Genomic DNA, 53706 nt, shown 5'->3' with positions numbered 1-53706 from the left:
TCGATCTGGCCCTTCAGCCCCGCCGCGTGGCGCGTCATCCACAGCACCATCAGCGTCACGAAGACGACCGCGACGGCGGCGATCACGCATTCCAGCTTTTCCTGCGCGCTTTGCGGCAGCGCGGCCTCGATCAGCGCCAGACCGGCCCCCACGCCGACCGACAGCGCCACCGCGGCAGCAACGCCCAGCCACATCTCGTGCAGACGCTCGCCCCGGGCGCGCAAAAAGGCCGCGATGATGCCGACGATCAGCGCCGCCTCGAGCCCTTCGCGCAGGCCGATGATGAATGTTGCGAGCATGAAGACGTTCCTCGTCGATTCCCGAGTAATTTGCTTGGGTATTCGTTAGCTGCGTCGACTGACGGGCGCAACCCCCTAACCCGAGTAATTTTATCGGGTACCCGGCACGGCGTTTCTTCGCGCTCGCAGCGATCAGGCGATTTGCAACTTCCGTCATCTTGGGGCAATTCGTGCAGGTCGCCCTCGCAGCGCCGCGCAATTTGGCGATACGGCGTAGCGAGCGAGGCGACACCCCGGGCCGACGGCGGCCCGCATGTAACAAATTCGGAGGCCGTATTTTGGCACAATCGCAAATCGGGCTGATCGGCCTTGGCACCATGGGCGGAATGCTCGCCCTCAACATCGCGGAAAAAGGGTTCGACATCGCGGTGTTCAACCGCACGACCAGCGTCACCAAGACTTTCCATGAAAACGCGGGCGAGCTGGCGTCGAAAATCACGCCCTGCGAGAGCCTCGAAGAGCTGGTGAAATCGATCGCGAAACCCCGCGCGATCATCCTGATGGTGCCCGCGGGCGAACCGGTCGACCAGCAGATCGAGGCGCTGCGCGCCTATCTCGACGCGGACGACCTGATTATCGACGCGGGCAACGCGAATTTCCACGACACCGAGCGCCGCGCCGCCGAAGCCGCGAAGGCCGGCCCGCGATTCCTCGGCATCGGGGTCTCGGGCGGTGAAGAAGGCGCGCGCCACGGGCCTGCGATCATGGGCGGCGGCGAGCAGCAGGACTGGGACCGCGTCGCCCCGATCCTCAATGCGATCGCGGCCAAGTTCGACGGCACGCCCTGCGCCGGTTTCATGGGCAAGGGCGGTTCGGGGCATTTTGTCAAAGCCGTGCATAACGGCATCGAATATGCCGACATGCAGATGATCGCCGAGACCTACGGCGTGATGCGCGACGGGATGGGCCTCGACTCGCAGGCCTGCGGCGAGATCTTCGCGAAGTGGGACGAAGGCGCGCTCAAATCCTACCTGATCGAGATTTCCGGAAAGGTCGCACGCGCCACCGATCCCGAGAGCGGCAAGCCGATGCTCGACATCATCCTCGACCGCGCGGGCCAGAAGGGCACTGGCCGCTGGACCGTGATCGAGGCGCAGCATCTCGCCGCCCCGGTGCCGGTGATCGAAGCGGCAGTGATGGCGCGCAACCTCTCGTCGCGCCTCGTGGCGCGCCAGCAGGGCGAGGAGATGTTCGGCGCCGCCCCCGAGGCGCTGCCTGAAGGCGCGCTGAGTGCCGACGATCTGGAGAACGCCCTGATCGCGGGCAAAATCCTGTGCTACGCGCAGGGGTTCGAGCTGCTGCGCTCGGCCAATGCGCCCTTCGACTGGGATCTGCCGCTGCCCGATATCGCCTTGGTCTGGCGTGACGGCTGCATCATCCGCTCGGCGATGCTCGACGACATGGCGAGCGCGCTCAGCGAGTCGCCCGATCGCAACCTGATGTACGCGCCCTATTTCGCGGACCTGCTGAAGACCCATCACAGCGCGCTGCGCAAGGTCGTCAGCATCGCCGCAGCCCACGGGCTCGCAGTTCCGGCCCTGTCGATGGCGCTGAGCTATTTCGACACGATGCGTACCGCACGCGGCACCGCGAACATGATTCAGGGCCAGCGCGATTTCTTCGGTGCGCACGGGTTCGAGCGCACCGATCGCGAGGGTGGCGACTTCCACGGCCCCTGGGCCATGTAAGCGCAAACTGAAGGCTTGAAGAAGTCCGCCCGCGCCTCGTAAGAGCCGCGGGCGGTATGCATTTGGCGAACCTCCGGACGCCGCGACCCGCCCTGCAGTCACGAAGGCGTGCGCATCCAGACTGCGCCCACGGCAGTTGATCCCCATCAAAGTCCCGAAGCCTCGAGCCCGTTACCCTCGTCGCATTCACAACGGAGGCCGGGACTGCCATGACACGGGATTTCGAAGGTAAATCAGCTATCGTTACGGGCGCGGGATCTGGGATCGGCGCGGCGATCGCCAAGGAGTTGGCGGCGCGCGGCGCTTCGGTCTTGCTTGCCGATCAGAATGCGGATGCGGCCAAGTCCGTGACCGAGGAGATCCGCAAGGCGAGCGGCACGGCCGAGCCGATGGCGGTCGACGTCACCTCTGCCGATGCTGTCGAAGCGATGGTCGCCAAAGCCGTCAAGGCGTTCGGCAAGCTGGATCTCGCGGTGAACAACGCCGGCATCGGGGGCGTGCAGGCGCCGCTCGGGGAATATCCGCTCGACAGCTGGAAACACGTGATCGACGTCAATCTCAACGGGGTGTTCTACGGGATGCGCTACGAGATCGCGGCGATGCTGAAATCGGGCGGCGGGACCATCGTGAACATGTCCTCGATCCTCGGCTCGGTCGCGTTCCCCAGCGCCTGCGCTTATGTCGCGGCGAAACATGCTCTGCTCGGCCTGACGCGGGCGGCGGCGCTCGATCACGCGGCGCAGGGCATCCGCGTCAATGCGGTCGGCCCCGCCTTCATCGAGACGCCGCTTCTGTCGGGTCTGGCACCTGAGGTAAAGGACTCTCTGGTCGCCCTGCATCCGGCGGGTCGGCTCGGCACGCTTGAAGAGGTCTCGGCGCTGACCTGTTTCCTGCTATCGGACGCCGCGAGCTTCGTGAATGGCAGCTACCACCTCGTCGATGGGGGATATACCTCGCGATGAGCGTGGCCGAGGGACGGATCATCGCGGTGCGCGGGCCGGTCATCGATGCGAGCTTCGATGGCCCGCTGCCGCCGATCTATTCGATCCTCACGACCAGCGATGGCGATCCGGAGGGCAGCTTCGAGGTCCATGGCCATCTCGACGCGCATCGGGTGCGCGCCATAGCGCTGCAATCGACGCTCGGCCTGTCGCGCGGGCGAAAGCTGCACGCCACGCGCAAGCCGCTCGAAGTGCCGGTTGGCGAGGCGGTTCTGGGGCGGCTGATGGATGTGACGGGGGCGATGCGCGACGGCGGCGATCCCCTGCCCAAGGAAACACCCCGCCGCCCGATCCACGGCACGCCGCCGCGCCTGTCGGGCAGCGGCGCCGTCACCGCCTTCGAGACCGGCATAAAGGTGATCGACCTGATGCTACCGCTGGCACGCGGCGGCAAGGCCGCGATGTTCGGCGGCGCGGGCGTGGGCAAGACGGTGCTGGTGATGGAGCTCATCAACACGATGGTCGAAAAATATCAGGGCATCGCGATCTTCGCGGGCGTGGGCGAACGCTCGCGCGAGGGCCACGAGATGCTCGCCGACATGACCGAGTCCGGCGTGCTGGCCCGCACAGCGCTGGTCTATGGCCAGATGAACGAGCCGCCCGGCGCGCGCTGGCGGGTGCCGCTGACCGCTGTCTCCATCGCCGAGGATTTCCGCGACCGCGATCACCGCAATGTCCTTCTGATGATGGATAACGTCTTCCGCTTCGTGCAGGCGGGCAGCGAGGTCTCGGGGCTTCTGGGTCGCCTGCCTTCGCGCGTGGGCTACCAGCCTACCCTCGCCTCCGAGGTCGCCGAACTGGAGGAGCGCATCGCCTCCGCCGCCGGAGCCTCGGTCACCGCCATTCAGGCGGTCTACGTGCCGGCGGATGATTTCACCGACCCGGCCGTGACCGCGATTTCGGGGCATATGGACAGCTCCATCGTGCTGTCGCGTCAGCTGGCCTCGGAGGGAATCTACCCCGCGATCGACCCGCTCGCCTCGTCGTCGCAACTGCTCGACCCCGAGATCGTCGGGGCGGAGCATTTCCAGCTGGCGGGCGAAGCGCGGGCGCTGCTGGCGCGGTTCCGCGAATTGCAGGACATCATCGCGCTTCTCGGCGTCGAGGAGCTGGGCGCGTCGGACCGGCTGGCCGTGCGCCGCGCGCGCAAGCTGCAACGCTTCCTCACCCAGCCCTTCGTCGTGACCGAGGCGTTTACCGGCCAGACCGGGCGCTCGGTGCCGCTGGCCGACACGCTGGAGGGATGCCGCGCGATCCTTTCGGGCGAGGCGGACGAGTGGTCCGATCAGTCGCTCTACATGATCGGCGGGATCGACGAGGCCCGCCAACGAGAGGAGGCCGCGGCATGAGGCTCACCATCGCCACACCGCTCGAGATCGTCGTCGATGCCAAGGACGTCACCGCGATCCGCGCCGAGGATGCGAGCGGCGGCTTCGGAATCCTGCCCGGCCATGCCGAGTTTCTCACCAGCCTCAGCATCTCGGTCATCTCCTGGGAGGCCGAGGGCAAGCGACACTATTGCGCGGTGAAGGGCGGCGTTCTTATGGTCGAGAATGGCAGCGACGTCTCGGTCTCGACCCGCGCCGCGGTGACCGGCGACCTGCCGGAACTGGGCGACACGATCCTGAAACGCTTTCAGGCCGAGGATGATGCGGCGAAGACCGAGCAGGCCGATGCCACCCGGCTGCATCTGCTCGCAATCCGACAGCTGGTGGCGAGCCTAGACGGCGCGCGAACGCGGGAGCACTGGACATGACCCACCCGCCGGAAGACCCGGACAAGACGGAGGAGCCAATGGAAAGCGCCGCGCGCCGCCACGCCGCCCGGACCGAGAAGGCGCGACGGGAGGGAGAAATCCCGCTGGGCCGCCGCTTGGGCCAGATCGGTGTGCTCGGATGGATCGTCGTGCTACCGATGCTCGCCGGAGCCGCCGGGGGACGATGGATCGACCGCAGCGCCCAGTCGGGCATCTTCTGGACCGCCGCGCTGATGATGGTGGGGCTTGTCGTGGGGTGCTGGCTCGGCTGGCGCTGGGTGCAACAGCAATGAGCGGGGTGGAGCTTCTTCTTGGCGCAGGCGCCCTGATCCTCGGCATCGGCGTGGGGCTCGTGCATTTCGCGCTGCTGCGGGCGGGAACTGATGCGATGCTGCTCGACAGCAAGGCGCTGAAGGCGATCGCGCTGACCGTATTGCGCTTCGGGCTGACGATCACGGTTCTCGTGGGCTGCGCGCTCTTGGGCGCCGTGCCACTGCTTGCGGCGGCGCTCGGGATCGGCATTGGGCGGGCGCTCACCCTGCGACGCGCGAGGTCCGCATGAACTCGCCGCTCGAGACCGCCGTGCTTTTCTGGATCGGCCCCGTGCCGATCACGCAACCCGTCGTCACGACATGGGTGATGATGGCGATGATCGTGGCCGGCTGCTACGCGCTGACCCGAAACCTGAGCCTGCACCCCGGACGCCGGCAAGCGGCGCTGGAGCTGCTGGTGACCGTGCTCGACACCCAGATCCGCGAGACGATGAGCGTCTCTCCCGACCGCTACCGCACCTTCCTCGGCGGGCTGTTCCTGTTCATCCTGATCGCGAACTGGTCCTCGCTGATCCCCGGCGTGGAACCCCCGACCGCCAATCTGGAAACCGATGCGGCGCTGGCGCTGCTCGTTTTCGTGGCGGTGATTGTCTACGGCATTCGCGCGGGCGGCGTCGGGGGCTACCTGCGCAGTTTCGCAATGCCGACGCCGCTGATGATCCCCCTAAATCTCGTCGAGACGCTGACGCGCAGCTTCTCGCTGCTGATCCGCCTGTTCGGGAATATCATGAGCGGGGTCTTCATCATCGGCATCGTGCTCTCGCTCGCGGGGTTGTTCGTGCCGATCCCGTTCATGGCGCTCGACCTGCTGACCGGGCTCGTCCAGGCCTACATCTTTACCGTCCTCGCCATGGTGTTCATCGCGGCGGCAGTGGCGGAATCCCAACCCTCCCGAGACTCCGGAAAGGACTGATCATGGAATATGTTGAAGTGGCGAGCATCATCTCGGCCGCGGCGGCGGTGGCCTTCGGGGCGCTCGGCCCCGCGCTTGGCGAAGGGCGCTCGGTCGCGGCTGCAATGGATGCGATCGCCCGCCAGCCCGAGGCCGCGAACGCGATCTCGCGCACGCTCTTCGTCGGGCTCGCGATGATCGAGACGACGGCGATCTACTGCCTCGTGATTGCGCTTCTCCTGCTGTTCGCCAACCCGTTCATCGGCTGACCATGACACTTGACTGGTGGACGCTCGGGCTGCAGACGCTCAATGCGGCGGTACTGATCTGGCTTCTGAGCCGGGTGCTTTGGCGCCCGATCGTGAGTGCCATCCAGGCGCGTCAGGCCGAGGCCGACAAGCAATTGAGCGACGCGAGCGAGGCCGCGCGCAAGGCCGACGAGGCGAAGGCACGGGCCGAGGCGGCGCTTGATCAGGTCGGCACGCGCAAGTCCGAGATTCTGGCGCAGGCCCAGACCGAGGCCGAAGCCGCGCGCAAGGCGCTTCTGGATCACGCCCGCGCAGAGGCTGCCGACATGGCCCGCACCGCCGAGGCCGAGCGCGCTGCCCGTGCGGAGGAAGCCGAGAAGCGATATGCAGCACGCGCAGCCGATTTGGCGCAGCGCATGGCCGAGCGGATCGGCGCGCGCCTGTCGCGGCCCGCGCTGCTCGAAGCCTACGCGACGGACCTTCTGGCGCAGGTCGCGGCGCTCGACACCGAGGATCGCGCCGCGCTCGGCTCGGAAAAGCTCATGCTACGTATCAGCGAGGCGGTGGAAGCGGGTTACGGCGAAGCGTTCGCCCGCCGCGTTGGCCAGACCCTTGGCAAAGAGATTGGTCCCGCGATCAAGACGGATGCGGCGTTGATCTGCGGCCTCGCGCTGGAGACTGAACATCTGCACCTTGAAAGTTCATGGGCCGCCGATCTCGCCCGGATGCGCAAGGAGGTGGCCAATGACACCCAATGATCCGGACGAGTGGTTGGACCGCAGCGTCAAAGCCATCGAGCGCGCGCCTCTGGGCCCCGTCGTGCGCCGCAGTGGCCGGGTGGAACGCGTGTCCGATGGCGTCGCGATGGTGTCGGGCCTGCCCGAAGCCCGCGCCGGCGAGCGGCTGGTCTTCGAGGGCGGACAATCGGGCTTCGTGCATGTGCTCGACGAAGACACCCTCGCGGCGGTGCTGCTGGACGACATCGCGGGGGTCGCACAAGGCGATGCGGTGACCGGCACGGGCGACGTGATGCGGGTTCCGGTAGGGCCGGAACTGTTGGGCCGGATCGTCGACCCGCTCGGGCGGCCCCTCGACGGGCTCGGCCCGATCGCGCCCAGTGCAAAGCACCCGGTCGAACGCCCCGCCCCCGCGATCATCGACCGCGCGGCAGTGGTCGAACCGATGCAGACCGGCACGCTGGTCGTGGATGCCCTCTTCGCGCTTGGCCGGGGGCAACGCGAGCTGATCGTGGGCGACCGCGCGACCGGCAAGACGACGCTCGCGCTCGACACGATCCTGAACCAGAAGGACGGCGACGTGACCTCGGTCTATGTCGCGATTGGTCAGAAGACCTCCTCGGTGGAGCGCGTGATCGAGACGCTTCGGCGCAACGGGGCGCTGGCGCGCACCATTGTCGTGGTGGCCGGGCCGTCGACACCGCCGGGTATGCAATGGCTCGCCCCGTTTGCAGGGATGACGATGGCCGAAGAAATGCGCGACACCGGCGGCCACGCACTGATCGTGCTCGACGACCTCACGCGCCACGCCGCCTCGCATCGCGAGCTTGCGCTGCTGACCCGCCAGACGCCGGGGCGTGAGGCCTATCCGGGCGATGTCTTCTACCTGCACGCCCGCCTTCTGGAACGTGCCGCGCGACTCTCGGACAAACTGGGCAGCGGCACGCTGACCGCCTTGCCTGTGGCCGAAACCGATGCCGGCAACCTCGCAGCCTTCATCCCGACCAACCTGATCTCTATCACCGACGGGCAGATCGTGCTGGATACGAAGCTGTTCAACCGCGGACAGAAACCCGCGGTGGATGTCGGCACCTCGGTCAGCCGGGTCGGCGGCAAGACGCAGGCGCACAGCCTGCGCGACGCGGCGGAGTCGATGCGGCTCGATTACGCCCAGTTTCTCGAACTGGAAATCTTCACGCGTTTCGGGGGTATGCCGGACACGCGGGTGAAGGCGCAGCTTGCGCGCGGCCGGGCGGTGCGTGCGGTGCTGGCTCAGGTTCAGCACGCGCCGCTGCGCCTCGCCGATGAGGTCGCGCTGGTTCTGGCGGTGCAGGCGGGGCTTCTCGACGGGTTGGAGCCCGCGCAGATCGACGCGTTGCGCGACGCGCTTCCCGGCGCGCTCGATGCGGCGGGTATGTCTGGCGCCGATTTCTCCGCCAAGCTTACCGAAGGTCTGCATGACCAGATCCTGCAATGCGTGAAGGGGATTCTGCCGGAGCCTTCGAAATGAGCGAGCAGCTTGCCGAAATCGAAGCGCGTATCGGCAGTGTCCGCACGCTGGCCTCGGTGATCCGGGCGATGCGCGCCATCGCGGGTGCGCGCGTGCGCCAGACGCAGGGACAGCTTGCCTCGGTCGACCTGCACGCGGCGACGGTGAGCCGCGCGCTGGACCGGGTGCTCTCGCTCGCCCCCGAGCCGCCCAAACCCGAAGGGCCGCCGCTCACCGTTCTGTTTCTGGCGGAGCAGGGTTTCGCGGGCTCGTTCAACGCTCGGCTACTGAGCGCGTTGGGGACGCCGCCCGGCGGCCTCGTCGTAATCGGGACGCGCGGCGCAGCGCTGGCTGAGGAACAAGGGCTGAGCGCGCTTGCGCAGTTCCCCTTGCCCTCCCACGGCCCGGCAATCCCGCCCTTCGCGGACCGGCTGGCCAAGACATTGCTTCAGCTTGCGGGCCGGGCGCCGATCGACGCGTTTCACGCCCAGACGGAAGACGGCAGCTGGAAGGCCTGCCGTCGCCGCATCTTCCCCCGTCCGGCCCAGCCGAGCGCACCGCCGAGCCAGCCGCCCCTGTTGACGCTGCCGCCGGAGCAGCTTTGCGCCGCGCTTTTCGCCGAGATGCTGCATGCGGAACTGTGCCGCGTCGCGCTGCACGCCACGGCGGCGGAGAACACCGCCCGGATGCTCGCAATGGCCTCCGCCCAGGGGACGACCGAGCGCAAGCTCGACGCGCTGGAACAAACCGCACGGATTTCGCGGCAGGAAGCGGTCACGACGGAAATTCTGGAGCTTTCGGCCGGGGTCACGTTCAGCTGAGCTGAAACGTCGTCAAACCCACCGCGCAAGCATCGCCGCGGCGGAAAACTACTTCGGCCGAGACCGCGGGTTGCAGGAAAAGGTCTTAGATTTCGCGATCGCCCGCGCGCCCGAGTGGTCTCGGGACATCCGCGCGGGGCAAGCAATTTGAAGAGCGGGCCGGTCAGTGCAGCCGCGCGTCGGACAGAGCGAGCTGCTCTGCATAGCCGCCGCGGACCTTGAGCGACGACAGCATCGGCTGGGATTGCATGATGTAGCCCTCGAGGAAGGTGACGAGGGCGATGCGCCAGCGACGTTCGATCTCGATATAGGGATCGGAAGTGGCGAGCGAGCTCACGTTGACCGACACCGAGAATTTCTGGGGGTCGAAGGTCGCGCGCTGATCGAGCAACTCGGCGCGCAGGGTCGAGGTGAATACTTTTTCCGGCTGCGCCAGTGTCGCCAGCCCTGTCAGGTCGATCGAGTCGGTCGACGCATAATCGGGAGCACCGCCGAGGAACCGAAGAGAGAATTTTCCGATTTCCGCAACACCGCGCTCGCCAACCTTAACAAGCAATTCGAGCGACACGTGTTCAACATTCATAATCATTACCTCCGTTGGTCGCGAGTAGCCCCGAATGGGCCGTTGCGGCTCGCCGACGGGGGCTGGATCACATGCAAGCGCGGCGATGTTGTGACTTGATTTGGGCAACTATGTCAAAGTTAGTTTTCACGTTACGTCACCTATCGGGACAGCGGCGGCGAGTCCATCGGCGGGAACGGCCGCTTGCGAAATATCGCTGCGGCCATCGCCCGCGCATACGGAGCGGCAGAGCTGCCTCGAGGGTCGTCTCGCCAGTGCTGCTAAGCACATCGGCCGCAACAAAAACATTGCCGCGCCCCACGGTGCGCCCCAAATAGTTGAACCGGGTCGTTCACGGAGCGACCTAGTTCATTTGAAATTTTCGAGAGGAACCCGACATGCAAAGCCCGATGAAGAAAAAAGCCGTGCTCGCTCTGGTCGCAAGCTGCGCCCTGGGAATCCTGGCTGCCTGCAACCAGACTCAGGGCACGGCGACCTATCCCGACGTTCCGAACATGAAGGCGAATATCGAAAACCCGATGTGAGCTCGCGGCGGCTTTTTCGCCGCGCCCATGCCTCGCTCCCTCTCTTGAACAAGCTTGAATAAGAGCCGAGAGCGAGGCGGGAGCCGGCCCGCCACTGACGCGGCGCATCATTGCCGGCAAAGAGAACATCGGGCGCGCTCCCGCGCCGCTCGCGCGTTCGCTCATATGGGCCTGTAGCGACTTGCTGCCGCTCAGCAGACGACCGAAAGGGGCTTCGTCCGGCTCGAGGAAGGAACCGGCACCGGACCGATGTAAAAACAGGTGCGCCCCCGCCCAGAAAGGGCGGAGGCGCTTTCTCAATCTCGAGAAAGATCAGCCGACGAGCTTTGCCGTCATCTCGACCAGGCGCTTGGCCTGATGGGCAATCGCGGCCTTACCGGCCTCGTCGACACCGCCGGCGTTAGTCGAGAAGCCGTAGGGGTTGCCGCCCGCGTTGAAGATCGCTTCGTCGGTATAGCCGGGCGCGACGATGATGCAGCCCCAGTGCATGGCCGTGGTGTAGAGACCAAGGATCGTCGCCTCTTGCCCGCCATGGGCGTTCTGCGCGCTGGTCGTCGCGGTGAAGGTCTTGTTGGCGAGCTTGCCCGCGCCCCAGAGGCCGCCCAGCGTGTCGATGAAGGCGCGCATCTGGCTTGCGGAGACGCCGTAGCGGGTCGGCCCGGAGAAGAAATAGCCATCGGCCCATTCCATATCGTCAGGGGTCACTTCCGGAATGTCGCTCATCTTCTCCAGCTGGTTTTTCCAGGCGTCCTGACCTTCGACGACGGCTTTCGGGGCCGTTTCGGGAATGCGGCGCAGGCGCACCTCGGCCCCGGCGGCCTCGGCGGCTTCTGCTGCGGCCAGCGCGACGGCGTGGTTGGTGCCATAGGTGGAATAAAAGACGATTGCGATCTTCGGTTGTGCCATTTCTATCTCCTGTGTTGGGAAGGGTCTGAGGGGCAACGGCGCCCTCAGCCGTGTTTTATGAAGGTGCCGTTGTTGAGTTCGGTGAGCGCCTGGCGCAGTTCATCCTGCGTGTTCATGACGATCGGGCCGTGCCATGCGACGGGCTCCTGAATCGGACGCCCCGTCATCAACAGGAAACGGAGGCCTTCGTTCCCGGCCTGCACCGTGATTTCGTCGCCTGCTCCGAAACGGACAAGCGTGCGGTTGCCGGTCATGTCGCGGATATTCAGCTCCTGCCCGCGATATTCCTTCTCGACCTTGATGCCGACCGGATCGCTGGCATCACGGAAGGTGCCGGAGCCCGCGAAGACATAGGCGAGCGCATTGGAGCGCGTATCGACCGGCAGTACCTTGCGCCGTCCTGCGGGGATCGACACGTCGAGCAGCATCGGATTGGCGGCGATCCCGTCGACCGGGCCGGTCTTGCCCCAGAACGAGCCGATGATGACCTTGACGGTCGTGCCGTCGTCATCGCCTTCGATCGGGATATCGCTGGCCGTGATATCCTGATAGCGCGGCGCCGTCATCTTGAGCGCCGAGGGAAGGTTGGCCCAAAGCTGGAAGCCGTGCATCTGCCCCTTGGCATTGCCCGAAGGCATTTCCTGATGGACGATACCGGAGCCTGCGGTCATCCACTGCACGCTGCCTGCGCCGAGAAGCCCGCGATTGCCGAGCGAATCCGCATGCTCCACCTGCCCGTCGAGCACATAGGTGATGGTCTCGATGCCGCGATGCGGGTGCCAGGGGAAGCCCTTGGAATAGAGCCGCGGATCGTCGTTGCGGAAATCGTCCATCATCAGGAACGGGTCGGTCAGCGACGGATCCCCGAAGCCGAATACGCGGTGCAGATGAACACCGGCGCCTTCGAGCGCGGGTTGCGCCTGACTGGTGGCCGAGACGGGTCGAAAGGTCATGGAAGCCTCCAAATGTCGTTGATCAGAGTTTGGGGCTTCTCCAGGAAAATGAAATTAGCGAAGGTCCCGCATGTCCTGTGCGCAAGCGCGCAGACCTGCAAAGGTTCCGCAAAGAGAACCGGGCCACCCTTGAGCAGCCCGGTCGTCTTTTGCCTTAGCTGATCCGCTCGGGATCAGATGTTTCCCTTCGACATCTCCCCGGCGATGAAGTCAGCCTGCCGGATCGCGAGCGCCACGATGGTCAGCGTGGGGTTTTCGGCGGCGCCGGTCGTGAATTGGGAGCCGTCCGAGATGAACAGGTTGGGCACGTCATGGGTCTGGCCGTGTTTGTTCACCACACCGTCGCGCGGGTTCTCGGACATCCGGTTGGTGCCGAGGTTATGTGTCGAGGGATAGGGCGGCGTCGGCAGCGTCCGGGTCGCCCCAACCGCTTCGTAGATCGCCTTGCCGCGGGCATAGGCGTGATCGCGCATCGCCCGATCGTTCGGGTGATCGGTGTAATTCACATTCGCGACCGGCAGCCCGTAGGCGTCCTCGACCGAGTGGTTGAGCGTGATGCGGTTGGTCTCCTGCGGCATGTCTTCGCCCACGATCCACATCCCCGCCATGTTCTCGTAGCTGTCGAGCGCAGTCGTGAACTCGCGCCCCCAGCCGCCCGGATCGAGGAAGGCCGCCATGAAGGGCAGACCGAGGCTGAGCGTCTCCAGCTCATACCCGCCAACGAACCCGCGCGAGGGATCGTGGCGCGCCTCGTCGCGGACAATGCCCGCCATCGTCGTGCCGCGCCACATCTTCACCGGCTTGTCGAAGATGCCGTAGACCGAGCCTGTGGTGTGCCGCATGTAGTTGCGCCCCACCTGCCCCGAGGAGTTCGCAAGCCCGTCGGGGAACATCGCCGAATGCGAGTTCAGCAGCACGCGCGGGCTCTCGATCGAGTTGCCCGCGACGCAGACGATCTTGGCCTTCTGCATCTGCAGGTTGCCGTCCTTGTCGAAATACTCGACGCCCGACGCGCGGCCCTTGTCGTCATGCAGGATACGCGCGACATGACAGTGATCGCGGACCTCCAGATTGCCGGTCGCCTCGCCGCGCGGAATATCCGTATAGGCCGACGACCACTTGGCGCCCCATTTGCAGCCCTGGAAACAGAAGCCCGTCTGCTGGCACGACATCCGGTCGTCGTAGTCGATCGAGTTGATCGCCATATGGCCTGTATTGACCTCTTGGTAGCCAAGCGACTTCGCGCCTTTCTCCAGCACCTTGAAGTTGTTGTTGCCCGGCAAGCCCGGACGATCGCCGGTGCGGGTCACACCCAGCTTCGCCTCGGCCTTGTCGTAATAGGGCGCAAGCTCCGCCGGATCGATCGGCCAGTCGAGCAGGTTTGCCCCGTCGACATTGCCGTAATGGGTCTTCGTCTTGAACTCATGGTCCTGAAAGCGAAGGCTCGCCCCGGCCCAGTGGATCGAGGTGCCGCCGACCGCTTTCACGATCCATGCGGGCAGACCCGAGAAATCCTTGGCCACGCGCCAGTCGCCGCTCGTGGTGCGCGGCTCGGTCCAGGCGAGCTGGCCGAAGCTTTCCCATTCGTCATTGATGTAATCTTCGGGCAGATAGCGACCGCCCGCCTCGAGCGCCACGACCTTGACGCCCTTCTGCGCCAACTCGTTGGCCAGCACACCGCCGCCAGCGCCAGTGCCGATGATGACAACGACGCTGTCGTCGCTCAGATCAAATTTCGCAACCATGTCTGCCTCCCTTACAGCCAGTCGATGTCGTCAAAACCGCGGTTGATGTAGCCGCCCTTGGAATAGGACTCGCCCTCGTAGCCGAAGATCGGCCAGACCGCTTTCTGGTTGTAGAGGCCGGTCACCAGACCACCCCGAATCTTCTGGAAGAAGGGGCTCTCCTCCATGCCCCGCAGGATCATGACGCGATCCTTCTCCCAGCCGGTTTCAAGGTAATTCGCGAAGCCTTTACCGCGCGCCGCCGCATCGAGCGCGGCGATGCCGGCTTCGATCTCGTCGGCCGCATCTGGGCTGTCATAGCCTTTCACCGCGATGACATAATACTGGTCGTCGACCCTGTCGTGCGGATAGATATCGCGCGCCATCTGCACCAGCGTCGCGAAGGTCGTGGGCTTGAGCGCCGAGAGCTCGGTGGCCCAGGCGGCATTGCGCGCCGCCATGAACCCCGACCCCACGACGAAGCTCGCCCCTGCCGCGGTCGCCCGCGCCAGCAGCTGCCGTCTGGTCAGCCCTTTCGAGCTTGCCTTGGTCGTCATTGTCGTCTCCTCCCTGATGTCTCCCTTAGGAAAATCTCACTTGAAGCGGCCTTCGCGCGCGAGCACCTCGATCTGGTATCCGTCCGGATCGGCCACGAAAAAGAACTTCGCGACGACCTCCCCTGCCGGCGCGAATTCCACGAGTTTGCGGGGCGCGAGGCCCTCCGCCTCGAAGCGCTTGTGTTCGGCTTCGAGATCATCGACCGCGACCGCGAAATGGCCGTAGCCATCGCCGAGGTCATAGGGCTCGGTCCGGCCCTTGTTGACGGTGAGTTCCAATTCGAAATCGCTTTCGGGATTGCTCAGATAGACGAGCGTGAATTCCGGAAAGTCGAGACGGTCGGCGACCTTGAGGCCGAAAGCCTTGTCGTAAAACGCGACCGAGCGGTCCTCGTCGAGGACACGGATCATGGAATGAATGGATTTTGCCACCGGTTGCTCCCGCTGTAGTGCTGTCAGTTGTCCTGAGAGCGTAGCAGCGGGCGAAGGTGGGGCGGGTAGTAGGTCTATACTACCCCTCAAGAATGTTTGACGTCAGGCTTGCGCTACTCTGCAGCGACGGCGAGCGGTGCGCGATCGGCCGATATCTCCATGAATTTCAGGCAGGCACAGCGCAGGAGCGACGTGAAGTTCGACGGCTCCCCGCGCAGTTCGAGCACTTCGGCATGCAGCGTCGAGATGAAGGTCGGTGTGGATACCCCGTCCCGCGCCGCGATCTCGTCGAGAATATCCCAGAAGGCGTTCTCGAGCCGGATGCTCGTGCTTTGCCCGTTGAGCCGAAGCCTGCGTGTCTCGCTGGAATAACGCTCCGGATCCTGACCGGCGAATACATGGCACATATCGTCTCTCCTCCCTCGGATCCGATTGCCGGGGCGAACCAAGATTCACCCGAGACTCAAGAATATGGGCAATCCGGAGCGGGTCAATCGTGTTGTGAGAGCGGACGGAGAGGCCGCCTATTCGCTCGATCCCCGCTCAGACCCCATCAAACGCGGCAGATCGCCGAACTTGCCGATCAGCCCGAAGACGACCGCTGCGAGCAGAACGAAAAGCACCGACACCACCCCGAGGATCGGCGTGTAGCCGTAGCGCAGGGCGTTGAAGATCGTGATCGGGATCGTCTCGACGGTGAAGCCTGCGACCATGTAGGCAATGATGTATTCGTTGAGGCTGAGCACGAAGGCGAAGGCATAGCCCGACACGATGAAGGGCAGCACCAGCGGACCGATCACCGTGCGCAGCACCGTCCAGCGCCCTGCCCCCATCACGCGGGCGGCCTCCAGCAGCGCGCGGTCGATGCCCTTCAACCCGAGCGAGATCGTCACCAGCGGCAGCGTCACGAGAAAGACGGCATGCGAGACGATCGTGGCCCAGATCTGCCCGTACCCGCCGACCGTCATCCAGAACACCATGAAGCCCAGAGCGGAGATCACCGGCGGCAGCGTGAAGGGCGCGAGCCCCAGCCCGGTCAGCAGCCGCGCCGCGATGCCGTTGCGCTCCCACGCGAACAGCGCGAGCGGCAGCGCGACCGAGACCGAGAGCGCAGAGGCGCAAGCCGCGATCAGCAGCGAATGGCCCAGCGGCACCAGCCACGCGCTGTCCTGAAACAGCGTGCCATACCAGCGCAGCGACGGCTCCACCGGGGGGAAGCGCAGGGTCTGCGGCCCGTTCAGCGACACTCCGGTCACGACGACCAGCGGCGCAAGCAGCAAGAGCAGGATCACGATCACATAGGCGCGTTTCAACCAGCTTGTCATGATGCGCTCCTTTGCCGTCCCGCGAGCGAGGCGAGGCCCACGAGGGCCAGCGCCACCAGCATCAGGAAGATCGACATCGCCGCGGCGAACGGCAGGTTCGTCTGGTAGATCGCCTGATCGGTGATGTGGACCGAGAGCGTCCAGTCCTCGGAGCGACCCAAGAGCTGCGGCAGAAGATAGGAGCCCAGCGTGAAGACGAAGACGAGGATGAAGGCGCCCACGATCGCTCCGCGCAGGTTGGGCACGATCACCCCGAAGAAGGCGCGCGAGGCGGAGGCCCCCATGACGCGGGCGGCCTCGACGATCTCGGGATCGAGCCGGGAGACCGGCGGGTAGAGCACCAGCACCGCGAAGGGAAAGCCGATATAGCAAAGCCCGGTGATCAGCGCGAAGAGCGACGGCGTATAGGCGCGCGGCGCATCGATCATCCCGAGCCAGTAGAACAGGTTCGAAATCCCCGCCGTCTTCGACAGCAGTGTCGAGAGCGAGAAGCCGATGATGACCTCCGAGAGCGACAGCAGCGAGAGCAGCACCACGAGCGCGACGGTCTGCGCGCGATGGCTCATCGAGGCGAGGAAGACGGTGAACGGAAAGGCCAGCACGACGCAGATCGCGGCCGCCGCCAGCGACACGCCAACCGAGACGCCCATCACCTTGGCGAAGAAGGCGGTCATGAACCGCGCGTAATGGGTAAGCTCGAAGCCCGGGATGAAGGCGCCGGCCGGATCGCGTTGCGAGACCGACACGGCGACCATGATCCCGAAGGGCACAAGGAAGAAGACCGCCAGCATCAGCGCCGGCCAAAGACCGACCCAACCCGGTGTCGCACGCATCTCGGTATTCTGGCTCATGTCACCACCACACGCTCGCCCGGGCGGAAGCTGAGGCTGACCCGGTCGCCGGGGCGATAGCTCGCCTGCGTCTCGGGGGAGAGCTGTGCAGTGATCTCTTGGCCTTGCGCATCCAGCAGCACATGGCGGCTTTCGCCGAGATCGCGCAGGAAGGTCACTTCCGCCTCGATGCCGCCAGCGCCCGCGGGCTCGATGGCGACATGCTCGGGCCGGATCGAAAGCTGCGCCTCGCCTTGCTCGAGAGCGATCCTGTCGCCCTCGGCAATCGGCAACCGCGCGCCCAGCACCTCGATCGCGCCGTCGCGGACGGTGCAGGGAAGCAGGTTCGTCGTGCCGATGAAGCCCGCCACGAAAGCATTCGCCGGGTTGCGGTAGATCTCCATCGGCGCGCCCGCCTGCTGGATCACGCCGTCCTTCATCACGATGACCAGATCGGCCATGGTGAGCGCCTCTTTCTGGTCGTGGGTGACGACGATCGTGGTCACGCCGAGGCTTTGCTGGATCTGGCGCAGCTCGATCTGCATATGCTCGCGCAGGCCCGCGTCGAGCGCCGAGAGCGGCTCGTCGAGCAGGAAGACCTTCGGGTCGATGGCGAGACCGCGCGCAATCGCGACACGCTGACGCTGGCCGCCCGAGAGCTGGTCGATCCGCCGCGCGCCCATGCCGGGCAGGCGCACCAGTTTCAGCAGTTCATCGGCCTTCGCGTCTCGCTTGGCGCGGTCTGCGCCGCGGATCGCGAGCGGATAGGTGATGTTTCCCGCCACGTCGAGATGCGGGAAAAGCGCCAGAGACTGGAACACCATGCCCATGTCGCGGCGGTGGGTGGGGACCTTCGTCTGGTCATCGCCATCGACGACAACCCGGCCCTTGGTCGGTGTCTCAAGCCCGGCGACCACCCGCAGAAGCGTGGTCTTGCCGCAGCCCGAGGGCCCCAGAAGGCAGACGAATTTCCCCGTCGGTATCTCGAGCGAAACATCATCGAGGGCGGTGAACGACCCGAATTTCTTGCTTAGCCGCTCGATGCGCAGATTGGTCATCGCTGTCCTGTTTCCTCAAAGCAAATAGACGCCGTGGCGACATGCAGACGCCACGGCGCAAGTTGGTAGCCAAATCAGCCGGTGATCATTTCCGACCACTTCTGATTGATCCAGTCACCGCGGTCCACATAGATATCGTAGAGCGGCAGGATCGGCTGCTTGTCCGAGGACACGGCCGCGAATTCCTCGTCGGTCAGGTCGGTCTTCTCGCGCGGCACGGTCGGCGCGGTGCCGACATTGCGCGACAGCTTCGCCTGAATTTCCGGCTGGGCCATGTAGTCGATGAAGATCTGCGACTGATCGAGCGCGCTCGACGCCTTCGACACCACCCACGAGCCGGAATCGAGCACCGCGCCCTCATCCGGGAAGGTCGAACGCACGGGCTTGCCCTGCGAGGCGGCCAGCGAGGTCACGTCGTGGTAGTACTCGCCCATCGGGATTTCGCCGGTCTCCAGCGCCTGCTGGAACTGGCCCTCGTCGCGATACCACAGGCGCACATTCGGCTTCACCTCGGCGAGCTTGTCCATGACCTTGAGGATGCCTTCCTCGGTCTTGAGGATGTCGGTGCCGCCGAAATAGGTGGTCGCGGTAATCTCGAGCAGGAACGAGTTCGTCGCAAGCGACATCAGACCGAGCTTGTCCTTGTTCGCCGGATCCCACAGCGTCTTCCACGAAGCGGGCGCATCGGCATAGGCGTCGGTATTGGTCACCAGCGTGATATACCAGCTGACTGCGCCGGTTCCGTAGACGCTGCCATCCTCATAGCGATGCACGAAGTGATCGGGGAGCACGGAGATGTTGCTCATTTTGTCCGCGTCGAGCTTGGCCCAGAGGCCCGAGCGCTCGCCTTTGATACGCGGCAGCTGCGCGATCATCGACACGTCCGCCGGGGCCTGATTTGCGCGCGCCGCCTGCGACAGCTGCACCAGCCACGCCTCGCCCGTGGGCTCGGCGATGCTTTCGACCTCGATACCCGTGGCGGCCGTGAAATCGGGGTAGATGAACTTGTCAAAGCTGTCCTTGAAGTAGCCGCCATAGGTGCCGACCTTCAGCGTCGAAGAGGCCGCGCGCAGCACGGTCGGAGCCGCAAGCGCGGCCGTTCCAAGCGCGGCACTTACCAGAAACTCACGTCTTTTCATTGGATATTCTCCCTGTTGTCCGGCTTGTCTTAACGCCCTTGCGGCACGCCGGGCAGCGCGCAGAGCATTTCGTAGAGGAAGTTCGCGGCGATCACCGCCGTGTTGCCTGCCATGTCGTAGGGCGGCGAGACCTCTACCAGATCGCAGCCCACGAGGTTGAGCCCCGCCGTCCCGCGAATGATCTCGAGTCCCTGCATCGTCGTCAGCCCGCCAACCTCGACCGTGCCCGTGCCGGGCGCGAAGGCCGGATCGAGGCTGTCGATATCGTAGGACAGATAGACCGGCGCGTCACCGATTTGCGCACGGATATCCGCCATCAGCGGCGCGAGCGATTTGTGCCAGCACTCTTCGGCCTGGATGCAGGTCCAGCCGCGCTCGCGGCCCCAGTCGAAATCGTCGGCGCCGTAACCGGTACCGCGCAGACCGATCTGGAAGACCTTGTCGTTGATCAGGCAGTCCTCTTCCCAGGCGCGGCGGAACGGGCAGCCATGGGCGGCTGTCTCGCCGAACATATCCGCGTTGGTGTCGGAATGCGCATCGACATGGATCAGCGCGACCGGCCCGTGTTTCTCCTTGATCGCGCGCAGGATCGGCCAGGTGAGCGTGTGGTCGCCGCCTAGCGTGAGCGGGATCGCATCCTGCGCGAGGATGCCGCGATAATGCTCCGCGATGATCTCCACCGACTTCTTCAGATCATACAGGTTGATCGGCACGTCGCCGATATCGGCCACCTGCAGATGCTCGAACGGGGCCGCGCCCGTGGCCATGTTGTAAGGCCGGATCATCCGGCTTTCGTCGCGGATCTGGCGCGGGCCGAGACGTGTGCCCGGGCGGTTCGACGTACCGATATCCATCGGAATGCCAATGAAACACGCGTCGAGCCCTTCCGCCGTCGGTGCGGAGGGCAGTCGCATCATCGTCGCGGGCCCGCCGGTGCGCGGCATCGCGTTTCCGCTCAGAGGCTGATTGTATCGGTGTTCGGTCATCGCAATCTCCGTAATTCGCGGAAGCATGCGTCGCGACGATGGGCTGAAAAATATAGTTGTGTCGAAATTCACTTCGACGAACTTCGAAGCATAGATCAGACGGTGACGCTTTTTTCAGCATCTCCTGCGTAGACCGCTTCAAGCTCCGAGCGCATGGCCTGAGCAAGCGGTGAGGCCTCCGCATCGGGGCGCGTGATCGCCTCGAAGGGACAGCGGTAAAGGAAACGCTGCGGCAGGATGGCCCGCAGGCGACCCGCCTCGACCCAGCGCCGCGCGGAGTGGTCCGGCATGTAGCCGATGAAGGCGCCCGAGAGGATCATCACCAGTTGCTGCTCGAGCCCCTGCGCCATCGCGGTCGTCTGCGGAAAATCGCGATTGTTCCAGTGATCATCCCGCCAGTAGCTGCGCCCGACCGCGCGCATCGAACTGACAAATTCAGGGGTCAGCGCCGTATCGGGCACTGACCAGAGCGGGTGACCCGGCGCACAATAGAGGAAGTTCTCCTCGTCATAGAGCTTTCGGTAATTGAGCCCGGCCACCTTGTGCGGGAAGGACCCGATCGCGAGATGCAGCGATCCGTCGAGCACCCGGGTCTGAAACTCCTGTGGCGAGCCTTGCGCAAGCTCGAACCGGACCGAACGCGCGCGACGCTCCAACGCAGCGATCGCTTCGGGCAGCCGGAAGTTCGGATCGGTCACGACATGGTCCACGAGCCCGATCCGCAGCGTGCCCGAGAGCGTGCCACGCAGGGCGGCGGTTTCGGTGACGAACTCCTCCGTCGCGGCGATCAGCTTGACCACCGCCGCATGCACGATCTCGCCCTTCTGGGTAAGCCGGAACCCCGCTCGTCCCCGCCGGCAAAGCGTCACGCCAAGCCGTTCTTCCAGCGCCGTGATCTGCGTCGAGATCGTCGACTGGCTGACATTGAGCTCTGCCTGCGCGGCGGCGAAACCGCGATGGCGGACGACCGCGTCGAAGACGCGCAGAAGACGCAGGTCTGTTCCCGCAAGCTGCATCAGGCCGTCTCGTCGACGTGGCGGAAGTCCTGCGCCTGCGTCGAGACGAGCGCGGGATCGTACTGCCGCTTCAGGGTGGCAAGGAGCATCGCAGGATCGCTCCCGGCGCGGGCGAGCGTCTTGCCGTCGGGGCCCATAATGACCGAAAGGCCGAAATACTCCAGATCGGCCTCGCTGCCGCAGAGATTGGCATAGGCGATGGCCAGCCCGTGATTGGCCGCCATCGCGGGCACGACATGATCGCCCACATGCTCGAACGGGCGCATCGCGGCGGTCGGCGCGAGGATCAACTCGACCCCTTTGTCACGCAGCGCCGCGACATGCGGGGCGAATTCGACATCGTAGCAGATCAGGATCGCCGTGCGCTTGCCCGCCAGGTCGAACAGCGTGTAGCGCGATCCCGGCACGAAGCGCTCGGCCTCTGCGGGGCCGTAAAGCTGGATCTTGCGATGATTGCCCAGCACCTCGCCCGTCGACGAGACGCAGATCGCCGAATTGCGAAGCCCGTCCGCGGCGCGCTCGGGGTATCCGACGCAGATCGCGCAGCCAGCCTCGCGTGCAAGCGGCGCGAGCCGGTCCGCCATCTCCTCGACGCTCAGCGCAAGCTCGTTGAGGTCGTCGCGCTCATACCCGGTCAGGAACAGTTCGGGAAAGACGATCACCGCCGCCCCCGCCTGCCCCGCCGCGCGCGAGGCGCGGGCGATCTGACCGAGCGCGGCGTCGCGATCCCCCGCGACCGTCTGTCCCTGCCAGAGCGCCACGCCCAGCCCGTCTTGCGCCTTGTCACTCATCGCTGCCCTGCTCTCGCTCTACGAAATTTTTCTGCGCCAGTTTCACCGCTCCGGAAAACGGCTGCAAGTCCGGAGCTGTGGATGGCGCATCGGCGCGCCGCCAACCGTCGGCGCTTCACATCTTCGGTGTCCATGGACCTTCAGCGCCGCGTTCGAGTTCTACCGTCAGATTGACCTAAAGGCCTCTTGAACCGCGACCCACGCGCAAGCCGGTTTCCCATCCCATTCAAACAGGAGATACGCCCATGAAAGCCGCCATCATCCGGGACTACGACACGGCGATCGAAATCGACGACATCGCCCCGCCCCAGCTGAAGGAAGGCTCCGTCCTGATCGCCGTCCACGCGGCCAGCGTGAACCCCATCGACTACATTCTGCAATCGGGCGCGATGAAGGAAAACGTCCCGCTCGAGTTCCCGCATGTCATGGGATACGACGTTTCGGGTGAGATCATCGAGGTCGGCCCGGGTGTTACGGATTTCAAAGTGGGAGACGCGGTGTTCGCGCGCCCCAACCAGGAGGACGCCGGCGCGATCGCGCAGGTCGCTCGCCTCAAGACCGATGAGATCGCGCTCAAGCCCGCGAAGCTGAGCCACGAGGAAGCGGCTTCCATTCCGCTCGCCGGACTGACCGCGTGGCAGGCGCTGATGTCGAAAGCCAAGCTGAAGTCGGGCGACAAGGTTCTGATCCATGCCGGATCGGGCGGGGTCGGCACCTTGGCGATCCAGATCGCGAAGCATTTCGGGGCCCATGTCGCCACCACCTGTAGCCCGCGCAACGCTGATCTGGTCCGCGAGCTCGGGGCGGATATCGTGATCGACTATCACAGTCAGGCCTTCGACGAAGAGCTTTCGGATTACGACATCGTCTTTGACCTGCTGGGCGGCGAGACGCTGAACTGCTCGTTCAAGGTTCTCAAGAAGGGCGGCAAGCTCGTCTCGATCAAGGGGCAGGACACGGACGATCTGGCCTCCAAACACGGCGTCGAGTTCGAATGGTTCCTGATGGAGCCCGATGGCGCGATGCTGTCCGATCTGGCCAAGCTGCTGGAAGACGGGGCCATTCGTCCCGTGATCGACCGCGTCTACCCGATGAGCGAGACGCGTGAGGCTTATGAGCAGCTCAAGGACGGGCACGCCGTAGGCAAAATCGTGGTGACCATCGACCAGACCTGAGACCGCTTGCAGAAGGACTGAAAGCGGCTTGCCGGTCGGGGTGCGTATCCCGACCGGCAATGTCGTCTAGGATCGGATTTTCCGACAGCGGGTTCGGCTCAAATACCCAGTTCGCGCGCCACGCGTTCGGCCGCAGCCAACGCGCCTTCCATGTAGCCGCCCATCTCGGGCGCGGTCTCGGATGAGGAGAGATGCACATGTCCGTCATGGAGGCCCCGAAGGACCGGCGGCAGGCCGTAATCGGGGTGAAACCGGAGCGGCTCGAAATCGGCTTCCGTCGCGGTTTCGGGGGCCATGGCCCAGTCCTCCAGCGCATAGGTCACCGGGTTGGCGGCTTCGGGACCGAAGATACGCGCCAATTGCGCGAGCGCCATCGCTTCGATCGTCTCTCCCTGCCCGATCCGCGCCCGCGCGGGGACGCCCAGAAATCCAAAGAGCGCAGCCGGAGATCCTTCCGCCCCGGAGGCATCGTGGATTTCCGCCAGCGGCCCGCGCTGGCTCATCGCATCGCCTGAGAGCCCGGCTTCGCGCCAGAACGGACGCTCGTACACCGCGACGAACTTTGCGTGTCCCGCCATCCACGTCGGGGTCGCGCGGAGCGCCTGCATCTGCACATCGCTCAGCGGCGGCGTAAAAGAGATCTGCGCCGCGACGCGCGGCGGCACGGCAAGCACGACATGCTCGGCCCAGCAGACGCGGCCATCCGCAAGCGTGACCGAGGGCCCAGTCCCAAGCGCCACGACCCGCGCACCGGGATGAAGCCGCGCGGCCGGAAGCTCAGCGGCCAGCGCGTTCGTCAGCGCGACCATTCCGCCTTCGAGCCGCCACGACCCGGCCATGCTGGCAAACCCCATGTTGCGGTGAACATGGCCGTTCGCATCTTCCAGCGACACCGCGCCGCGCGCGTACTGCTCGAACTTTCGCAGCTTCAGCGCCTCGGTGAGCGCAGCGATACGTGGCTGGCCGGGCCAGAACCACGACGGGCCGAGATCGACCCTCCCGGCGCCGATCTCAAGCGCCTTGACCCGCCCGCCGAAGCGGGGCCGTGCCTCGAACAGCTCGAAAGAAATCCCGCGTGCGTGCAGACGCCGCGCAAGCGCCAAGCCTGCCAGCCCACCGCCGACGATCGCGACCTGCGTCTTCATTGAAATCCCGTCATTTGGAGAAATGGTTTTCCGTCACTGGTCCGGTGCCGCGACAAAGCGCAGATGCCCTGTCTTGATCCAGAACTCCGCGCCGTCCTGCCCCGCCTGAACCTGCAGCGTGTGTCCGATAGGCAGGCGCAACCACGACCCCTCGCGCAGCTCGTCGCCGCTCTCGGTCAACGTCCCGCCAAGCACGAGCAGTTCCATCCCGCCCGGATCATCGAGCGACAGGCCCGCATTGGGCGCCAGCCGGAAATAGCGAACGATCTCACGTGCATCGCGGTGAAGCTCGGAGCACTCAATACCCTCTTCGGTGTGGACCAAATCGGTCCGCATGTCCTTGTGGAACTGGTCGCGGTCGTCGGGGTCGAATTGCCAGAGCTTCACGAAGATCGTGCAGCCGCCCTCCGAGCCCGGACGATGCCGGGTCTGCGGCGGATTGCGCACGTAAGTTCCCGCCGGGTAATCGCCGCTCTCGTCCTGGAACACCCCTTCCAGCACGAGGTATTCCTCGCCCCCGCCATGCGTATGCGCCGAGAAACTATGCCCCGGGGCGAAGCGCACGATGCTCGTCGCCCTTGCCACCTCGTCGCCGATCCGGTCGAGCATCCGCCGCTCCACGCCAGCCGACGGCGAGCCATGCCAATCGAGCGTGTCGGAATGAACGAGCACGCGCTCCGAAAACTCCGCGTTGATTTCCATATGTCCTCCGAAATATTTGCCCCAACCCGAGGTGGACTGTCGCTCGGCACCGATGCGCTGCGTAGTCGGGAGCTATGCTCGGATGGCCGAATTTCAAATCGCGAAGGCGCGAAGGCCGCCGACTACTCCACTCGGCGCAAATCGTCGAACTGAACCGAGATCGCCTCGGCCGGATAATCGGCAGTTTTCGGCAGGTCCGCAATCAACGTCGTCGGCCCTCTTCCGGCCTGCGCCACGGCCTGCCCGTCGGGGCCCGCGATCACCGACTTGCCGCCAAAGTCGATCTCTCGATCAGGTCCCGCGTAATTCGCGTAGACGACCACGGCCGCGTTTTCGTTCGCCCGCGCCCGCACGAGCAGATCGGGAACGTGATCGTAGCCAACCGGATTCGCCGTGGGCACGAGGATCAACTCGGCCTTGGCACGCGCCAGAGCACGCGCATGTTCCGGGAACTCGATGTCATAGCAAATCAGCAGACCGGTCCGGACGCCATTCAGCTCGAATAGGGGTGGCGCCTCCGTACCGAAGTCGAAGCTCGCACGCTCCATCTCGCCGAAGAGCTGAATCTTGCGATAATGCGCGACCCTTGCGCCTGTCTTGTCGAGCACGGACACCGCGTTGAACACCTGATCGCCCAGCCGTTCGGCCCAGCCATAACAGATCGCACACCCGTGTTTCCGCGCGATGTCGCGCATCGCTGCGCACCACTCTCCGTCGAGCGGTTGCGCTTGCTCGCGGTGTTCTTCGGGGCGGTTGTAGCCGGGCAATATCAGCTCGGGCAGCACGACAAGATCGGCTCCGAGCGACGCCACACCGCTCACCCATTCCTGGATGATCGCAAATATTCGCCTCTGATCAGAGGAAAGCGGCCGCGGTTGGACAAGCGCGATTTTCATGTTCGTCTCCATTCTCGACAGACAAGGGTTATCGCTTGCGCCGCAGCCCGGCAATCAGAGCGCGACCTGCAAACTGCGCGCCCCTTTCCGCGTCAAGGCGGATCGGATTACTCGCGGCACAGGGATCGCGCGATGCATCAACGATCAGGTCGGGATATCGTTTTCCTCCACCGTTACGCCCATCCCGAAAAGGGGCGAGGACATGTCGGAGCGCGCCTGCAGCGGCATCTCCCGGCGCCGTCGGTCGGATCCGCGGCGAACCGACGTAGCCTATACCGTGGCCGCCACACTCTGGGGAAAGAGTTCGCCTGTGCCACGGCTTTGCACGCTGCCGTCGTCCTCATGCATAAGGAACAGGGCGTCGAGACCGCGCGCCTTCGCAACCTCCAGCCCCTTGCCCGGACCGAGCACCATCAGCGCGGTGGCCCAGCCATCAGCTTCGGCGCAACTGCGCGCGACCACCGTCACGGAGGCAGGCGATGCCAGCAACGGCGCGCCACGCGAACGATCCATCGTATGCGAGAGCCTGCGCACGCCGAGATCGATCCAGTGACGGTAATCGCCCGACGTTGCGACCGATGCATTCTCGAGCGCGAGGATCGAATGCGGCATTCGGCGAAGCGGATCGGGGCTCTCGACCGCGATCGTCCACGCGCTGCCATCTGGCCTGAGCCCCTCGGCCCGCATTTCGCCGTCGATCCCGACAAGACCAGCCTCGATCCCCTGCGCGGCCAGCGTCTCGGCGAGGCGATCCACGCCGTAACCTTTCGCGATCCCGTTCAGGTCTAGCGCCGCGGGGCCGTGCTTGCGCACCCTGCCATGGTCGATCTCGAGCCATTTATATGCAGGCTGCCGCGGCACGCTCATCGCGGCGTGGATCGCGTCGGGCGACGCTTCGTCGGGCCCGAAGCCCCACGCCGTGACCGCATCACCGAGCCCGACATCGAACGCGCCCCCGGAGGCTTTGCCGATCTCCAGCCCGAGGTGGAGCACTTCGGCCAAGCGACCGGGCACCTTCACCCATTCGCCTTCCGGAGCCGCATTGAGCCGCATCAGGTCGCTGTCGGGTTTCCACGTGGACATCTGGGTGTCCACCTCCGCAACCGCCGCCTGAAGCGCGGCCCGGATCGGCGAGGGATCGCGCCCGGGCGGTGCGAAAAACAGGGCGGTCCAGCGGGTGCCCATGGTCGGGCCGTGCAGGGCGTGGCGCACGAGATCAGAAGATGTCTTCGACATAGCGTCCCTCCGTTTTCAGTTTGGTCGCACTCAGACCAGAGGCCGCGAGGATATCGTGAAGGGCATCGGCGACCCCCGCCGCCATGTCTCTCCCGCCGCACACCATGATCCGCGCGCCGCTCTGCACGAGCCGAACCAATTCGGGGCCATCGGCGCGCATCGCATCCTGCACATAGCGCGGGCGCTGGCCGCGCGAGACCGAGGTCACGAGCCGCGACAGACGGCCCTCGTCCTTCCAACCGCCGATCTCCTGCGCATAGAGGAAATCGCTTTGCGGATCGCGCATCCCGAAGAACAGGTGGATCGGGCGACGTTGCTCGTTCTCACGCACGAAGCCCACAAGGGGGCCGATCCCCGTGCCCGCGCCAATCAGGATCAGCGGCGTATGCGAGCGGTCCGGTCGGAAGGCGGGGTTGCGCCGGATGAATGCGCGAACGCGCTCCCCCGGCTCGAGCGCCGTCAGTTGGCTCGAACACAGGCCGCCGGGATGCTTCCTGACCACGATCTCCAGAAACTCGTCGCGACGCGACGACGCGAGCGAATAAAAGCGCGGTGTCGGCGCCCCTTCGGGCAGGATCCCGATCAGGTCTCCCGCGGCGAACCGCGTGAAACCCGTGCTCGTCAGCCTCTGCCAGAACGTAGCGCGCGGCAGCGAGAAGCGCAGGATCGACGTCGGCGCCTGCACGTCCGCCCCGTAATCGCGCCGCGACTGGAGCGTGAGTTCGGTCGTGACGGGCGGCGTCGGTTGGTGATGCAGATCGATCTCGATCCCGAGCACCGCGCCCAGCGCCTGCCCCCAGCGCGCGAAGGCCTGCGGCGACTGACGGTCGATCGTGTCATAGGGCAGAAGAACCGGCCACCTCTTCGCGTCCACGGTGTCGGCAACCGTCTGGGCATAGGCGCAATAGGCAGGGAAACTCCGGTCCCCGAAGCCGAGCACGGCAATCGGGATATCCAGCGCATCGGAATGGGCTTCGAGTTTCGTCAGGAACCCTTTCGCAGAACTGGGCTCCGCCCCGTCGCCATAGGTTGCCGCGAGCACGATGATCCGATCGGCCCGGGCGTAACGCTCGGGGGCGAAGGACGACATCGGCGCGATGTGAACACTCTGGCCCGCTGCGCGAAGCGCCGCGTGCAGGGTCGTCGCAAACCCCCATGTGCTGCCGCTTTCGCTACCGACGAGAAGGATCGTCTCCGCGCGCCCGGCCGGCTGGTTGGCCCGGATACGCGGGCGTCCGCGCCGCCCCGCGAGCCAGATCGACACGCCGGTCAGACCCATCGCCGGCACGCCGAGCGCCATGAGACCCAGCACCGCACCAAGCAGCGCAGCGCCCTGCCCCGTATGCAGGGTGTAGATGGTTTCCGAGGCGCGTTGCCATGCGGTCAGGTCCGCCCAAGCGAGCACCGCGCCGGTGCCCTGATCGAGATAGCCGGTGCCGCGATCGGTCTTGAGCGTGAACACATCGGTGGCATCGCCGTCATAGGGGAAGCTCAGGCTGCGCAGTTCCGAGACGGGCGTGGTGCCGAGCAAGCCGAGATCGGGAATCGACGCGCCCGTTTGGCCGCTCACCTCGGCGGGCAAGCCCAGCGACGGCCCGCCATCCGGGATCAGCGCGAAGGTCGAGGCCGTCATCCACAAAGAGGTGACGGAGGAGAAGATCAGACCTATCACCGCGACGCGGGCGATCTCCACATGGAGCCGCCCGGCGAGCGGCCCGCGCAAACGGGAGAACCAGTTCCGACAACCGCCGACACGCCGCGCGACGAGCATCGCTCCGGAGACCGAGAGCACAAGCATCGCGACGGCACCCAGCGCGCTCGCGACACGGCCGGGATCGCCGAGAAAGAGGGAGCGATGCAGGTTGGTCAGCCAACGCTGAAAGCCATTCGGATCAGCCGAGGCGACGCCGCGACCCGTCATGGGATCGATTACGGCGGCACCGGGCTGTCCGGACTCGAACCAATAGGCGGTGATCCGCCCCGACGGTGCACGCCGGATCTGCTCGAGCCCCGGATAGACAGTCTGGATGCGCTCGGCGAGGGTCGCAACGCTTAGCTCTGCGCCGGCCTGCGGCGCCACGATCCGCTCCATAACCGGAAAGACCGCGAGCACCGCGCCGCTAAGCGCCAGCACCGTGACAAGCGCCAGGGCAATCAGCCCCGGCCAGCGATGAAACGCGCGGATCATGGCCTGTCACCTCATATGTCGTAGGTGAAATCGGCCACGTAGCGACGGCCCGAGACCGGCTTGCCCGCGCCGTCCGTGGTCAGCGGTACGGCGATCTCGTTTGGGCTGTCGCGCATGTCCTCGACCGCGGCGTCGACGTGGAGCGTGTAGCCCGCGTCGAAGAGCGCATCCGCGAGATCGAGCGTTATCTCGAGCGTCCGGCCCGCGCCGACGCTGGCGCCGGTGATGCCGTTGATCTGCGCCGGGTCGCCCGCGGTCGCGCGATACCAGTCGCGGAGATGCTCGTAATATTTGGACTTGCCACCCGCCATCCAGAGGCTGCCCGCATAGGCGCCCGACGGGTCGGTGACATAGAGCGCGAGATAAGCGCCGTCGCCGCCGTAATTGTTCAGCGTGGTCTTGAGCGTGACGGGCTGCGCCGACGCGAGGGCGGGAACGGTCAGCGCCGTGCTCAGCGCCAAAGTTGCTAGAAGAGACTTCATTACGGGAATCCTTTTTTTGGGGGAGGAATGCGATGTCGGCTCAGTTCACCTGAACCTTGGGCGGCGCGCCGTTGCCGAAGAGACCGTTTTTCGGCGGGGCGACCGTGCCCGCGGGGGCCGGGTTGCGCGCCGATGCGCCGTAATCGTCATCGTCGTCGTCTTCTTCGTCATCGTCGTCATGTTCCGACCTGATGAGGCGCAGCGTCGCCGGATCGAGCTTGGTGTCGATTTTGCGCCCGTCGCGGTCGCGGCCCTCGATCTTGTATCGGCCGTCTTCCCTCTCGATTTCCTCGACGGTCCAGCCGTTCTCGCGCGCCATCTGCATCACCGCATCACGGGACATTCCTTCGCCGCGCGAAGACTTTCTGTAGTCGTCGTCGGCCAAGGCCATCCCTGCGGGCAGCAGGGCGATGAGGGGAAGTGCGGTCAGTATCTTTCGCATGGCAGTGTCTCCTTTTTCATCTGCTACCGACAATCTGGGCAGTGGACCTGAGCGCATCCTGACAGGCGGACGGTTTCCGCTTCAGCTTGGCGTCAGGAAAAAGGCCCCGCCGTGTGGGGGCGGGGCCGAGTGAGGCCGCGGAACGAAACGGCCTTGGCGACGAAATCGGAAGCGGTCAGGCGATATCGCCGGGGCCAGGCGCACGCTTGTCGCCGGTGAGCATCGACCGCGCGAGGTTCTCGCGATGCCGGAAAGACGCGAGGACGACACCGGCGACATGCAACGCCACGAGCAGCAGGACCAGATTGGCGAGAACCTCGTGCAGCTCCTCGAGCGCCTCGTTACCGCCGCCCTCCGCGCCCTCCGCGCCCTCGCCGTATTCGCCCTCCTCGTCGGCCAGCGCCGGGGTCACGATCTGCGGCAGCGCGGGCAGCATCGCGAGGCGTGTGGGCTCCGCCATCAGCCAGCCGGTGAAGGCGGTTCCCGACAGCGAGATCAGTAACGCCACGATCATCAACGCCCCCGCAGGGTTGTGACCGAGATAGCGACGCTCCTTGCCGCGCAGCATATCGCCAAGATAGGAGAGCGTCTGCCCCGGCCCTCTGAGGAACTGAGTGAACCGGGCATAGCGCCCGCCCACGATCCCCCAGATCAGTCGGAGCGCGACCAGCCCGGCGACAGTGTAGCCTGCGACCTCATGCACCGGCTGCACTTCGTCGGCGGTGAACCAAGCAATAACGAAGGTGGCGACAAGAGCCCAGTGGAATATCCGCACCAGCGGATCCCAGACCCGCACGCGTCCCCCGGCGTCGCCGTTCGGACGCGTTGCGTCGCGAAATGCTGCGTCACTCATGGTTGTCTCCTTCAAGATCTTGGCGGGACCGACCGTCTTCGCCGTTTTCATATTCGATCTCGAGAACCTGGAGCGTCGCCGGATGAAGCTTCACTTCGACCCGGCGGCCCTGCACGTCAGTGCCGTCGATCTCGTAGCAGCCGTCGTCGATCTTGATGCGGCTCACTGTCCAGCCGTTCTGCTCGGCGAGCTGGACCACGGCGTCGCGGGGCTGCCAATCCGCCATCGGCGCGAAACAATCGTCATCGGCCAAGGCCACCCCGGCCGGGAACGTCGCGAGAAAGGCGAGAATTGTCATGGTCTTCTTCATGGGCCAAACTCCTGTTCACGGCCAATTCCGCACCTTTCATGGGCAATCAATCTGACGGGAACCTGAAGCCGCATCCCGCGCAGCGTCAGCTTGGTGTCAGCCGGGCGGGTGAAGAGGGGTCAACGGACAAGAGATGGAACGAAGATGCGCATCCTGCTGATCGAGGACGACACTATTCTGGGCAACGCGGTGCGCGACCAGATCGCAAGCGACGGTCACTCCGTGGACTGGGTCACGCGACTCGACGAAGCGGGCGCGTCGGTCCGCAGCACCGGCTACGATCTCGTCCTGCTGGACCTCATGCTTCCCGACGGTCGGGGCATCGGCTTTCTGAAGGCGCTGCGCGGCCGGGGCGATGTGACGCCGGTTATCATCATGACCGCGCTCGATCAGGTCTCGGACCGGATCGAGGGGCTTAACGCGGGCGCCGACGACTATCTCGTGAAGCCCTTCGATCTCGCGGAGCTCTCGGCGCGCATCGGGTCGGTGGCGCGGCGCTACAGCGGCAATCCGAACCCCATCGTGAGCCATGCCGGGCTCGAGATCGACCTCGCCGCGCGCAGCATCAGGCGCGACGGCAAGCCCGTGCAGCTGACCGCGCGCGAATGGGCCCTGTTCGAAGCGTTCCTCTCGCGACCCGGCCAGTTGCTGTCGAAAGCCCAGCTAGAAGAGAAGCTCTACGCCTTCGATGCGGAAGTGGAGAGCAACACGATCGAGGTCCATGTCAGCCGCCTGCGCAAGAAACTCGGCGCCCATGTGATCGAGACAGAACGCGGCCTCGGCTACAGGCTGGGCAAGGCATGAGGCTGCCCCGAAGCCTTCAGGCCCGTCTGGGACTTTCGCTCGGGGTCGTGCTGGCGTTGATGTGGATCGCCGCAGCGACGGTCACCGCGCTGATCGTGCGCAAGGAGATGAGCGAGGTCTTCGATTCCACGCTTCAGGAAACGGCGCAGCGGATTCTGCCCCTCGCGGTCATGGATATCGTGAACCGTGACAGCACGAATGTGACACAGCGCCTTGCGCAGCTTCGCAATCACGAGGAATTCTTCACCTATATCGTGCGGGACGCGGAGGGGCGTATCCTGCTCCAATCCCACGCCGCCGATCCTTCCGTGTTCCCTGCGTATGAGGGACGGGGCTTCAGCCAGACGGTCACCCACCGGCTGTACAGCGATGCCGCGCTTCAGGACACGGTACGGATCACCGTCGCGGAGCCGCTCGCGCATCGCGCGCAGGTCGCCCGCGAGATCGAGCTCGGCCTCGGCCTGCCTTTGCTGATCGTGATCCCGCTCGCTTTCGCGGCTGTCGTTCTCGCGGTGCGGACCAATCTGGGGCCGTTGCGGCGGTTCCGGACCAGCCTCGAGGCGCGCAACGCCCGCGACCTTACGCCCATTCCGACTGACGACCTGCAGGCCGAGATCGCCCCGGTCGCAGCGACGCTCAACAATCTTCTGGGACGGTTGCGCGAGGGGATCGAGGCCGAGCGAAGCTTCGCCTCCAATGCGGCCCATGAACTGCGCACACCGCTTGCTGGTGCCATCGCGCAGACCCAGCGGCTGAGCGCGGAAACCACCGATCCAGCCGCCAAGGCACGCGCCGCCGATATCGAAGCGACGCTCAAACGTCTAACGCGGCTCTCGGAACGACTGCTGCAGCTCGCCCGGGCGGAAGGCGGGCCGTTGCGGCTGGAGCGCAGTTCGGACCTGCGCATGACCGCCCGCCTGATTGTCGAAGACCTCGCGCGCAGCCTCGATCCCGGGCGTATTGCGCTGGAGTTACCGGAGACGCCCGTGCTCTCGGATCTCGATCCCGACGCCTTCGGCATCCTGTGCCGGAACCTCATCGAGAACGCCCTGAAGCACGGTGCGCAGGACGACCCCGTCACGGTACGGCTGACCGAGGAGGGCGTGTTCACAGTGACGAATGGCGGGCCCGTCATCCCCAAGGAGACGCTGGCGCGCCTGACTGCGCGGTTCGAGCGAGCGGGCAGCACGAATGACGGCAGCGGGTTGGGCCTCGCCATCGTCTCAGTGATCGCGGAGCGCATCGAAAGCCCCCTCACTCTGACCTCGCCGCCGAGCGGTCGCGACGCGGGTCTCGAGGTCAGGGTGCAGCTCCCTCTGAATGGGACGGAGGTTAAGCCGTCGTGACGGTCACACGCCGCAGGGATGGGCAAACGACCCCCGCATGGCATCGTCGTTTAGCGAAGGCGCAAGAAACGCTGAAAGACATCAACCTCAACGCGATGAAACGCTTCGTGGCCGTCACCCGGCTGGGCGGCATCTTGAAGGTAGCCGAGGAACTGGGCGCGTCGCCCTCTCCCGTCAGCGAGCGCGATCATTCGAATGGCCGAGGGGGGCGGAAATAAACCGTCCGGGGTAAAGCCAGCTCCGATCAGACGTGATATTCTCGATATGTCAGGGTCTTGCATCAACTGAGAAAGGCACCAGCGACGTGATCGCCAGAGACGTGCGGTCCCAGCTGCTGTTCTTGGCCGGCACTACGTTCGTTTTTACTCTGGAGACCTCAACCGGCCGGCGCGCCCCGTGATCACAGGAGCTCATCATGAAACTGAAGGCCTATCTCCTCGCCTTTCTACTTGTCGCACCGTTTCAGGCTCTGGCCGACGGGGCCGGGCGCGCATGGATTTCACTCTCGAAAGACAAGGGACTTGTCACGATTGAGACCTTCTCCCGGCTGGAGCCCGGCCATTCGGGTAAATATATCCTCGAGGTGATGAAAAGCGGCCCGAACGGGCGATCCGTCAACCGGCAAGCCGGCTCTGTTCCTGTATCCGATGGAGACGCGACCGGCCCGCTTTCCACAGCGAAGATCTCGTTGGAAGCGAATGCGGACCTCACCGTTCACCTGCGCGTCACCGATGACGAAGGGCGGGTGTTCGAAGATACGGCGGTGAAATCCGGCGAGTGACCCTGCAGCGGATCAGCCGCCGAACACGCGCTTATTCGGAGCGTTCTCCGGGAGGTTTCTTGAGCCGGACGTAGGCCGCATAGCCTTCTCGCAAGGGGGTGTACTCCGTGACGTTCTCCACGAGGTCGCCCTCGAAGCGGTCATCGACCTCCGGCAACCGGTCGACGTTCTTGTCGGCCCTCAGACCGTCCGCATATTCGACCTTGATCTTCATGGCGTCCTCTCAAATCGGGTAATCTCTATGAACTCGCAGCGCCCCGCCCGCGTGCGGGGCGCCACCCTTCGTCTTCAATGGAAGCGCGAATCGATGATCCGGTCGGCGATCCGCGCGGCATTGGCGAGGATCGTCATCGCCGGGTTCACGCCGCCGCCGGTGGGCATCAGCGAGCCGTCACAGATCCACAGATTGTCGACATCCCAGCTGCGGCCCATGTCGTTGGTGACCGAGGTCTCGGGATCGTCGCCCATCGGGCAACCGCCCATCAGATGCGCTGTGCTCTGGGTTTCGAACAGGTTGTGACCGCCCGCGGCGCGCATCATCCGGGACATGAACCCCCGTGCATGTTCCTGCAGCCGCTTGTCATTGTCGCAGAAGGAATGGGTCACCTTGGCCCGGGGAAGGCCAAGCGCATCGGTCTCGTCGGCCAGCGTCACGCGGTTGTCCGGTGACGGCATCGACTCTCCCACCATCTTCAGCCCCGCCATCCGGTTGTAGCGGCCCATCTTGCTCAGCAGATCGTCACCGAACAGCCCCGACGAGGAGACGAGCGTGCCCGCAAAATCGCCGGGCAGCGGGCCTTGGCTCATGAAAGAATAGCCACCGTCGAAATCCTTGCTCGGGTCGTCATCGGCATAGTTCCAGTGCTCGCAGGTCGCCATCGAGGGCGGGCCCTTGTACCAGCGGATCTCCTCGTCGAACTCGCCCCAGACGGCGTCGTTCGCATGCACCATGAGGTTGCGCCCGACCATGCCGTTGGAATTGCCCAAGCCCTGCGGATGCTGTGCGTTGGCCGAGTTCAGCAACAGCCGTGGCGTCTCGATGGAGTAGCCGGCCACCACCACGTTCGCGGCCTTCTGGAAATGCCATTCCCCGTCGCGATGGTAGGAGACTCCACTGGCGCGCCCGTCCGGGCCCGTTTCGATGCGGCCAACCATGGCGAGGTCGCGCACCTCCGCCCCCGCCTTGATCGCGCGGGGGACATAGGTAATCAGCATGCTCTGCTTGGCATTCACCGAACAGCCGATCTTGCACATGCCGCGATAGGCGCAGGGCGGAGACTTCCCGCGTGGCGCGGAGACGGTGCAGAGCGGCGTCGGCGCCCAATCGACGCCAAGCGCCTCGGCCCCGCGCGCCAGAACCAGACCGGCCTCGTTCACCTCATGCTCGCGATAGGGGTAGCGCCCGCGATCGGGCCCCCACGGGTAGCGGATCGGCCCCGAAATCTTCAGCGCGTCCTCCACCTCGTCGTAGTAGCGCCACATCTCGCGCCAATCGACGGGCCAGTCGCGGCCGTAACCAAGTTTCGAGCGGGACTTGAACCATTCCGGACGGAAGCGGAGCGACACCATCTGGAAATGCACCGAGGAGCCACCCACCGCGCGGCCGGAGTTGTTCGCCCCGAGTTCGATCGGATCGTCGCCGTCGGAGATACGCGGATCGAGCCAATAGAGCTTGTCCTGCTCGCGCTCATCGGATGCGAAGTCGCGCTTTGGCTGGAAAAAGGGACCGGCATCGAACAGCACGACCGACATTCCGGCTTCGGCGAGCTTGGCTGCGAGAACCGAACCGCCGCAGCCCGCACCGACGATTACGAAATCGACCGGCGCGTTCTTAGGGTATTCGCGCATCGGCACCTGCCCTTCGCGCTTGAATACGTCCGGGGCGTGGCCATCCACCGCGCGGGGGCGATCGCTGCGAGACGCGTCTTGGGTCATGCCTGGTCCTCCCATTTTCCGAAGGGCGCCTCCCACGGGTCGATCTGGCCGGCCTTGAGGCGCACATAGCCGCGTGGCGCGGCGGGGCCGCCATAGCCGATCTCGCTCATCCCGGCGGGGGCGCTGTAATAGATTTCCACGATCTGCTTGAGCAAAAGCGCGCGGAAGAATTTCTGCGGTGGCATGTCCTGCCATGTCTCGGGCGCGCGACATTCGCCGCGATCGATGGCGCGCAGCAGGCGCTCCTGCTCGGGCCGGTCGAGCTCGCGAAATCCGCGCCCGTCGAACGTCGCGCGTGCCTCGGCATCAATCGCCTTCAGGCCGCGGGGCCATGCCTCGCGCTCGGGCGGCATCGTGGCGAACCGGGTGCCGGTGCCGCGATCCTCGTGCAGCGCCGCGTCGATGAAGGGCGCGATGGGCACGGGCTCGGGGCGGCGCTGCGGGATCACGACCGCGCAGAGCGCCTCCAGAAGCGCGAACAGGTCCGGGTCGAGGAAGCGGCGCGGCGGCGGATCACGTCGCGCGCGAAGAACCTCGCGGGTCTGATCGTCGAAGGACGGGCTGTCCCATTTATCGAGCACGTCATAGCCCGGATACGGGGTACGAAACGGTTCGCTCATATCGCTGCCCTTTCCTTTGTCTGGTGCGGCTGATCCTGTTCCACCGCGAGCAGATCGAGTGCGGCACGCCCGGTCTTGCCGAGCCCCGCGAAGCTGATCGGCGCGGGCATCGGCGGGCCCGCCAGCGTCGTCTGTCGCCAGTTGCGCCAGCCCGCCGAGTTGCGCGCGACGCCGTAGGCGTGAAAGCCTGTGCCGACATAGCCAAGCCCCTCGACCGCGCGCAGCAGCAGGGTAAGCGGGCGCCGGAAGCGCCTATGCGGATAGATCGCCTGCGCCATCAGCCCGGCGGCGGCGAGCGGCGGCAGCGTGACCGGCAGATACATCGCCTTGTCATGGAACGCGCCGCGGAAATGCAGCAGCGCAACTTCGCCCGACTCCGCCACCAGCGCGAGCGCGGTGAGGCAGGCCAGTTCGCGCCCGTGCAGATGCTCGTAGCCGCGAGTCTGGGCCATCCGGTGGGTGACCATGCCGAACAGACCGCTCATGATCAGCGCCCCCGGTGCACCGAGCGGCGCGGCGTAGAACAGGTTGTTCCACGAAATCCCGCCGGGCCGGCGACTGATGTTGCGCAGGTGGAACCCCATCCCGGCCATTCCGATCCCGACGGAGGTGAGATGCGTCGCCTCGAGCGCCCGGCCGCGCTTGCTGCGCCGCGGCTCCGCCAGGGCGGCTGCCATCGCGGTCGCTCCAGTCAGCGGGGCGACATACATCTCGTCGCGGCGGAAATCGCCGCGCAGATGTTCCAGCGCGCTGTCGAAAAGGACGCTTGCGCCCATGATCGCGGCCCCGTCCCGACCGAGCCGCAGCGCCTCGCGCTTGTTGCGCGACCGCTTCACCGGGTTGCCGGAACGCGGGCGGCGCGCGGCCAGCCCGGCGGCGACGAAACCGAGGCCCACGCCTGCGACGATGGCGCCCAGCCCGATGCCGCCAACGGGCCGACGGGTGCGGCGTCGGAATGCTTCGTATATCCTGTCATGGGTCATTGCGAATTCCCTTTGCTACTGCCGAAACCTTTCGTCCCGGCGTCAGACGATGCGCCGGGAACTGCGCTCAGGCCTGTCGGAACCGCTCGGCTTCACGCGGACGCAGCCGCAGCCCCAGCCCCGGTTCGCCATTGTCGCGAAGCTGGCCCTTCTCCGGCTCGGGCGCGCCGTCGAACAGCATCCCCTCGATCCGGACATGGTCGTGAAACCATTCGAGATGGATCGCGGGCAGCGCGGCGAGGCAGGCGTGCAGATGCAGCGCGGGAGCGCAATGGGCAGAGAGCGGCACCTGATGCGCAGCGCTCAGCGCGGCCACTCCCATGAAGCCGGTGATACCCGCGCAGCGCGTGGCATCCGCCTGCAGCACATCCACCGCGCCCGCTTCGAGCATGTGGCGGAAATAGCCGATATTGAAACCGTACTCCCCCGCCGTGACATTCATCCCCGCCGGGGCCCGGTCGCGGCACAGGCGCAGCCCTTCGAGATCGTCCGAGGAGACGGGCTCCTCGTGCCATTCGACGCCGAATTCGCGGGCACGCTCGGCCAACGCCAGCGCTTCCTTGCGGTTCTGGGCACCATTCGCATCCATGAATAGCCGACAGTCTGAACCGATGGCGTTGCGCGCCTGTTTCAGCCGGTGCGGATCGCGATCGGGGTCGCGCCCGACCTTGATCTTCACCATCGAGAAGCCTTCGGCGGCCCAACCCTCCAGTTGGTCGCGCAGCTGCCGGTCGTCATAGGAGGTGAAGCCGCCCGAGCCATAGGCCGGAATCGCGTCGCGCGCGCGGCCCAGAAGGGCGGCGACGGGCTGGCCCAGCAGCTTCCCTTTTAGGTCCCAAAGCGCCGTGTCCACCGCCGCTATCGCCATCGCGACGGGACCATCGCGCCCGATGTTGCGCGTGGCATGCACCATCGCCAGCCAGAGCTTCGCGATGTCGAGCGCATTGCGCCCTTTCACTTGTGGAAAGAGAGTATCGCGCACGATCCCCGCCGTCGCGGGCGTCGTGTAACTGTAGCCAAGGCCGGTCTCGCCCCCGGCGGAGATGGAGACGAGAACCATCGAGGTCTCGCTCCATTCCAGCGTCCCGTCGGATTCCGGTGCATCGGTCGGGATCGTCAGGACGGAGACGTCGACCCCCTCGATCAGCGGATCGGAGCCGAGGGTCATCTCAGCGGTCCGTGACGCGCTTGAACGCCTGCTTCACGATGCCACCGGCCTCGGAGTCTCCATGGACGAGCGCGCTCATGAAGGATTTCGCCTGCTCCATCGTGATATGGGGCGGCAGCGTCGGCACGTCGGGATCGACGGTGGCGTGGATCACGGTCGGGCGATCCGCGGCGAAGGCGGCTTCCCAGGCCGGACCGATCTCCTCGGTGCGGTCGATCCGCAGCCCCTTGAGGCCCAACAGCTCCGCATAGGCGGCCATGTCGATATCGGGCACGTCCTGCGTCTTGTCGACACGCGGGCTGTCGGCCATCGCGCGCAGCTCCCAGGTCACTTGGTTGAGGTCCTGGTTGGCCAGCACACAGATCACCAGCCGCGGGTCTGCCCAGTCGCGCCAGTATTTCGAGACGGTGATCAGGTCGGTGATGCCCAGCATCTGCATCGCGCCGTCACCCACGAAGGCCACAGCCGCGCGGTCCGGATAGCAGAACTTCGCCGCCACAGCGTAGGGCACGCCCGGGCACATCGTCGCCAGCGTCCCCGAAAGCGAGGCCTTCATGCCGCGGCGGATCTTGATCGCACGCGCCAGCCAGTTGGCCGAGCTGCCGGAGTCCGCCGACAGGATCGCATTGTCGGGCAGCCGCGACGACGCCTCCCAGAACAGCCGTTCGGGATTGACGGGGTCGGCGCTCTCCTTGGCGCGCTTCTCGACACCGTCCCACCATTCGGCGGTCTTCTTCTCGATCTTCTCACGCCACGACCGGTCGGTCTTGGGCTTGAGGCGCGGCAACAGGGCCTCCACCGTGTCGGCTGCATCGCCAACGAGGTTCACGTCCATCGGGTAGCGCATCGACACCATCGTCGGGTCGAGGTCGATCTGCACCGCCTTGGCCTGCCCTTCCTCGGGCAGGAATTCCGAATATGGGAAGCGCGAGCCGATCATCAGAAGCGTGTCGCATTCGCGCATCATCCAGTCGGAGGCCTGCGTGCCCAGAAGCCCGATCGAGCCGGTCACGAAGGGCAGATCGTCCGGCAGCGCGGCCTTGCCCAGAAGCGCCTTGGCGACGCCTGCGCCAAGGGTTTCGGCAAGCTGGGTGATCTGCGTCTCTGCGCCGATCGCACCCGCGCCGACGAGGATGCCGACCTTCTCGCCCGCGTTCAGGATATCCGCCGCGGCGGCGAGGTCCTTGTCTGCCGGCAGCAGGCGCGGCGCCTGATAGCCAACGCCGCTGTGGACGGTGCCATGGGCGTGGGGCGGCGCTTCGACCGCCTGAGCCTCCTGCACGTCATTGGGGGCGATCACGCAGGTCACGCTGCGCCGCGCCTGCGCGATCCGGAGCGCCCTGTCGATCAGGTGGCGCGCCTGTCCCGGTGCCATCATCGTGTGGACATATTCGCTCGCCACATCCTTGAAGAGCGATTGCAGGTCGACCTCCTGCTGGTAATTGCCGCCAAGCGCGTTGCGCCCCTGCTGGCCGACGATCGCAAGCACCGGCTGGTGGTCCAGCTTGGCGTCGTAGAGACCGTTGAGCAGGTGGATCGCGCCGGGGCCGGAGGTCGCGAGACAACAGCCCACCTCGCCGGTCCATTTCGCATGCGCCGCCGCCATGAACGCGGCGCTTTCCTCGTGGCGTGCCTGAACGAATTCGATCTCGTCATCGCGTCCAAGCGCTGCGACGAGCCCGCTGATCCCGTCTCCCGGGAAGCCATAGATACGGGTAATGCCCCACTGCTTGAGGCGAGAAAGAATGAAATCGGCAACGGTGTCGGACATGTCTGCCTCCACTGTCAGATGTGATGAATGGATTAGGGAAACGGATGCGTCTTGCCGATGTTCCCACAAGAGCCTGTGAGGAGAGGGCCGCGGCGCCCCATGAAGAAACACAGGAACATAGCAGCGCGCATCCGGTTGGTGCGTTCAGACCCATCCAGAAAGGAGCCCGGCAATGAATTACCCCAAACCTCCCTTCCCCAAGCAACCGCAATCCGTTCCCGGTTCGACGGAGAAGATGGACCCGCGCCCCGATCATGGCGAGCAGAGCTATGTCGGGTCGGGCAGGCTCGACGGGATGGCCGCCCTTGTGACGGGCGCAGACAGCGGCATCGGTCGCGCCGTGGCCCTGGCCTATGCGCGCGAAGGGGCCGACGTAATGATTTCCTATCTCGAAGAGCATGACGAGGCCGAAGAAACGCGCCGGCTTGTCGAAGAGGCAGGCCGCCGCGCGTATGTGATGCCCGGCGACATTCAGGACGCCGATCACTGTCGCGCATTGGTGCGCGATACGCATGAAGCCTTCGGGCGTCTCGACATTCTCGTCAACAACGCGGCGCACCAGATGCATTTCGACGAGATCGAGGACATCTCCGATGAAGAATGGGAAACGACCTTCCGCACCAACATTCATTCGATGTTCTACCTGTGCAAGGCGGCGCTCCCGGTGATGGAGAAGAACGGCGCGATCATCAACACGGCCTCGATCAACTCGGACAAACCCAACCCCGGTCTGCTGGCTTACGCGGCGACCAAGGGTGCGATCCAGAACTTCACCACCGGGCTGGCACAGATGGTGGCAGAGCGCGGGATCCGCGTGAATTGCGTCGCACCGGGGCCGGTCTGGACACCGCTGATCCCCTCGACGCTGCCTGAGGACTCGGTCGCGCATTTCGGCGAGGACAAGCCGATGGGCCGCCCCGCGCAACCGGCGGAGCTAGCCTCCGCCTACGTGATGCTTGCCGATCCGCGCTCGAGCTACACGTCAGGCGCGACGGTGGCCGTCACCGGCGGCATGCCGATGATCTGATTTAAAGACGCGGGCCGCCAGCAGAAGCTGCGGCCCGCGCGAATTTTCGTTCGCTCGACTTTTCGGCGGTCAGGCGTCCGAGCACATCACGCGGGCCCTACGCCAAGCTGATTGCGGACCAGCAGAACACCACGCACTTCCTGTGCAAGCGCTTCTGCGAGCGTGCGCTGGAATTCCAGCCCGATCGTGCCTTCGAGCGTCACCACCCCTTCTTCCGCGACGATCAGGACATGGCTCATGTCGATCCGTCCGTCGCCTTCGAGCGCGCTCCGCACGGCGGACGCCAGTTCGTCGTCGGGGAGGATCTCCGCGGGTTGCTCCGGCAAGTCGGGCATGATCGGTTGCTCGACGCCGTGATACCCGTCCGGTCGGCTCGGCGCCGCAAGGTCAGAGCGCACCACATGGACGTCTTTTTCATCGCCATTCTCGGTCATGATCTCCTCCATGGCTATGGAACGGATCAACGAGTGAGCATCCCGCTTGTTCCTGCGCGCACGCCAGCCGCGCACGGTTTGTTCCGCCAGAGTCACGATGGTTCGCGCCATGGAACAAAGGCTGGCAGGGTTCGTTTTTCGGGTAAGCATGACGACCCTCGCGCGGAGCACTGCACGGGTCCCACGCGGGGGTCTCACTTTGACCAAAGGAGGCCTACCATGTTGACCAGACTGCTCTTTGCAGCCTCAGCCCTCGGTGCCTTGGGGTATCTCATCAACCAACGGCGCGGCACCTCGGCACAGGGCGTCCGTCCCGCAGGTCCCTCGCAGATGCGAAACCCACCTCGGAACTGGGACCGGGTCGACGAGGAAATGGATGAAAGTTTCCCGGCAAGCGATCCGCCCGCGAATTATTGACTTCAATCATCTAAAATCGGGGTCCCGGCGCCAATCCGCCGGGACCCCGCGAAGAGAGCGACCAGATGCCAAATACCTATCTCGAAGAAACATTGGTCACGCTGGAGGCTCGTTTGATCGCGCAACGCCGCGTTCTGGCACGGCTGGTGTCGGAACTGCCCGCAGAGTCGCGCGAGACCGTCATGGCGTGGATCGGCGAACGCGAAGTGATGCATGACGGTCAGGAAGATCCCGGCGCGGACCCGGACGCGACCGACGCGCTTCCGCTAAGCATTGCCGAGGAGTTCCAGCAGATCGCGACGCTCGCGCGGCGCCACCGCCGCGGCAATGGGTGATCCGTCCGGCCGAAGCGCAGACGACGACGGCAGACGCCCGTGATGCCACCTGCCGCGGGCTTGGCGCAGCCCGCATCGGCGTCGTGCCCCTAGCACCAGCAACCAATCAGGCCCATAGCGAGGCAAGGCAAATGCAGAATTCCCAATCCATTCCACATCTCTCGGGGATCGACAGCACCCGGGCCTTCCTCAGCGAGGGCTATTCGTTCATTTCCCGCCGTTGCGATCAGCTTGGGAGCGATGCGTTCCGAACCCGGCTGATGCTGCGCCCCGTGACCTTCCTGCGCGGACGCGACGCGGTACGCAGTTTCTATGAGCCGGGACGGATGACGCGTCGCGGTGCGATGCCGCCCACCGTGGTGCCGCTTCTTCAAGGCAAGGGCAGCGTGCAAAGCCTCGACGACGAAGCCCATCACATCCGCAAGCAGATGTTTCTGGACCTCATGGACCGCGACCGATTGCGCGCGGCCCGCCGGATTTTCGCAGAGGAATGGCAGGCTGCGGCCCGCAGTTGGCAAGGCTGCGAGATCGACTTCTCTGATGCCGTCGACGGCATCATGACGCGAGCGGCGCTGCGCTGGTGCGGCATCGACCCGGCACAGCACGACGTTGCCAGCCGCGCGCGCGAACTCAGCACGATGTTCGCCGCGGCCGGCACGCTCGGGCCTGCCTATCTACAGGCACGCTGGCTCCGGGCGCGGTGCGAGCGTTGGGCGCGCAGCCTGATTTCGCAGACCCGCGAAGCGGACGGACCTGCCGGAAGCACCTTGGCAAAGCTCGCCTTCCACACCGATCTGGACGGCAGCCGGATGAGCGAAGACGTGGCCGTGAAGGAACTCCTGAACATCCTGCGTCCGATCGTGGCGGTCGGGCGCTATGTCGTGTTCGCCGCCCACGCTCTTCACTCCCACCGCGCAGCCATCCCGGCCGTTGCGGAAGACGACGAGCCGACCTGCCGCGCGATCGCCGAGGAGGTGCGCAGGCTCTACCCGTTCTTCCCGGCGATCGGCGGGCGCGTGCGCGAGGCGTTCGACTGGCACGGCGCCCGGTTCGAACCCGGCGATTGGCTGGTCCTCGATCTCTACGGCACCAACCACGACCCTGACATTTGGGAGGACGCGGAACGCTTCCGCGCCGAACGCCATCTGGGCCGTGACATCCAACCCGAGGGGCTCGTGCCGCAGGGCGGCGGCGACTATCTGCAAAATCACCGCTGCCCGGGCGAATGGCTCACGATGGAGCTGCTGACCGAAGCCGTCATGCAGCTGCGCAAGCTCGATTGGACGGTCCCCGAGCAGGATCTGACACTTTCCGACAACCAGTTCCCCCCGCTGCCGGGAGGCGGCCTGCGCATTGCACTCCAGCCGGAGCATCCGGGCGCGCGCTGCTGAAAACTCCGGGGCGACAGGCCGAACGCATACCAGATGCCATGTCGAGCATGGGCAGGTCGCAGCCGGTCGAACGCCCCGGGTAAGAGACTTCGTGCCGGCGCCCAACCCGCGCCAACGCTTGACGTCGCCCCACGATAGACCAGATTATTTTCGAAATGACGTTCGCATCGGGTGGCCAAATTGTCGGATCCACATCCGGATTAGGCCAACATGCTGCTAGATTGACCCAAGGCGCCGCAGACAATCCGCCTTTGCCAAACAGCCTGAACGAGGTCCGCTATCAACGCCCAGTTACTTGCTGCCCTGATCCTTCTGCCGTTCGTGTTCATCGCCATTTACGCAGGCGTGCACGAGTTCCTGCGTTACAAATCGAAGGGACGTGCGAATTACGGCCTGATCTTCGATGAGGAGACCGGAACCTCCTACGTGACCGGCATCTCCGAGGAGGAGGAGGCCTTCGACCCCGAAGATTTCGATCCCAATGACTACAACGAGACCGCGGCCGTCGAGGAAACCAGCGAGGAAAGCGACGAGCACAAATCTTGAGCCTCGCAAATCCTGAGCCTCGCAAATCCGGCCCCGCCATCGACGCCCGACAGGCGATCGAGGCGCGCGAAACCGGCAAGCGGCAAGGACCGGAAGCCGACAAAGGCGCCCCCTTTCGGTTCGCGCCTCAAGCGGCAGGCTGCTGCCAGCTTTCGCCGCGATAGGCGCTGTCCCAGAACCGCCATTCATGCCAGCAACTCCGCGCGAAGGCGCGGTGCATCAGGGCTCGCGCGGGCGCGTCTGCATTCGCGCCCAGCCTGTCCGTCAGCTCGAGCATCCGCGTCACGCTCTGATCGAACGCCTCTCCGGAATAGGTCGCGATCCAGGCCGCATAGGGATTTTCAGCGCCGCTGAACTGCGCGATCTCCCGACCGATATCGCGATAGATCCAGAAACATGGCAGCAAGGCCGCCACCGCTTCGGAAAAATCGCCGATCGCAGCGCTGCGCAGCAGAAAAGAGACATAATGATCGCAGGCCGCCGAAGGCTCGATCCGCGCAAAATCTTCCGCCGAGACGCCGAACAGCCCCATGTAATGCGCGTGCAATTCGCGCTCGACGGCGATCGCTCCAGCCGCCGATCCCGCAAGCTGCGCCACGGTCGGGGCATCCGGGGCTTTGGCGGCGGCAAGCGCGAGCGCGCGGGCGAAGCCTTCGAGGTAATGTGCGTCCTGAATGATGTAGCCCTGGAAGGTTTCCCGATCGAGGCTTCCCTCTGCCAGTTCGCGATTGAAAGGCATGTCATGGATCTGGCGGCGCAGCGGCGCGGTCGCCTGCGCGAGGTCTTGGGCGAAGCTCATTTCTTCTTCTCCTGAAATCCGTGGAAATGGTGCACCGGCCCGTGGCCCGACCCGACAGTCAGCCGATCAGCTGCCGCAATCGCCGCGCTCAGATACGCCTTCGCGCGCTGGGTGGCCTCCGCGAGCGGCACCCCTGCCCCGAGCCATGTCGCCAGCGCCGATGACAGGGTACAGCCCGTCCCGTGCGTGTTGCGCGTCGCGATGCGCGGTGCGTCAAGCCAGAGCTCTTCCTGCGCCGTGACCAGCAGATCCGGGCTTTGGTCGCCTTGCAGATGACCGCCCTTCAGCAGCACCGCACGCGGCCCGAGCTCGCGCAGCGCATGGGCCTGATCGCGCATCTCGTCGAAGCGCGTCGCCTCGGCGCATCCCAGCAGATCGGCGGCCTCGGGCAGGTTCGGCGTGACCAGATCGGCCCGGGGCAGCAGGCTGTGCAGCGCGGTCACCGCCGCCTCTGCCAGCAGCCGATCGCCGCCTTTCGCGACCATCACCGGATCGAGCACTACCGGACAGTCGAGCCCGGTCAGCCTCTCGGCCACAGTCTCGATGATCGCGGCATCGCCCAGCATTCCGATCTTGATCGCGTCGATACGAACGTCTTCGCGCAGCGATGCCAACTGAGTTGCGATCAGCGCCGTGTCGCACAGGCTCACCGCCTGCACGCCGCGCGTGTTCTGGGCGGTGAGCGCGGTGATCACGCTCATCGCGTAGCCACCATTGGCGGAGATGGCCTTGATATCGGCCTGAATGCCCGCGCCGCCCGATGGGTCGGAACCCGCGATGGTGAGAATATTGGGGATCATCTGTCGCTCCATGCTTTGCGCAGGGTTCGGGTGGCGCGCATCATGTCAGGGGTACGCGAGATGGCGGAAATCACCGCGAGACCGGCACCGCCCGCCGCGCGGATTGCGGGCGCGTCAGTGGCACTGATCCCGCCGATCGCGAGGCAGGGAAGATCGGTGCGCGAGACGATCCGGGCAAAGCCTGAATGGCCGATCGGGGCGGCATGGTCGGGCTTCGAGCCGGTCGCATGGATCGGACCGACGCCGAGATAATCGATGCCGGGAGGAACGGCGGCGATCTGCGCCTCGGTCTCGATCGAGAGGCCTAGGAGCATGTCGGGCCCGATCCGGCGGCGGATCGCGGCGGGGTCGCCATCGCTCTGGCCGATATGCAGCCCGGCGGCCCCGATCTCGATGGCCACCGCGACCCGGTCATTCACGATCAGCGGGACGTCATAGGGGGCAAGCGCTTCGACCAGCGTCCGGGCCAGCGCTGCGAATTCCGCATCGGGGAGCGTCTTGTCGCGCAGCTGCACCCAGCCCGCGCCGCCCTCAGCCGCAGCGATAGCCTGCGCGACCACCGGCTGCGGGGCGGCCGGGTCGGTGACGAAACAGATGGACGGGATCATCATGCGGATTCGATCCGCGCTCCGGCGCTCAGCGCCTCGGCGTCGATCGCATAGAGCGCGTCGAGGAACGCAACCTGAAAGCTTCCCGGGCCTGAGACACTCGCCCCGGCGCTCTCCCCGGCGAGCCCGAAATAAGCCAGCGCCGCGACGACCGCCTCGAAGCGAGGCTGTCCCGCGAGAAACGCAGCCACCAGACCGGTCAGCGAACAGCCCAGAGCGGTCACGCGCGGCATCATCGCATGGCCATTCGCGACCCGCGCAGCGCGCTCCCCATCCGTCACAAAATCGACCGCGCCGGTCACCGCAACCACGGCCCCGCTCATCCGGGCCAAGGCCCGTGCGGCGCCTTCCGCGGTCTCGACACTCTCAGTGGAATCCGCCCCTTTCCCCGCGCCAGCCTCGCCCGCAAGCGCAAGGATCTCCGACGCGTTGCCGCGGATTGCCGTCGGGCGCAGTTCCACGAGCCGCGCACCGAGCGCACGCCGATAATCCGTCGCGCCGACCGCGACAGGGTCTAGCACCCACGGGGTTCCCTGCGCGCTCGCGACCTTGGCCGCCGCCGCCATCGCCTCCGCCCAGGGCGGCGACACCGTGCCGATATTGATGCTGAGCGCCTGCGCGAGTCCGGCGAACTCGGCCGCCTCCTCGCGCGCATGCACCATCGCGGGCGAGGCGCCGGAGGCGAGCAGAACATTCGCCATCACGTTCATCGCGACGTAATTGGTGATGTTGTGAACGAGCGGCGCGGTCTGCCGCATCGCCGCGAGATATTGTCCGGGATCTTCCATCGCTCTCTCCTTGGCTGCGGGCATCAGGAGAAGTGCGAGGGGCAAAGGCGGGAACGCGCCTGACCGTCTCACGCGCCTCCCTCCGCCGGCATTATCCGGTTCAGGTTCTAAGGGTTCGTCTCAGCCCGGTTGCCCGAGCGCCCCTGTCGCTTCGCTCCGAGAGGTGACAGCCTTCGCGCCGCCCGTCAAGCCGGGTCAGACGAGGCGCCCACAGCTTCGCCGCGATCAGCATCCAGCGCATATCCGTGAACGGCGGAACGGTTCTGGTCGCCGTCATATGGCAGGCCGGAAAGAGCGAAGATACGGGCGTCGTTTTCGGATCCGCTTTCCCATCCGAAACATGCTCGGTGCAGCCCCGTTTGCCTGACGCCCGCAAAGCAGAATGGAACAAAGGCACCTTGCATCCGTTGAGGAACCATATCCCCCACCGCTCCGTCCCAGCATTATTGAGCGAGGTTTTTTAGCATGAGACGTCTAGACACGCATTCCGGAACGGCCCTGACCGGCCTCGTTACCGCCCTTGTCCTCTGCGCGAGCGCAGCCTACCCGGGCTCTTCGGACCAGCAGGCCCTTTTCACATCCAAGCAGGCATCGTCAGGCCACGACGTGTACAAGAAGCACTGCGCCGATTGTCATGGCAGCGATCTGATGGGGGATGCAGGCCCCGCACTGGCGGGCAAGAAATTCGCCGACAGCCTCGATTACAGCGGCATGACCGGCAAGCAACTATACGACTTCATCGCGAAGCACATGCCCAAGGATGACCCGGGCGAGCTGACCGACAAGCAGTATCTCCAGACATTCGCCTATCTGCTTTGCAAGAACGGTTTCAAACCCGGGGACAGCGCGATCGACCAGAAAGCGATCGATGCGATGGACCTGCAGCCGTTGCCGGACTCGTCGCAGTCATCCTGCGACTGACCCGACCGCCGCGGCTGATCATTTCAAGAGAGGAGGACCGAACATGGCACATTTGCCACCATTCACCGCGACCTCGCGAGGCGCCGTCCGACCTCTGATCCTGTCCGTATGCGTGGCGGCCCTGCCGGCGCTTGCGCACGCGAAGCAGAGTGACGAGATCCAGGGCACGAGCGACACGAACCGCGCCCAGATGAAGGAGCTTCCCGCTTCGGCGAATGTCGCTGTCGACGACAACGCGATGCGATCCGCCAAGGACAACAAGTCCGATTGGTTGCTGCATGGCCGGAGCTACAGCAACCAGCGCTATTCGCCACTCGACCAGATCACGACGGACAATATCGACAAGCTGCACCCGGTTGCCTTGGTGCAGACCGGAAAGGTCGCCAGCTTCGAGACCACGCCGATCGTCGTCGATGGCGTGATGTATATCTCGACACCGATGGTCGATAACGAGATGACGGTCATGGCCGTCGATGCCGCAACCGGCGAGACGTATTGGAGCACGACCTATGACGTCTCGCAGGTCAAGACCTGCTGCGGCCCGGTGAACCGGGGCGTGGCCGTGGGTTACGGTAAGGTCTACATTGCGACGCTCGACGCCAATCTTCTCGCGCTCGACGCCAAGACAGGCAAAAAGGTGTGGAAGACCAATCTCGCAGACCCGCAAGCGGGGTTCTCGGAAACGATGGCGCCGCAAATCTATGACGGCAAGGTGATCGTCGGCAGTTCCGGCGGCGAATGGCCGATCCGCGGCTTCGTCGCCGCGATCGATGCGAAGTCGGGCGAGGAGGTGTGGCGCTGGCACGCGACCGATCCCGACACGTTCGAAGGCGACTCGTGGAAGTCCGGTGGCGGCATGGTCTGGACGACCCCCGCAATCGATCCGGAGCGAAACATGGTGATTTTCAGCACCGGCAATCCGAACCCCGACCTCGACGGCTCTAGCCGCAAAGGCGACAACCTCTATACCGACTCGATCGTCGCGCTCGATGCCGATACCGGCAAGCGCAAATGGCACTATCAGGAGGTCAAGCACGACGTCTGGGATTACGATGCCGTCAGCAATGTCGTGCTCTTCGACGCCAAGGACTCCAACGGAAACGTCGTTCCCGCTGCGGGCGAGGCCGGCAAGGTCGGCTGGCTCTATGTGGTGAACCGCGAAACCGGCGATCTGATCCGCAAGTCGGACCCGCTCGTGAAGATGTCGGACAACATGTTCACGCCGCCGACCAAGGACGGGGTTAAGATTCTGCCGGGCGCCAATGGCGGCGCGGAATGGTCGCCGCCGGCCTACTCGCCGGAGACCAACCTGTTCTACGTCATGGAAATGAACCAGTTGATGAACTTCACGACCGATGGCGAAACGACGACGCTGCCGGGTACGCTTCGGCTGGGCAGTACGTTCAAGAACGTCAAGGGCGACGAGGCGATGCAGACCGGCGTGCTCGACGCGGTGAACGTCAACACCGGCAAGGTCGAGTGGAGCTACGACGCGCCGCAGCCGATGATCGGCGGCGTTCTCGCCACGGCCGGGAACTTGGTCTTCACCGGCGAGGGCAACGGCATGTTCGACGCCTTCAATGCGAAATCGGGTGAGAAGCTCTGGAGCTTCAATCTTGGTGCCGGCGTCAACGCACCGCCGATCACCTATCAAGTCGACGGCGAGCAATATGTCGCGGTCGCAGCCGGCGGCAACTTCCAGCTCGGCTTCCCGCGCGGCGATGTCGTAGCGATCTTCAAGCTCGACTGATCCGCCAGGAAAACACGCTTAACCTCAAATTCAGGGCCGCGACGCATCCGTCGCGGCCCTTTATGCAAAGAAAGTTTCCGGCGCGCCCCCTGAACGGCTATCTCGCCCCCCGCCGCCGACGAGAGTCGCGCGGCAGGAGCGTCGCGATCACCCGGGCAGGCGCACCGCGGGCTCGGGCCGCCCAGCGACTCCGGCGGGGGCGCAATAGACCCGGCCCTGCGCGGCATCGGGTTCCTCGATCCCTTCCTTCGCCGTGGTGACAAAAAGCGTCTTGAACTCCGGCCCGCCGAAAGCCGGACAGGAACTGTGCCGTCCGCCGACTTCGATCGCCCGGTCGAACCGCCCGTCGGGCAGGTAGCGCGCGACCCGCCCCGAACCCCATTGCGCACTCCAGAGCGCGCCCTCGGCATCCGTCAGCCCGCCGTCGGGGTTCAGCCCATCCGCGCTCAGATCGACGAAAATCTCCGGCGAGCCCTCTGGCCAGCCTTGCGCATCCAGCGCGACCGTCATGATTTTGCCTTTCGGCGTGTCGGAGAAATAGGCGCGCCTTCCATCGGGGGCGAAACAGATCGAATTGGGGATCGAGATTTCGGGGAAAAGCCGCTCCGCCGTGCCCTCGAAATAGCGATAGATCGCACCTGCGCCGGTCTCCGCGTTTCTGCCCATCGTGGAGGCCCAGAATCCCCCCATCGGATCCGCGCGGCCATCGTTGCAGCGGGTGTCGTCGCGGTCGGCCTCGATCGCGACGAGCGGCTCATGCGCACCCGAGGCAATGTCGAAACGGCGCAGCCCGGTTTCGGTGGAGATCACCAGCGTGTCGGCATCGACCCAACCCGCTGCAGAGGCCATCTGCCCAATGTTCCATTCGCGGGGCCCGCTCGCGTCGCGGCTGAGCAGCCGCCCTGCGAGGATGTCGAACCAGAACAGCTGGCGGCGTTCGGGATGCCAGAGCGCGCCCTCGCCGAGAAAGCAGTTGCGGTCGTCGTAAATCTCGTAGCTCATGCCGTGCAGACCTCGTCATAGCGGGCGACCAGCGCGCGGGCCTTTCCGGCTACGGTATCCACGCTGTCGCCGGGTTTGTAGAGCGACGAGCCGATGCCGTAGCCCGCAGCGCCGGCCTTATGCCACTCGCCCATGTTCTCGGCGGAGACGCCGCCCACCGCGAAGAGCGGCACTTCGGGCGGCAGCACCGCGCGCATTGCGCGCAAGCCCACGGGGCCGATCAGCTCGCCCGGGAACAGCTTGAGCCCGTCCGCCCCTGCGGCGAGCGCCGCGAAGGCCTCGGTCGGGGTCATCACGCCGGGAAAGCTCTGCAGACCGGCGGCTTTCGAGGCGGCGATCACCTCGGTGTTGCAATTGGGCGAGACGATCAGCTTCGCGCCGGTCGCGGCGACAGCTCCGACCTGATCCGTGGTCAGCACCGTCCCCGCCCCGATCAGCGCGTCCGAGCCGAAGCGCTCCACCATCGCGGCGATGCTGTCGAGCGGGTCGGGGGAGTTCAACGGCACCTCGATCCGGGTGACGCCCTCGGCGATCAACGCCTCGCAGACGGGGATGGCTTCGGCGGGAGTGATCCCGCGCAGGATGGCGATGATGGGTCGGCTCATGTTTCGGCTCCGATGGTCTGGTGCGCGGCATAGAGCCCCGCGAGGGTCACGTCTTCGGCGTCTTGGCTGGTCGCATCAATGCCGCGACCTGCCAGCGCCCGGGTATAGAGCGGGCTTAGAACGGGGCTTCCGATCAATGCGACGGGCTGACCCTGCCAGAGATCGCGTGCGGCGGCCAGTTCCCAGCCGATCAACAGCCCCGAGAGGCGGCAGGCGGCGGCTTCGGGCGATTGCGCGCCCAGAAGCGCCCCGGCCCGCAGCGCGAACAGCGCCCCATAGGCGCCCGCCGGATCGGCCTGCGCCTCGGCCACCGCCGCGTCGAACGCTGCCATGTCCTGACAGCCCTTACCGATCGTGTGGCGCAGCACGGAGCGATGGGCGAGCAGGTCGTAGATCTCACCGGTCATACAGCTGCGGAACCGCTCGATCCGACCCGCGCGCAGGGCCACCCATTTCGTATGGGTGCCCGGCAGGCAGATAGTGCCCTCGAAGCCGGGATTGCGCAGCAGGAAGCCAGCGATCTGGGTCTCCTCGCCGCGCATCACGTCGGGCGGGCTGTCTTGACGCAGGCCGCAGGCGATATAGACCGGGCGCGCCGCGTGATCGGGCACCCGCACGAGACGCGGCTGCGCGGCGCAGGGCACCGGCGCATAGGGCGCCTCGGCCCAGCCCTGACGCGAGCCGACCATGCCACAGGTCACGACCGGAGCCGCGCCCCAGCCTGCAACGGCCTCTTCCAGCACCGGTCCGAACTCGGCGGGGGCGAGCTTGCCCATCCCCTGCTCTGAGCTCCGTCGGTCGAGCACTTCGCGCCCGCGCATCGCCCAGACACGCAGGTGCGTCGTGCCCCAATCGGCGGCGATCCAGTCGGGAGCCGCGTCACTCATAGTCTTTCTCCTTCAATCACGTGAATGCGCTCGGGGAAGGTCCAAGGCAGGGTAAGCCCCTGCCCCATCAGCGCTTGCCCGCTGAGCGTAATCGGTCCGGTCTTGAGCGCGGGGGTCCCACGCGACAACCGGGGCAGGTCTTCCGCGGTGATCAGCCGCAACCGATAGCGCGCCGCCGGGTCCAACCCGGTCAGCCGCAGCGGGCGCGGCAGGATCTGCGCAGAGGTTGCCGCCTGACCCGCGAAGGCCACGAAACGGCTGCCATCCTCGGCCAGCTGCAACTCGGCGATCACGGCCGGGTCGGCGCTGTCGAGCCGCAGGATATCTGCCCGCATCCGCCAGTCGCGGTTGTCCTTCCACCAGCGCGTGACGGAGGTCAGCACCTCGGCCTCCTCCGCGGTCAGCTCGCGAGGGTCCATCTCGAATCCCATATGACGTTGCGCGGCGACCCAGGCGCGGGTGCGAATATCGA

63 protein-coding genes and 1 riboswitch (2 of these 64 only partly in view) are annotated in these 53706 nt (G+C 65.5%); of the genes, 24 read left to right on the top strand and 39 right to left on the bottom strand.

Features of this window, described 5'->3' with window-relative positions; genetic code table 11:
• Positions 1-299, bottom strand: the 5' end (the start) of a protein-coding gene (gene efeU, locus B6V72_RS06985; RefSeq protein WP_088735203.1) for an iron uptake transporter permease EfeU. It extends 1246 nt beyond the left edge of the window; 299 of the gene's 1545 nt are visible here — the first part of the coding sequence; its start codon is at positions 297-299; its stop codon lies off the left edge, out of view.
• A gap of 278 nt (positions 300-577) precedes the next feature.
• Between efeU and gndA the strand changes: the two genes are divergently transcribed.
• From gndA to B6V72_RS06930, 11 genes are all read left to right on the top strand, one after another.
• Positions 578-1987, top strand: a complete 1410-nt coding sequence (gene gndA, locus B6V72_RS06980; RefSeq protein WP_075776338.1) for an NADP-dependent phosphogluconate dehydrogenase — start codon at positions 578-580, stop codon at positions 1985-1987.
• A gap of 209 nt (positions 1988-2196) precedes the next feature.
• Positions 2197-2949, top strand: a complete 753-nt coding sequence (locus tag B6V72_RS06975) for an SDR family NAD(P)-dependent oxidoreductase (RefSeq protein WP_088735202.1) — start codon at positions 2197-2199, stop codon at positions 2947-2949.
• A complete protein-coding gene (atpD, locus tag B6V72_RS06970; protein ID WP_088735201.1) occupies positions 2946-4337 on the top strand; it encodes a F0F1 ATP synthase subunit beta in 1392 nt (463 codons plus the stop codon). Before B6V72_RS06975 ends, atpD begins: the two co-directional genes overlap by 4 nt.
• On the top strand, positions 4334-4744 hold the full coding sequence (locus tag B6V72_RS06965) for a F0F1 ATP synthase subunit epsilon (protein WP_075776341.1): 411 nt from the start codon (positions 4334-4336) through the stop codon (positions 4742-4744). Before atpD ends, B6V72_RS06965 begins: the two co-directional genes overlap by 4 nt.
• The gene (locus B6V72_RS06960; protein ID WP_075776342.1) at positions 4741-5037 is read left to right on the top strand and encodes an AtpZ/AtpI family protein; all 297 of its coding nucleotides are present in this window, start codon (positions 4741-4743) and stop codon (positions 5035-5037) included. The genes B6V72_RS06965 and B6V72_RS06960 overlap by 4 nt, the downstream gene beginning before the upstream one ends.
• Complete coding sequence (locus B6V72_RS06955; RefSeq protein ID WP_088735200.1) at positions 5034-5306, top strand: ATP synthase subunit I; 273 nt, start codon at positions 5034-5036, stop codon at positions 5304-5306. The genes B6V72_RS06960 and B6V72_RS06955 overlap by 4 nt, the downstream gene beginning before the upstream one ends.
• Entirely contained in the window at positions 5303-5989 is a 687-nt protein-coding gene (locus B6V72_RS06950; protein WP_088719173.1) for a F0F1 ATP synthase subunit A, read from the top strand. The genes B6V72_RS06955 and B6V72_RS06950 overlap by 4 nt, the downstream gene beginning before the upstream one ends.
• 2 nt (positions 5990-5991) lie before the next feature.
• Complete coding sequence (locus B6V72_RS06945; protein ID WP_075776345.1) at positions 5992-6237, top strand: F0F1 ATP synthase subunit C; 246 nt, start codon at positions 5992-5994, stop codon at positions 6235-6237.
• 2 nt (positions 6238-6239) lie between these two features.
• Positions 6240-6974: an ATP synthase F0 subunit B gene (locus B6V72_RS06940; RefSeq protein WP_088735199.1), complete on the top strand. Its 735-nt coding sequence runs from the start codon at positions 6240-6242 to the stop codon at positions 6972-6974.
• Positions 6961-8463, top strand: coding sequence for a F0F1 ATP synthase subunit alpha (locus B6V72_RS06935; protein WP_088735198.1), 1503 nt, complete (start codon positions 6961-6963; stop codon positions 8461-8463). Before B6V72_RS06940 ends, B6V72_RS06935 begins: the two co-directional genes overlap by 14 nt.
• Complete coding sequence (locus B6V72_RS06930) at positions 8460-9263, top strand: F0F1 ATP synthase subunit gamma (RefSeq protein ID WP_168173021.1); 804 nt, start codon at positions 8460-8462, stop codon at positions 9261-9263. The genes B6V72_RS06935 and B6V72_RS06930 overlap by 4 nt, the downstream gene beginning before the upstream one ends.
• Before the next feature lie 163 nt (positions 9264-9426).
• On the opposite strand, the gene B6V72_RS06925 is transcribed toward B6V72_RS06930, so the two are convergent.
• Entirely contained in the window at positions 9427-9846 is a 420-nt protein-coding gene (locus B6V72_RS06925) for a hypothetical protein (protein ID WP_088719177.1), read from the bottom strand.
• A 377-nt stretch (positions 9847-10223) separates the two neighbouring features.
• On the opposite strand from B6V72_RS06925, the gene B6V72_RS19145 reads away from it, so the two are divergent.
• Positions 10224-10370: a hypothetical protein gene (locus B6V72_RS19145; RefSeq protein ID WP_157771562.1), complete on the top strand. Its 147-nt coding sequence runs from the start codon at positions 10224-10226 to the stop codon at positions 10368-10370.
• 312 nt (positions 10371-10682) lie between these two features.
• On the opposite strand, the gene wrbA is transcribed toward B6V72_RS19145, so the two are convergent.
• The 13 genes from wrbA to B6V72_RS06860 form a co-directional block, all read right to left on the bottom strand.
• Positions 10683-11276, bottom strand: coding sequence for an NAD(P)H:quinone oxidoreductase (gene wrbA / locus B6V72_RS06920; protein ID WP_075776350.1), 594 nt, complete (start codon positions 11274-11276; stop codon positions 10683-10685).
• 44 nt (positions 11277-11320) lie between these two features.
• Complete coding sequence (locus tag B6V72_RS06915; protein ID WP_088722016.1) at positions 11321-12229, bottom strand: pirin family protein; 909 nt, start codon at positions 12227-12229, stop codon at positions 11321-11323.
• A 173-nt stretch (positions 12230-12402) separates the two neighbouring features.
• A complete protein-coding gene (locus B6V72_RS06910; protein ID WP_088722017.1) occupies positions 12403-13974 on the bottom strand; it encodes a GMC family oxidoreductase in 1572 nt (523 codons plus the stop codon).
• Positions 13975-13985: 11 nt separating this feature from the next.
• Complete coding sequence (locus tag B6V72_RS06905) at positions 13986-14510, bottom strand: Twin-arginine translocation pathway signal (RefSeq protein WP_075776353.1); 525 nt, start codon at positions 14508-14510, stop codon at positions 13986-13988.
• Positions 14511-14546: 36 nt separating this feature from the next.
• Positions 14547-14942 (bottom strand): VOC family protein, encoded by a 396-nt coding sequence (locus B6V72_RS06900; protein WP_075776354.1) that lies wholly within the window; start codon positions 14940-14942, stop codon positions 14547-14549.
• A gap of 113 nt (positions 14943-15055) precedes the next feature.
• Positions 15056-15349, bottom strand: coding sequence for a ribbon-helix-helix domain-containing protein (locus tag B6V72_RS06895; RefSeq protein WP_075776355.1), 294 nt, complete (start codon positions 15347-15349; stop codon positions 15056-15058).
• 117 nt (positions 15350-15466) lie between these two features.
• Positions 15467-16267, bottom strand: coding sequence for an ABC transporter permease (locus B6V72_RS06890; protein WP_088735196.1), 801 nt, complete (start codon positions 16265-16267; stop codon positions 15467-15469).
• The gene (locus B6V72_RS06885; RefSeq protein ID WP_088735195.1) at positions 16264-17118 is read right to left on the bottom strand and encodes an ABC transporter permease; all 855 of its coding nucleotides are present in this window, start codon (positions 17116-17118) and stop codon (positions 16264-16266) included. The genes B6V72_RS06890 and B6V72_RS06885 overlap by 4 nt, the downstream gene beginning before the upstream one ends.
• Positions 17115-18155: an ABC transporter ATP-binding protein gene (locus tag B6V72_RS06880; RefSeq protein ID WP_075776358.1), complete on the bottom strand. Its 1041-nt coding sequence runs from the start codon at positions 18153-18155 to the stop codon at positions 17115-17117. Before B6V72_RS06880 ends, B6V72_RS06885 begins: the two co-directional genes overlap by 4 nt.
• Positions 18156-18229: 74 nt before the next feature.
• Positions 18230-19294 carry an extracellular solute-binding protein gene (locus tag B6V72_RS06875; protein ID WP_088735194.1) on the bottom strand — a complete coding sequence of 355 codons (1065 nt, stop codon included), beginning with the start codon at positions 19292-19294 and terminating at the stop codon, positions 18230-18232.
• Between the two features lie 29 nt (positions 19295-19323).
• Positions 19324-20280, bottom strand: coding sequence for an agmatinase (gene speB, locus B6V72_RS06870; protein WP_075776360.1), 957 nt, complete (start codon positions 20278-20280; stop codon positions 19324-19326).
• A gap of 95 nt (positions 20281-20375) precedes the next feature.
• Positions 20376-21296, bottom strand: coding sequence for a LysR family transcriptional regulator (locus B6V72_RS06865; RefSeq protein WP_088719186.1), 921 nt, complete (start codon positions 21294-21296; stop codon positions 20376-20378).
• Complete coding sequence (locus tag B6V72_RS06860; protein WP_088735193.1) at positions 21296-22087, bottom strand: nitrilase-related carbon-nitrogen hydrolase; 792 nt, start codon at positions 22085-22087, stop codon at positions 21296-21298. The genes B6V72_RS06865 and B6V72_RS06860 overlap by 1 nt, the downstream gene beginning before the upstream one ends.
• A gap of 245 nt (positions 22088-22332) precedes the next feature.
• Between B6V72_RS06860 and B6V72_RS06855 the strand changes: the two genes are divergently transcribed.
• On the top strand, positions 22333-23262 hold the full coding sequence (locus B6V72_RS06855; RefSeq protein ID WP_088735192.1) for an NADP-dependent oxidoreductase: 930 nt from the start codon (positions 22333-22335) through the stop codon (positions 23260-23262).
• Between the two features lie 98 nt (positions 23263-23360).
• Here B6V72_RS06855 and B6V72_RS06850 read toward each other — a convergent pair whose 3' ends face one another.
• The 9 genes from B6V72_RS06850 to B6V72_RS06810 form a co-directional block, all read right to left on the bottom strand.
• On the bottom strand, positions 23361-24407 hold the full coding sequence (locus tag B6V72_RS06850) for an FAD-dependent oxidoreductase (RefSeq protein WP_088735191.1): 1047 nt from the start codon (positions 24405-24407) through the stop codon (positions 23361-23363).
• A gap of 33 nt (positions 24408-24440) precedes the next feature.
• Positions 24441-25109, bottom strand: coding sequence for a cupin domain-containing protein (locus B6V72_RS06845; RefSeq protein ID WP_088735190.1), 669 nt, complete (start codon positions 25107-25109; stop codon positions 24441-24443).
• 122 nt (positions 25110-25231) lie between these two features.
• Positions 25232-26005, bottom strand: a complete 774-nt coding sequence (locus tag B6V72_RS06840) for a carbon-nitrogen hydrolase family protein (RefSeq protein ID WP_088735189.1) — start codon at positions 26003-26005, stop codon at positions 25232-25234.
• Positions 26006-26275: 270 nt separating this feature from the next.
• Positions 26276-27241 (bottom strand): FAD:protein FMN transferase, encoded by a 966-nt coding sequence (locus B6V72_RS06835; protein ID WP_088735188.1) that lies wholly within the window; start codon positions 27239-27241, stop codon positions 26276-26278.
• Positions 27222-29429, bottom strand: a complete 2208-nt coding sequence (locus B6V72_RS06830) for a PepSY domain-containing protein (RefSeq protein WP_088735187.1) — start codon at positions 29427-29429, stop codon at positions 27222-27224. The genes B6V72_RS06835 and B6V72_RS06830 overlap by 20 nt, the downstream gene beginning before the upstream one ends.
• Positions 29430-29440: 11 nt before the next feature.
• Complete coding sequence (locus B6V72_RS06825) at positions 29441-29911, bottom strand: DUF2271 domain-containing protein (RefSeq protein WP_088735186.1); 471 nt, start codon at positions 29909-29911, stop codon at positions 29441-29443.
• 40 nt (positions 29912-29951) lie between these two features.
• Positions 29952-30353, bottom strand: coding sequence for a PepSY domain-containing protein (locus B6V72_RS06820; protein WP_088735185.1), 402 nt, complete (start codon positions 30351-30353; stop codon positions 29952-29954).
• A gap of 175 nt (positions 30354-30528) precedes the next feature.
• A complete protein-coding gene (locus B6V72_RS06815) occupies positions 30529-31206 on the bottom strand; it encodes a cytochrome b/b6 domain-containing protein (RefSeq protein ID WP_088735184.1) in 678 nt (225 codons plus the stop codon).
• Entirely contained in the window at positions 31199-31516 is a 318-nt protein-coding gene (locus B6V72_RS06810) for a PepSY domain-containing protein (RefSeq protein WP_088735183.1), read from the bottom strand. Before B6V72_RS06810 ends, B6V72_RS06815 begins: the two co-directional genes overlap by 8 nt.
• A 144-nt stretch (positions 31517-31660) precedes the next feature.
• On the opposite strand from B6V72_RS06810, the gene B6V72_RS06805 reads away from it, so the two are divergent.
• The 4 genes from B6V72_RS06805 (at position 31661) to csgH (ending at position 34447) form a co-directional block, all read left to right on the top strand.
• On the top strand, positions 31661-32320 hold the full coding sequence (locus tag B6V72_RS06805; protein WP_088719199.1) for a response regulator transcription factor: 660 nt from the start codon (positions 31661-31663) through the stop codon (positions 32318-32320).
• Entirely contained in the window at positions 32317-33666 is a 1350-nt protein-coding gene (locus B6V72_RS06800) for an ATP-binding protein (protein ID WP_088735182.1), read from the top strand. Before B6V72_RS06805 ends, B6V72_RS06800 begins: the two co-directional genes overlap by 4 nt.
• A complete protein-coding gene (locus B6V72_RS19295) occupies positions 33663-33884 on the top strand; it encodes a LysR family transcriptional regulator (RefSeq protein ID WP_088735181.1) in 222 nt (73 codons plus the stop codon). Before B6V72_RS06800 ends, B6V72_RS19295 begins: the two co-directional genes overlap by 4 nt.
• Positions 33885-34081: 197 nt before the next feature.
• Positions 34082-34447 (top strand): curli-like amyloid fiber formation chaperone CsgH, encoded by a 366-nt coding sequence (gene csgH / locus B6V72_RS06790; RefSeq protein ID WP_088722031.1) that lies wholly within the window; start codon positions 34082-34084, stop codon positions 34445-34447.
• A 31-nt stretch (positions 34448-34478) separates the two neighbouring features.
• Here csgH and B6V72_RS06785 read toward each other — a convergent pair whose 3' ends face one another.
• The 6 genes from B6V72_RS06785 to B6V72_RS06760 all read right to left on the bottom strand — a co-directional run bounded on the left by B6V72_RS06785 (position 34479) and on the right by B6V72_RS06760 (position 40924).
• On the bottom strand, positions 34479-34661 hold the full coding sequence (locus B6V72_RS06785) for a hypothetical protein (protein WP_075776376.1): 183 nt from the start codon (positions 34659-34661) through the stop codon (positions 34479-34481).
• A gap of 74 nt (positions 34662-34735) precedes the next feature.
• Complete coding sequence (locus B6V72_RS06780) at positions 34736-36382, bottom strand: GMC family oxidoreductase (RefSeq protein WP_088735180.1); 1647 nt, start codon at positions 36380-36382, stop codon at positions 34736-34738.
• Positions 36379-37002: a gluconate 2-dehydrogenase subunit 3 family protein gene (locus B6V72_RS06775; RefSeq protein ID WP_088735179.1), complete on the bottom strand. Its 624-nt coding sequence runs from the start codon at positions 37000-37002 to the stop codon at positions 36379-36381. The genes B6V72_RS06780 and B6V72_RS06775 overlap by 4 nt, the downstream gene beginning before the upstream one ends.
• A complete protein-coding gene (locus tag B6V72_RS06770; RefSeq protein WP_075776379.1) occupies positions 36999-37985 on the bottom strand; it encodes a hypothetical protein in 987 nt (328 codons plus the stop codon). The genes B6V72_RS06775 and B6V72_RS06770 overlap by 4 nt, the downstream gene beginning before the upstream one ends.
• Before the next feature lie 67 nt (positions 37986-38052).
• Positions 38053-39153 (bottom strand): enolase C-terminal domain-like protein, encoded by a 1101-nt coding sequence (locus B6V72_RS06765; RefSeq protein ID WP_088735178.1) that lies wholly within the window; start codon positions 39151-39153, stop codon positions 38053-38055.
• A 1-nt stretch (position 39154) separates the two neighbouring features.
• Positions 39155-40924: a thiamine pyrophosphate-requiring protein gene (locus tag B6V72_RS06760; protein WP_075776381.1), complete on the bottom strand. Its 1770-nt coding sequence runs from the start codon at positions 40922-40924 to the stop codon at positions 39155-39157.
• 172 nt (positions 40925-41096) lie between these two features.
• Between B6V72_RS06760 and B6V72_RS06755 the strand changes: the two genes are divergently transcribed.
• Positions 41097-41951 (top strand): SDR family oxidoreductase, encoded by an 855-nt coding sequence (locus tag B6V72_RS06755; RefSeq protein ID WP_075776382.1) that lies wholly within the window; start codon positions 41097-41099, stop codon positions 41949-41951.
• Between the two features lie 86 nt (positions 41952-42037).
• Here the strand turns inward: B6V72_RS06755 and B6V72_RS06750 are convergent, their stop codons facing one another.
• A complete protein-coding gene (locus B6V72_RS06750) occupies positions 42038-42385 on the bottom strand; it encodes a BON domain-containing protein (RefSeq protein WP_168173020.1) in 348 nt (115 codons plus the stop codon).
• 219 nt (positions 42386-42604) lie between these two features.
• On the opposite strand from B6V72_RS06750, the gene B6V72_RS06745 reads away from it, so the two are divergent.
• From B6V72_RS06745 to B6V72_RS06730, 4 genes are all read left to right on the top strand, one after another.
• Positions 42605-42802, top strand: a complete 198-nt coding sequence (locus B6V72_RS06745; protein ID WP_075776384.1) for a hypothetical protein — start codon at positions 42605-42607, stop codon at positions 42800-42802.
• A gap of 65 nt (positions 42803-42867) precedes the next feature.
• The gene (locus B6V72_RS06740) at positions 42868-43137 is read left to right on the top strand and encodes a hypothetical protein (protein ID WP_075776385.1); all 270 of its coding nucleotides are present in this window, start codon (positions 42868-42870) and stop codon (positions 43135-43137) included.
• The gene (locus tag B6V72_RS06735; protein ID WP_146696180.1) at positions 43134-44528 is read left to right on the top strand and encodes a cytochrome P450; all 1395 of its coding nucleotides are present in this window, start codon (positions 43134-43136) and stop codon (positions 44526-44528) included. The genes B6V72_RS06740 and B6V72_RS06735 overlap by 4 nt, the downstream gene beginning before the upstream one ends.
• Positions 44529-44849: 321 nt before the next feature.
• Entirely contained in the window at positions 44850-45074 is a 225-nt protein-coding gene (locus tag B6V72_RS06730; protein WP_346394065.1) for a hypothetical protein, read from the top strand.
• Positions 45075-45201: 127 nt separating this feature from the next.
• On the opposite strand, the gene tenA is transcribed toward B6V72_RS06730, so the two are convergent.
• The 4 genes from tenA to thiM are packed head-to-tail and all read right to left on the bottom strand — an operon-like array spanning position 45202 to position 48069.
• Positions 45202-45873 (bottom strand): thiaminase II, encoded by a 672-nt coding sequence (gene tenA, locus B6V72_RS06725; RefSeq protein ID WP_088735174.1) that lies wholly within the window; start codon positions 45871-45873, stop codon positions 45202-45204.
• On the bottom strand, positions 45870-46673 hold the full coding sequence (gene thiD, locus B6V72_RS06720) for a bifunctional hydroxymethylpyrimidine kinase/phosphomethylpyrimidine kinase (RefSeq protein WP_088735173.1): 804 nt from the start codon (positions 46671-46673) through the stop codon (positions 45870-45872). Before thiD ends, tenA begins: the two co-directional genes overlap by 4 nt.
• The gene (thiE, locus tag B6V72_RS06715; RefSeq protein WP_240497691.1) at positions 46670-47284 is read right to left on the bottom strand and encodes a thiamine phosphate synthase; all 615 of its coding nucleotides are present in this window, start codon (positions 47282-47284) and stop codon (positions 46670-46672) included. The genes thiD and thiE overlap by 4 nt, the downstream gene beginning before the upstream one ends.
• A complete protein-coding gene (thiM, locus tag B6V72_RS06710; protein WP_088735172.1) occupies positions 47281-48069 on the bottom strand; it encodes a hydroxyethylthiazole kinase in 789 nt (262 codons plus the stop codon). Before thiM ends, thiE begins: the two co-directional genes overlap by 4 nt.
• A gap of 60 nt (positions 48070-48129) precedes the next feature.
• Positions 48130-48224: riboswitch (TPP riboswitch) on the bottom strand.
• 310 nt (positions 48225-48534) lie between these two features.
• Between thiM and B6V72_RS06705 the strand changes: the two genes are divergently transcribed.
• Both B6V72_RS06705 and B6V72_RS06700 read left to right on the top strand, forming a co-directional pair.
• A complete protein-coding gene (locus B6V72_RS06705) occupies positions 48535-48990 on the top strand; it encodes a cytochrome c (RefSeq protein WP_077701130.1) in 456 nt (151 codons plus the stop codon).
• 43 nt (positions 48991-49033) lie between these two features.
• On the top strand, positions 49034-50740 hold the full coding sequence (locus B6V72_RS06700; RefSeq protein WP_088719211.1) for a PQQ-binding-like beta-propeller repeat protein: 1707 nt from the start codon (positions 49034-49036) through the stop codon (positions 50738-50740).
• Between the two features lie 147 nt (positions 50741-50887).
• Here B6V72_RS06700 and B6V72_RS06695 read toward each other — a convergent pair whose 3' ends face one another.
• The 4 genes in view from B6V72_RS06695 to B6V72_RS06680 are tightly spaced (each overlapping or abutting the next) and all read right to left on the bottom strand, a layout consistent with a single transcriptional unit that may run on beyond the window.
• The gene (locus tag B6V72_RS06695) at positions 50888-51742 is read right to left on the bottom strand and encodes an SMP-30/gluconolactonase/LRE family protein (RefSeq protein WP_088735171.1); all 855 of its coding nucleotides are present in this window, start codon (positions 51740-51742) and stop codon (positions 50888-50890) included.
• Positions 51739-52347 carry a 2-dehydro-3-deoxy-6-phosphogalactonate aldolase gene (locus B6V72_RS06690; protein WP_088735170.1) on the bottom strand — a complete coding sequence of 203 codons (609 nt, stop codon included), beginning with the start codon at positions 52345-52347 and terminating at the stop codon, positions 51739-51741. The genes B6V72_RS06695 and B6V72_RS06690 overlap by 4 nt, the downstream gene beginning before the upstream one ends.
• Positions 52344-53234, bottom strand: a complete 891-nt coding sequence (locus B6V72_RS06685) for a 2-dehydro-3-deoxygalactonokinase (RefSeq protein ID WP_088735169.1) — start codon at positions 53232-53234, stop codon at positions 52344-52346. The genes B6V72_RS06690 and B6V72_RS06685 overlap by 4 nt, the downstream gene beginning before the upstream one ends.
• A protein-coding gene (locus B6V72_RS06680; protein ID WP_088735168.1) for an alpha-galactosidase crosses the window boundary here: on the bottom strand, positions 53231-53706 show its final stretch. 1597 nt of this gene lie beyond the right edge of the window; only the last 476 of its 2073 coding nucleotides appear in the window; its start codon lies beyond the right edge, outside the window; its stop codon occupies positions 53231-53233. Before B6V72_RS06680 ends, B6V72_RS06685 begins: the two co-directional genes overlap by 4 nt.

This window comes from Thioclava sp. F34-6 (assembly GCF_002213235.1).
GTDB classification, from domain to species: Bacteria; Pseudomonadota; Alphaproteobacteria; order Rhodobacterales; family Rhodobacteraceae; genus Thioclava; species Thioclava nitratireducens.
Note: the sequence above shows the minus strand (reverse complement) of the source record. Positions and strands in the feature narration are given on the sequence as shown.

Excerpts from the sequence above, each read along its gene's own strand:
- B6V72_RS06975 (WP_088735202.1), top strand. The coding sequence starts at position 2,197 with ATGACACGGGATTTCGAAGGTAAATCAGCTATCGTTACGGGCGCGGGA.
- atpD (WP_088735201.1), top strand. The coding sequence starts at position 2,946 with ATGAGCGTGGCCGAGGGACGGATCATCGCGGTGCGCGGGCCGGTCATC.
- B6V72_RS06965 (WP_075776341.1), top strand. The coding sequence starts at position 4,334 with ATGAGGCTCACCATCGCCACACCGCTCGAGATCGTCGTCGATGCCAAG.
- B6V72_RS06960 (WP_075776342.1), top strand. The coding sequence starts at position 4,741 with ATGACCCACCCGCCGGAAGACCCGGACAAGACGGAGGAGCCAATGGAA.
- B6V72_RS06955 (WP_088735200.1), top strand. The coding sequence starts at position 5,034 with ATGAGCGGGGTGGAGCTTCTTCTTGGCGCAGGCGCCCTGATCCTCGGC.
- B6V72_RS06950 (WP_088719173.1), top strand. The coding sequence starts at position 5,303 with ATGAACTCGCCGCTCGAGACCGCCGTGCTTTTCTGGATCGGCCCCGTG.
- B6V72_RS06945 (WP_075776345.1), top strand. The coding sequence starts at position 5,992 with ATGGAATATGTTGAAGTGGCGAGCATCATCTCGGCCGCGGCGGCGGTG.
- B6V72_RS06940 (WP_088735199.1), top strand. The coding sequence starts at position 6,240 with ATGACACTTGACTGGTGGACGCTCGGGCTGCAGACGCTCAATGCGGCG.
- B6V72_RS06935 (WP_088735198.1), top strand. The coding sequence starts at position 6,961 with ATGACACCCAATGATCCGGACGAGTGGTTGGACCGCAGCGTCAAAGCC.
- B6V72_RS06930 (WP_168173021.1), top strand. The coding sequence starts at position 8,460 with ATGAGCGAGCAGCTTGCCGAAATCGAAGCGCGTATCGGCAGTGTCCGC.
- B6V72_RS06925 (WP_088719177.1), bottom strand. The coding sequence starts at position 9,846 with ATGAATGTTGAACACGTGTCGCTCGAATTGCTTGTTAAGGTTGGCGAG.
- B6V72_RS19145 (WP_157771562.1), top strand. The coding sequence starts at position 10,224 with ATGCAAAGCCCGATGAAGAAAAAAGCCGTGCTCGCTCTGGTCGCAAGC.
- wrbA (WP_075776350.1), bottom strand. The coding sequence starts at position 11,276 with ATGGCACAACCGAAGATCGCAATCGTCTTTTATTCCACCTATGGCACC.
- B6V72_RS06915 (WP_088722016.1), bottom strand. The coding sequence starts at position 12,229 with ATGACCTTTCGACCCGTCTCGGCCACCAGTCAGGCGCAACCCGCGCTC.
- B6V72_RS06910 (WP_088722017.1), bottom strand. The coding sequence starts at position 13,974 with ATGGTTGCGAAATTTGATCTGAGCGACGACAGCGTCGTTGTCATCATC.
- B6V72_RS06905 (WP_075776353.1), bottom strand. The coding sequence starts at position 14,510 with ATGACGACCAAGGCAAGCTCGAAAGGGCTGACCAGACGGCAGCTGCTG.
- B6V72_RS06895 (WP_075776355.1), bottom strand. The coding sequence starts at position 15,349 with ATGTGCCATGTATTCGCCGGTCAGGATCCGGAGCGTTATTCCAGCGAG.
- B6V72_RS06890 (WP_088735196.1), bottom strand. The coding sequence starts at position 16,267 with ATGACAAGCTGGTTGAAACGCGCCTATGTGATCGTGATCCTGCTCTTG.
- B6V72_RS06885 (WP_088735195.1), bottom strand. The coding sequence starts at position 17,118 with ATGAGCCAGAATACCGAGATGCGTGCGACACCGGGTTGGGTCGGTCTT.
- B6V72_RS06880 (WP_075776358.1), bottom strand. The coding sequence starts at position 18,155 with ATGACCAATCTGCGCATCGAGCGGCTAAGCAAGAAATTCGGGTCGTTC.
- B6V72_RS06875 (WP_088735194.1), bottom strand. The coding sequence starts at position 19,294 with ATGAAAAGACGTGAGTTTCTGGTAAGTGCCGCGCTTGGAACGGCCGCG.
- speB (WP_075776360.1), bottom strand. The coding sequence starts at position 20,280 with ATGACCGAACACCGATACAATCAGCCTCTGAGCGGAAACGCGATGCCG.
- B6V72_RS06865 (WP_088719186.1), bottom strand. The coding sequence starts at position 21,296 with ATGCAGCTTGCGGGAACAGACCTGCGTCTTCTGCGCGTCTTCGACGCG.
- B6V72_RS06860 (WP_088735193.1), bottom strand. The coding sequence starts at position 22,087 with ATGAGTGACAAGGCGCAAGACGGGCTGGGCGTGGCGCTCTGGCAGGGA.
- B6V72_RS06855 (WP_088735192.1), top strand. The coding sequence starts at position 22,333 with ATGAAAGCCGCCATCATCCGGGACTACGACACGGCGATCGAAATCGAC.
- B6V72_RS06850 (WP_088735191.1), bottom strand. The coding sequence starts at position 24,407 with ATGAAGACGCAGGTCGCGATCGTCGGCGGTGGGCTGGCAGGCTTGGCG.
- B6V72_RS06845 (WP_088735190.1), bottom strand. The coding sequence starts at position 25,109 with ATGGAAATCAACGCGGAGTTTTCGGAGCGCGTGCTCGTTCATTCCGAC.
- B6V72_RS06840 (WP_088735189.1), bottom strand. The coding sequence starts at position 26,005 with ATGAAAATCGCGCTTGTCCAACCGCGGCCGCTTTCCTCTGATCAGAGG.
- B6V72_RS06835 (WP_088735188.1), bottom strand. The coding sequence starts at position 27,241 with ATGTCGAAGACATCTTCTGATCTCGTGCGCCACGCCCTGCACGGCCCG.
- B6V72_RS06830 (WP_088735187.1), bottom strand. The coding sequence starts at position 29,429 with ATGATCCGCGCGTTTCATCGCTGGCCGGGGCTGATTGCCCTGGCGCTT.
- B6V72_RS06825 (WP_088735186.1), bottom strand. The coding sequence starts at position 29,911 with ATGAAGTCTCTTCTAGCAACTTTGGCGCTGAGCACGGCGCTGACCGTT.
- B6V72_RS06820 (WP_088735185.1), bottom strand. The coding sequence starts at position 30,353 with ATGCGAAAGATACTGACCGCACTTCCCCTCATCGCCCTGCTGCCCGCA.
- B6V72_RS06815 (WP_088735184.1), bottom strand. The coding sequence starts at position 31,206 with ATGAGTGACGCAGCATTTCGCGACGCAACGCGTCCGAACGGCGACGCC.
- B6V72_RS06810 (WP_088735183.1), bottom strand. The coding sequence starts at position 31,516 with ATGAAGAAGACCATGACAATTCTCGCCTTTCTCGCGACGTTCCCGGCC.
- B6V72_RS06805 (WP_088719199.1), top strand. The coding sequence starts at position 31,661 with ATGCGCATCCTGCTGATCGAGGACGACACTATTCTGGGCAACGCGGTG.
- B6V72_RS06800 (WP_088735182.1), top strand. The coding sequence starts at position 32,317 with ATGAGGCTGCCCCGAAGCCTTCAGGCCCGTCTGGGACTTTCGCTCGGG.
- csgH (WP_088722031.1), top strand. The coding sequence starts at position 34,082 with ATGAAACTGAAGGCCTATCTCCTCGCCTTTCTACTTGTCGCACCGTTT.
- B6V72_RS06785 (WP_075776376.1), bottom strand. The coding sequence starts at position 34,661 with ATGAAGATCAAGGTCGAATATGCGGACGGTCTGAGGGCCGACAAGAAC.
- B6V72_RS06780 (WP_088735180.1), bottom strand. The coding sequence starts at position 36,382 with ATGACCCAAGACGCGTCTCGCAGCGATCGCCCCCGCGCGGTGGATGGC.
- B6V72_RS06775 (WP_088735179.1), bottom strand. The coding sequence starts at position 37,002 with ATGAGCGAACCGTTTCGTACCCCGTATCCGGGCTATGACGTGCTCGAT.
- B6V72_RS06770 (WP_075776379.1), bottom strand. The coding sequence starts at position 37,985 with ATGACCCATGACAGGATATACGAAGCATTCCGACGCCGCACCCGTCGG.
- B6V72_RS06765 (WP_088735178.1), bottom strand. The coding sequence starts at position 39,153 with ATGACCCTCGGCTCCGATCCGCTGATCGAGGGGGTCGACGTCTCCGTC.
- B6V72_RS06760 (WP_075776381.1), bottom strand. The coding sequence starts at position 40,924 with ATGTCCGACACCGTTGCCGATTTCATTCTTTCTCGCCTCAAGCAGTGG.
- B6V72_RS06755 (WP_075776382.1), top strand. The coding sequence starts at position 41,097 with ATGAATTACCCCAAACCTCCCTTCCCCAAGCAACCGCAATCCGTTCCC.
- B6V72_RS06750 (WP_168173020.1), bottom strand. The coding sequence starts at position 42,385 with ATGACCGAGAATGGCGATGAAAAAGACGTCCATGTGGTGCGCTCTGAC.
- B6V72_RS06745 (WP_075776384.1), top strand. The coding sequence starts at position 42,605 with ATGTTGACCAGACTGCTCTTTGCAGCCTCAGCCCTCGGTGCCTTGGGG.
- B6V72_RS06740 (WP_075776385.1), top strand. The coding sequence starts at position 42,868 with ATGCCAAATACCTATCTCGAAGAAACATTGGTCACGCTGGAGGCTCGT.
- tenA (WP_088735174.1), bottom strand. The coding sequence starts at position 45,873 with ATGAGCTTCGCCCAAGACCTCGCGCAGGCGACCGCGCCGCTGCGCCGC.
- thiD (WP_088735173.1), bottom strand. The coding sequence starts at position 46,673 with ATGATCCCCAATATTCTCACCATCGCGGGTTCCGACCCATCGGGCGGC.
- thiE (WP_240497691.1), bottom strand. The coding sequence starts at position 47,284 with ATGATGATCCCGTCCATCTGTTTCGTCACCGACCCGGCCGCCCCGCAG.
- thiM (WP_088735172.1), bottom strand. The coding sequence starts at position 48,069 with ATGGAAGATCCCGGACAATATCTCGCGGCGATGCGGCAGACCGCGCCG.
- B6V72_RS06705 (WP_077701130.1), top strand. The coding sequence starts at position 48,535 with ATGAGACGTCTAGACACGCATTCCGGAACGGCCCTGACCGGCCTCGTT.
- B6V72_RS06700 (WP_088719211.1), top strand. The coding sequence starts at position 49,034 with ATGGCACATTTGCCACCATTCACCGCGACCTCGCGAGGCGCCGTCCGA.
- B6V72_RS06695 (WP_088735171.1), bottom strand. The coding sequence starts at position 51,742 with ATGAGCTACGAGATTTACGACGACCGCAACTGCTTTCTCGGCGAGGGC.
- B6V72_RS06690 (WP_088735170.1), bottom strand. The coding sequence starts at position 52,347 with ATGAGCCGACCCATCATCGCCATCCTGCGCGGGATCACTCCCGCCGAA.
- B6V72_RS06685 (WP_088735169.1), bottom strand. The coding sequence starts at position 53,234 with ATGAGTGACGCGGCTCCCGACTGGATCGCCGCCGATTGGGGCACGACG.